Genomic DNA, 57,279 nt, shown 5'->3' with positions numbered 1-57,279 from the left:
ATGTTAGCTTCAGCTTTATCTACTCGATGCGTCCAGGTACGCCGGCCGCCGATCTGCCCGACGATGTAACAGAAGAGGAGAAAAAGCAGCGTCTCTTCATTCTGCAGGACCGCATCAATCAGCAGGTGATGGCGTGGAGCCGCCGCATGCTGGGCACCACACAGCGCGTGTTGGTAGAGGGCATTTCACGTAAGAATGTGATGGAGCTGACCGGCCGCACCGATAATAACCGCGTGGTGAACTTTGAAGCGCCGGTAGAAATGATCGGTAAGTTTGTTGATGTTGAAATTGTTGATGTCTATGCCAGCTCCCTGCGCGGCGTGCTGGTGCGCACCGAAGATCAAATGGCGCTACGTGTGGCCGAAAGCCCGGCTTCGGTGATTGCTCGTACCCGAAAAGAGAACGACATCGGCGTCGGCATGTTCCAGCCTTGAAACCTCGAACGTTGAGCGACAGCGCACAACGCGCTGTCGCCTGTTTCATCCCAAAGCCCTTGCTTTCCACAAGTGCTGCCCAAATATCGTTTCTGAAGCTTGCGCCTCGGCGTAGCGCCATAAATAATTCCCTAAAGATGTTGAGAGATTGCTCTTCAGCATCCGGCACACTTTTTCAACTGGCCCTGAGTGACCTTAAGGATTCATTTGAATATCGAAACGCGTGAAATCGCCCTTGAACCGGCAGATAACCAACGACTGATGAGCTTGTGCGGTCCGATGGATGACAATGTGAAACAGCTGGAGCGCCGTTTGGGCCTTGAAATCAAACGCCGCGATAACCAGTTCACCCTCACTGGCCGCTCGCTGTGCGTGGACGCCGCCGTCAATATTCTGCGCACGCTGTACGTTGATACCGCCCCGATGCGCGGTCAGATTAAAGATATCGAACCGGACCAGATTCACCTGGCGATCAAAGAGAGCCGCGTGCTGGAACAGAGCGCTGAGAGCGTGCCGGAATTCGGCAAAGCGGTGAACATCAAGACCAAACGCGGGGTGATCAAACCGCGTACGCCTAATCAGGCGCAGTACATCGCCAATATCTTCGCGCACGACATCACCTTTGGTATCGGCCCGGCCGGTACCGGTAAAACCTATCTGGCGGTCGCTGCGGCAGTGGATGCGCTGGAACGTCAGGAGATTCGCCGTATTCTGCTGACGCGCCCAGCGGTTGAAGCCGGGGAAAAACTCGGCTTCCTGCCCGGCGATCTCAGCCAGAAGGTCGATCCCTATCTGCGCCCACTGTACGACGCGCTGTTCGAAATGCTCGGCTTTGAACGTGTAGAGAAGCTGATTGAGCGCAACGTGATTGAAGTGGCTCCGCTGGCCTATATGCGCGGACGTACCCTCAACGACGCCTTTGTGATTCTCGATGAGAGCCAGAACACCACCATCGAGCAGATGAAGATGTTTCTGACGCGTATCGGCTTCAATTCCAAAGCGGTCATTACCGGCGACATCACGCAGATTGACTTGCCGCGCAGCACCAAATCCGGCCTGCGCCACGCCATTGAAGTGCTGGCAGAAGTCGATGAAATTAGCTTTAACTTTTTCCACAGCGAAGACGTGGTGCGTCATCCGGTTGTCGCACGCATCGTGAATGCTTATGAAGCCTGGGAAACCGCCGACCAGAAACGCCGTGATCAACAGGCAGAAGAGCGCAAACGCGAAGCTATTGCAGCGCAGCTTGCCAGCCAAACCAGCCCGCAGGAGCGTTCATGAGCGCGGTGATTCTTGATTTACAACTGGCCTGTACTGATGAAAACCATCTGCCGGCAGAGAGTGATTTTCAACGCTGGCTGGAAGCGGCGGTAACGCCGTTTCAACCAGAAAGCGAAGTCACGATTCGTCTGGTGGATGAAGCTGAGAGTAATGAGCTTAATCTGACTTATCGCGGCAAAGATAAGCCGACCAACGTGCTGTCATTCCCGTTTGAAGCACCGCCGGGCATTGAACTGCCGTTGCTCGGCGATCTGATTATTTGCCGCCAGGTTGTTGAGCAAGAGGCTGCTGAACAAGGCAAAACCGTCGAAGCGCACTGGGCGCATATGGTGGTGCACGGTACGCTGCATCTGCTGGGTTACGACCATATCGAAGATGAAGAAGCCGAAGAGATGGAGGCGCTGGAGACCGAGATAATGCTTGCTCTTGGTTATCCTGATCCGTACATTTCGGAGAAAGAAGACGCCTGAGCCGCTGGTTCAGGTTATTGCGCTGCTGGCGCGGATGCCGGCAGCCCCAATCCCTCATTAGAGAGAACTAAATAAAAACGCCATGAGCGACGACCATTCTCAAAACAGCGACGCACCCAGTAGTAAAAAGGGATTTTTCTCCCTGTTAATCAACCAACTGTTTCACGGTGAACCTAAAAACCGTGATGAACTGCTGGGGTTAATCCGCGATTCTGAGCAAAAAGAGCTGATCGATCAGGACACCCGCGACATGCTCGAAGGGGTGCTGGATATTGCCGAACAGCGCGTGCGCGACATCATGATCCCACGCTCGCAAATGATCACCCTGAAACGCAACCAAACTCTGGAAGAGTGCCTTGCGGTGATTATTGAATCCGCGCATTCACGCTTCCCGGTGATCAGCGAAGACAAAGATCACGTTGAAGGCATTTTGATGGCCAAAGACCTGCTGCCGTTTATGGCCAGCGCGTCTGAGCCGTTCAGCATCGAAAAAGTGCTGCGTCCCGCCGTGGTGGTACCGGAAAGCAAGCGCGTCGATCGCATGCTGAAGGAGTTCCGCTCGCAGCGTTATCACATGGCGATTGTGATTGATGAATTTGGTGGCGTCTCGGGTCTGGTGACGATTGAAGATATTCTTGAGCTGATTGTCGGCGAAATTGAAGATGAGTATGACGATGAAGAAGATCGTGATATCCGTCAGCTCAATCGTTACACCTATACCATGCGCGCCTTAACGCAAATTGAAGATTTTAATGAGGTCTTTGGCACCGATTTCAGCGATGACGAAGTCGATACCATTGGCGGATTGGTCATGCAGGGATTCGGCCACCTTCCCGCTCGCGGCGAAAGTATTGTCATTGATGGCTATCAGTTCAAAGTCGCCATGGCTGACAGCCGCCGTATCATCCAGGTGCATGTAAAAATTCCGGAAGACTCACCACAACCGCAACTGGAAGACGAATAATTTTATGGCTTTAGCCTCTCTTTACTCGCAGCAGCGGGTTCGCCTGCTGCTGGCGTTAATTACGGGTGCCATTGGCACCCTTTCCTTTTCCCCCTACGATTTCTGGCCCGCAGCGTTAATTTCACTGTTTGGTCTGCAACTGTTGCTGCTGGAACGTCGCACTGCGCAGGCAGCAGCGATCGGCTTTGTTTGGGGCTTTGGACTGTTTGGCAGCGGCATCAACTGGGTTTACGTCAGCATCGCCACCTTTGGCGGCATGCCCGGCCCGGTGAACATCTTCCTGGTGATTCTGCTCGCGGCCTATCTGTCGCTTTATCCAATACTGTTTGCCCTCGTGCTCAACCGTTTCTGGCCGCGCGCCACAATCTGGCGTTTGGCTTTAGCGGCACCGGCACTGTGGCAAATTAGCGAGTTCCTGCGCGGTTGGGTGCTCACCGGTTTTCCGTGGCTGCAGTTTGGTTACAGCCAGATCGATGGTCCGCTAAAAGGCCTCGCGCCGCTGGCGGGTGTGGAGACCATTACCTTCCTGTTGATGGTGATCGCGGGCCTGCTGGTGCACGCGCTTCATCATCGTACCGTGAAAAGTTTGATTGCCGCCGCGCTACTGCTGTTATTGCCGTGGCCGCTGCGCATGTTGCAGTGGTATCAGCCGCTGCCGGAACGCAGCGTTGATGTTGCGATGGTGCAAGGCAATATTCCGCAGTCGATGAAGTGGGATCCGCAGCAACTGCTGAACACGCTGCGCGTTTATACCTCATACAGCCAGCCGTTTATCGGCAAAGCGCCGATCATTATCTGGCCCGAATCAGCGATAACCGATTTAGAAAGCAACCAGCAGCCGTTCCTTCGAGCGCTGGACGCTGACCTGCGCGCACGCGGCAGCTCACTGATTACCGGTATCGTGGATTCACGGGTGGAAGGCGATAATCGTTATCACGACTACAACTCGGTGATCGTGCTGGGTGGCGAGCAGCCTTACAGCTATCAGAGCCAGAACCGCTATCAGAAGAATCATCTGGTGCCATTCGGTGAGTTTGTGCCGCTGGAAGCGTTGCTGCGTCCGCTGGCGCCTTTTTTCGATTTGCCAATGTCCTCTTTCAGCCGTGGCGCCTATGTCCAGCCGCAGCTAAAAGTGTCGGGTTATAACCTGACCAGCGCTATCTGCTATGAGATTGTGCTGGGCGAACAAGTGCGCGCTAACTTCCGTCCCGATACCAACTTCCTGCTAACCGTCTCCAACGATGCCTGGTTCGGTCACTCCATCGGGCCGTGGCAGCATTTCCAGATGGCACGCATGCGCGCACTGGAGCTGGGACGTCCGTTACTGCGCTCCACCAATAACGGTGTCACAGCGGTGGTGAATGCCAACGGTGAGGTGGAGAAAGCGTTGCCACAGTTCACCCGTGATGTGCTGGAAGCCAAAGTGACGCCAACAACCGGCGAAACGCCGTATGCCAAAGCGGGCATCTGGCCGGTGTGGATGCTGACATTGATTGGCATTGTGGTGGCCATTCTGCGCCGTCGCCACTAGTTCAGGCTGCTATGCAAACAGGCGAAGTGAATACTTCGCCTTTTTTATGCGCTGTTTTCTCTTCCTTCCGTTGTGCTTTCCCCGATTCTCTGCTGGCTTTTTACACTTATTCATCGTGCTGGCACGATCATTGCTATTTATTTCAGTGATTTTCGCAAACATCGGCTTTTGTAAGCGTAGTGCAACCTTGACGCACTAATTTATGGCAATGATGCGCACTCTATTAGCGCATCGGTGAATTTTTGCCTTTTATTGGTGCGGAGCGGCTCGCAAAAAAGAAACTTTTTTGTTTCATTGCGTTAACAATTCGCTATGTTAATCACTATCCTGCGTGCAGTTGCGCTATGGGATAACTAAAAAAGCAGCACGAAATACACACAACATCACAATCTGCGCAGTTTATGTTCTGCGCGACATCCATACGAAGGAGTTGGAACATGCAGATACGCAAAGTGGCATTATCTCTTTTGCTGTTGGGAGCAGCAGCGGGAGCGGCCCAGGCGGAAGATCTCACTGGTACCCTGAAAAAAATCAATGATAGCGGCGTGATCGTCGTTGGGCATCGTGAATCATCAGTTCCCTTTTCTTACTATGACAACCAGCAAAAAGTGGTTGGCTATTCACAGGATTATTCAAACGCCATCATCGAGGCTATCAAGGCCAAACTGAATAAGCCTGATTTGCAGATTAAAATGTTGCCGATTACCTCGCAGAACCGTATTCCCCTGTTGCAGAACGGGACTTACGATTTTGAGTGCGGTTCTACCACCAACAACCTGGAACGCCAAAAGCAAGCGGCATTCTCTGACACCGTATTCATCATCGGTACGCGTCTGCTGGTGAAAAAAGGCGGCGACATCAAAGATTTCCCTGATCTGAAGGGCAAAACCGTTGTCGTGACCTCCGGAACCACCTCTGAAGTTCTGCTGCACAAGCTGAACGACGAGCAGAAAATGGATATGCGCATCATTAGCGCGAAAGACCATGGCGATTCTTTCCGTACGCTGGAAACCGGTCGTGCTGTGGCCTTCATGATGGATGACGCGCTGCTGGCGGGTGAACGTGCCAAAGCCAAGAAGCCAGACAACTGGGATATCGTGGGTACGCCGCAATCGAAAGAAGCTTACGGCTGCATGCTGCGCAATCAGGATCCACAGTTCAAACAGCTGATGGATGAAACCATTGCTAAAGCGCAGACCTCTGGCGAAGCCTCAAAATGGTTTGAAACCTGGTTCAAACAGCCGATTCCACCGAAGAATCTGAACCTGAACTTCGAACTTTCAAGCGATATGCAGGCCCTGTTCAAAGCACCGAACGACAAAGCACTCTGAATTAACAACGACAACAAGGGCAGCCCCGCTGCCCTCTCGATTGCTGAACATGCGGTGCGGACAGACAGACTGTAACAGGCCGTTCCCCTGAAGCAGGATGCAAGACACCGCTCAACAATCTTATGGGTAGCCTCGCTACCCTTTTTTTACCGGAGCTCGTTATGGGTATCGATTGGAACTGGGGCATTTTTCTTGAACAGGCCCCGTTCGGCAATACGACTTACCTCGGCTGGCTGTGGTCCGGTTTTCAGGTCACCATTGCGGTGTCCTGCTGCGCCTGGATTATCGCCTTCCTGGTAGGTTCCTTATTTGGCATTCTGCGTACCGTGCCCAACCGCCTGCTGGCGGCGATTGGCACCTGCTACGTGGAACTGTTCCGTAATATCCCGCTGATTGTGCAGTTCTTCTTCTGGTATCTGGTGGCGCCAGAACTGGTGGGCGAAAAGCTGGGCATGTGGTTTAAGTCGGAGCTGGATCCGAACATTCAGTTCTTCCTCTCTTCCACCATCTGTCTCGGCTTGTTCACCGCCGCACGCGTGTGTGAACAGGTGCGCGCCGCGATTCAGTCGCTGCCACGTGGTCAGAAAAATGCAGGCTTAGCGATGGGCCTGACGCTGCCGCAAACCTACCGCTATGTACTGTTGCCGAATGCGTATCGCGTGATTGTGCCGCCGATGACCTCGGAAATGCTTAACCTGGTGAAGAACTCGGCGATCGCCTCGACCATCGGTTTGGTGGATATGGCCGCGCAGGCCGGCAAGCTGCTGGATTACTCCGCGCATGCCTATGAATCCTTTACCGCCATCACTCTGGCGTACGTCGGCATTAATCTGGTGATCATGCTGATTATGAGTGTGGTAGAACGCAAAATTCGCCTGCCTGGCAATATGGGAGGCAAATAATGTACGAGTTTGACTGGAGTTCGATTGTTCCCAGCCTGCCTTACCTATGGAATGGCTTGATCATTACCTTCAAGATCACCGCGATTGCCGTGGTGTTTGGCATTATCTGGGGCACGATTTTGGCGGTGATGCGTTTATCGCCGATCGCGCCGGTGCGCTGGTTTGCCAAGCTTTACGTCAACCTGTTCCGCTCCGTACCCCTGGTGATGGTGCTGCTGTGGTTTTATTTGGTGGTGCCCGCATTCCTGCAGCAGGTACTGGGCTTATCGCCTAAATCGGATATCCGCCTGATTTCCGCCATGGTGGCATTTGCGCTCTTTGAAGCGGCGTACTATTCGGAAATCATCCGTGCCGGTATTCAGAGCATCTCTCGCGGCCAATCCAATGCCGCACTGGCGCTTGGCATGACGCATTGGCAATCGATGAAACTGATCGTGCTGCCGCAAGCGTTCCGCGCCATGGTGCCGCTGCTGCTAACCCAGGGCATCGTGCTGTTCCAGGATACCTCGCTGGTCTATGTACTGAGCCTGGCTGATTTCTTCCGCACCGCGTCCACCATTGGTGAGCGTGACGGAACCCAGGTTGAAATGATTTTGTTTGCTGGTCTGGTCTACTTTGTGATCAGCCTGAGCGCTTCGCTGTTGGTTACCTATCTGAAAAGAAAGAGGACGGTTTAAATGATTAGCCTGAAAAATGTTTCAAAGTGGTATGGGCACTTTCAGGTGCTGACCGACTGCTCCACCGAAGTGAAAAAAGGTGAAGTGGTGGTGGTCTGCGGTCCGTCTGGCTCAGGTAAATCAACGCTGATTAAAACCGTGAACGGCCTGGAGCCGATTCAAAAGGGCAGCATTCAGGTGACCGGCACCGAAGTGAACAACAAAAAAACCAACCTTGCTCAGTTACGTAGCAAAGTCGGCATGGTGTTCCAGCACTTTGAGCTGTTCCCGCATCTCAGCATCATTGAGAACCTGACGCTGGCGCAGGTTAAAGTGCTGAAGCGTGACAAAGCGGCCTCGCGTGAGAAAGCCCAAGGCCTGCTAAAACGCGTCGGGCTCTCTGCGCACGCGGATAAGTTCCCTGGTCAGCTTTCTGGTGGTCAGCAGCAGCGCGTGGCAATCGCGCGTGCGTTATGTATGGATCCGGTGGCGATGCTGTTTGATGAGCCGACGTCAGCGCTTGATCCTGAAATGATCAACGAAGTGTTGGACGTGATGGTTGAATTAGCCAATGAAGGCATGACCATGATGGTGGTGACGCATGAGATGGGCTTTGCACGCAAAGTCGCCAACCGCGTGATCTTTATGGATGAAGGGAAAATTATCGAAGACACCAATAAGGATGACTTCTTTAACAACCCGCAATCCGATCGTGCCAAAGACTTCCTGGCGAAGATTCTGCACTGATTCAATATCCTCAAGCCAGGTGCGCATTAATGCGCACCCTACAAAATCACCTCACTTTTGTAGGGTCGTCATTAATGACGACCTGGCTACCTTTCATCAGGGTTCAAACGGCTGACGCTGGAACTGATCGTGCCCACACTCCGGGCAGCGCGTTAAGCTCTCTGGCGTATAAATCGCCCGCGTGAAGCCGCACTTTTCACAGACTAAATTCCCCAGGCCGACCACTTCGCCGCTCTGGTAAACGCCGTGATGGCGCAAATCCTGAAACACCTCACGCCACTCTAACTGACTTTTATCGGTGATATCCGCCAGCTCCTTCCACAGACTTTCGCGAATCACGCGCAAAAACACCGAGTCGCCAACTACATCAGAAGACTCCTGAGAGCTCAGCGCAAACTCGTGTAAATCGCGGCGCACGGCGCGCATTACTTCATTCACCTCGGCGGGCGACAGCGTTTTTTTCGCCAGCAAACTTTGCCGCGCCTCGGCCACCAGCGCATCAACATCGCGCTCGCCATGATCCAATCGCTGGGATAATGCTTCAATCGTTGCACGGTATTCCTGCGCCACGTTATTCATTTTGTTCTCCTTTTCGCTGCGGATACTGCTGTTAAGTTTAGCGGTTTTGTCACAATTGCATGGGCAGCAACCGAAGAAATCACAAAAGGGTGAAAGCGGCGGCGCATTCGGCAGAAATCCGGCCTGCGAGGGCGTGAAAAGTTGTTGAGGCGCAGCCTTATGGGTATGCTATGCGGATCTAAAAGTATGCTTAGCGATTTTCACAAAGGACCACAGGCAGCCATGCAAGAGCAATACCGCCCGGAAGAGATAGAATCCCGCGTCCAACAACACTGGGACGAAAACGAAACCTTTAAAGTGACCGAGCAGGAAGGCAAAGAGAAATATTACTGCCTTTCGATGCTGCCCTATCCTTCTGGCCGCCTGCACATGGGTCACGTGCGTAACTACACCATTGGCGATGTGATTGCGCGCTACCAGCGTATGCTCGGCAAAAACGTTCTGCAGCCGATTGGTTGGGATGCATTTGGTCTGCCAGCGGAAGGCGCTGCGGTAAAAAACAACACTGCGCCTGCGCCGTGGACCTACGACAATATCGCCTACATGAAGAACCAGCTGAAATTGCTGGGCTTTGGCTACGACTGGAGCCGCGAACTGGCGACCTGCCAGCCAGAATACTATCGCTGGGAACAGTGGTTCTTCACAAAGCTGTATGAAAAAGACATGGTCTACAAAAAGACCTCTGCGGTGAACTGGTGCCCGAATGATCAGACCGTACTGGCCAACGAACAGGTTATCGACGGCTGCTGCTGGCGCTGCGATACCAAAGTTGAGCGCAAAGAGATCCCACAGTGGTTCGTTAAAATCACCGCCTATGCGGAAGAGCTGCTCAACGACCTCGACAAGCTGGAAGATTGGCCGGAACAGGTCAAAACCATGCAGCGCAACTGGATTGGCCGTTCTGAAGGCGTGGAAATCACCTTTGACGTTGCCAACAGCGCCGAGAAGCTGACCGTTTACACCACCCGTCCAGACACCTTTATGGGCGCTACTTATGTAGCAGTAGCTGCAGGTCATCCACTGGCGCAGCAAGCGGCTGCCACTCATCCTGCACTGGCTGAATTCATCGACGAATGCCGTACCACCAAAGTCGCCGAGGCTGATATGGCAACGATGGAGAAAAAAGGCATGGCCACCGGCCTGTTTGCTATCCATCCGCTGACCGGTGAAAAGATTCCGGTGTGGGTTGCTAACTTCGTATTAATGGAGTACGGCACCGGCGCGGTAATGGCCGTTCCAGGCCACGATCAGCGTGACTGGGAGTTCGCCACCAAATACAACCTGAACATCAAGCCAGTGATCCTGAATCTTGACGGTTCAGAACCGGATGTAAGTGCTGCCGCGATGACCGATAAAGGCGCGCTGTTCAACTCAGGTGAATACAACGGTCTGGATCATCAGGCGGGCTTCAACGCCATCGCCGATGCGCTGGCAGCCAAAGGCGTGGGCGAGCGTAAAGTAAATTACCGTCTGCGCGACTGGGGCGTTTCCCGTCAGCGTTACTGGGGTGCACCAATCCCAATGGTGACGCTGGAAGATGGCACCGTGATGCCAACGCCAGAAGATCAGTTGCCGGTCATCCTGCCAGAAGACGTAGTGATGGACGGCATCACCAGCCCAATCAAAGCCGATCCTGAGTGGGCCAAAACCACCGTTAACGGCCAGCCGGCGCTGCGTGAAACCGACACCTTCGACACCTTTATGGAGTCATCCTGGTACTACGCGCGCTATACCTGCGCCAACTACCATGAAGGCATGCTGGATCCGGCGGCGGCGAACTACTGGCTGCCGGTCGATCAGTATGTGGGTGGTATCGAACACGCCATCATGCACCTGATGTATTTCCGCTTCTATCACAAGCTGCTGCGTGATGCTGGCCTGGTCAACTCGGATGAGCCAGCCAAACGCCTGCTGTGTCAGGGCATGGTGCTGGCTGATGCGTTCTACTATCTCGGCGTGAACGGCGAGCGTAACTGGGTTTCTCCGGTTGACGTCACCGTTGAGCGCGATGAGAAAGGCCGCATTATTAAAGCCATCGACAATGAAGGTCGTGAAGTGGTTTACGCCGGCATGAGCAAAATGTCGAAGTCGAAAAACAACGGCATCGATCCACAGCTGATGGTTGAGCGTTACGGTGCAGATACCGTACGTCTGTTCATGATGTTTGCTTCGCCAGCAGAGATGACGCTGGAGTGGCAGGAATCGGGCGTTGAAGGTGCCAACCGCTTCCTGAAGCGCGTGTGGAAACTGGCTTACGAACACATTGCCAAAGGCGCGACCGTGGCGCTGGACGTCAACAGCCTGAATGACGATCAGAAAGCGCTGCGTCGCGATCTGCACAAAACTATCGCCAAAGTGGCCGATGACGTGGGTCGTCGTCAGACGTTCAACACCGCCATCGCTGCCATCATGGAACTGATGAACAAGCTGATCCGTGCCCCGCAGGAGAGCGAGCAAGATCGCGCGCTGCTGCAGGAAGCGCTGGTCGCTGTGACGCGTCTGCTCTATCCGTTCACCCCGCACGCCAGCTATGTATTATGGCAAGCGCTGGGCGGCGAAGGCAGCATCGACGAAGCCAGCTGGCCGGTAGCCGATGAAGCGGCCATGGTGGAAGATTCGCTGCTGGTCGTGGTGCAGGTGAATGGCAAAGTGCGCGGCAAGATTACCGTTGCGACGGATGCCACGCAGGAGCAGGTGCAGGCGCGTGCTGCGCAGGAGCATTTGGTGGCGAAATATCTGGATGGCGTCACCATTCGTAAAGTGATTTATGTCCCCGGCAAACTGCTTAACCTGGTCGTAGGTTAAGTTCAGGAGGAACTGTGCGACAACTGATTATCAGGCTGTTTGTCCTGCTTGCGGTATTGATTACCGCAGGCTGTGGTTTCCACCCGCGCGGCACCACCTCGGTGCCGAGTGAGATGAAAACCCTTATCGTCCAGAGCGGCGATCCCTATGGCCCACTGGCGCGAGCCGTGCGCCAGCAGCTGCGGATCAACAATGTCACCATCATTGAAGACAGCAAAGCAGCCAGCGCAAAATACCCAACGCTGCGTTTGGGTGCTGAAGGCCAGGGACGTGATACCGCTTCGGTGTTCATCAGCGGTACTACCGCAGAATACTCGCTGGTGATGACGGTCACTGCACAGGTTCTGCTGCCGGGTAAAGGTATCTACCCGATCAGCACCACCGTGTATCGCTCCTTCTTCGACAACCCGAATGCCGCACTGGCGAAGGATGCCGAACAGGATATGATCGTGCAGGAGATGCGTCAGCGCGCGTCCGAGCAGTTAGTCCGTAAACTGCTGACCGTGCATGCCGCGCAGGAAAGCAACAAAGATACTTTGCCGCAGCCTGAGACGATTGCACCGGGACAGAACTCACCGGAAGTGTCTTCTTCGTCAGCCACCAGTCTGCAATGATCAGGATTTATCCTGAACAACTGAGCGCGCAGCTCCGAGAGGGGCTGCGCGCCTGTTATTTTCTCACCGGTAATGAACCCCTGCTGATTCAGGAAAGCGCGGATGCGATCCGAGCTACCGCCAGCGCACAGGGATTTGAAGAGCACTTCAGCGTCACCATCGATGCGCAAACCGATTGGGATGCGATCTTTGTCAGCTGCCAATCGCTCAGCCTGTTTACCCAACGCCAAACCCTGACACTGCAACTGCCTGAAAACGGTCCAAACGCCGCTATCGCCGAGCAGTTGATGAAACTCTCTACGCTGCTGCACAGCGATATTTTGCTGGTGCTGCGCATGGCGAAACTGACCAAAGCACAGGAAAATAGCGCCTGGTTTAAAGCGCTGAGCGCGCAGGCGGTGTTAGTGCCGTGCCAGACGCCTGAACAAGCGCAACTGCCGCGCTGGGTGGCGAGTCGCGCCAAAGCGATGAAGTTGAGCGTTGATGATGCAGCGATCCAGCTGCTTTGCTACTGCTATGAAGGGAATCTGCTGGCGCTGTCGCAGGCGCTGGAACGCTTATCGCTGTTGTGGCCGGATGGCAAATTGACGCTGCCGCGCGTCGAGGCCGCCGTCAACGATGCCGCGCACTTTACTCCGTTCCATTGGGTGGATGCGCTGCTGGCGGGAAAAAGCAAACGCGCCCTGCACATCCTGCATCAGCTGGAGAAAGAGGACAGCGAAGCGGTGATTCTGCTGCGCACGCTGCAACGCGATTTACTCACGCTGCTGCATCTGCAACGTAATCAGGCCAAACAAGCGCTGCGCACGCTAATGGATCAGCAACGCATCTGGCAAAACCGCCGCGCGTTGTTTACCGAAGCCTTGCAGCGCCTTGATGCGCAGCGTTTACAACGTGCGGTGCATTTGCTGGCAGAGCTGGAACTCAGCATGAAGCAGGATTACGGCCAAAACCTGTGGCCGCAGCTGGAAACGCTGTCGCTGCTGCTGTGTCACCGCGATTTCCCACTGAGCTTTACCGATGTCTAAACTCTACGCCCTGTTTGGCGGCACCTTCGATCCGATTCACTACGGCCATCTCCGCCCGGTAGAAGCGCTGGCCCAGCAAGTGGGTTTGAAAAAGGTCACATTGCTACCCAACAACGTGCCGCCGCATCGCCCGCAGCCGGAAGCCATTGCGCAACAGCGCGTTGAGATGCTGCGCTGTGCCATCGCCGATCGCCCGCTGTTTGATATCGATACGCGTGAACTGGAGCGTGCAACGCCGTCCTGGACGGTGGCTACGCTGGAAGCACTGCGTGCGGAACGCGGCACAGAACAGCCCCTCGGGTTTATCATCGGCCAGGATTCTCTGCTAACGTTAGCCAAATGGCATCGCTGGCAAGATTTGCTGTCGCTGTGCCATTTGCTGGTGTGTAAGCGTCCGGGTTACGCCGCCCAGATGGAAACGCCTGAGATGCAGCAATGGCTTGATGAGCATCTCGCCGATGATGTGCAGCAGCTTCATCACTCACCTGCAGGACACATCTGGCTGGCAGATACGCCGCTGCTCGACATTTCCGCCACCGAAATCCGTCAGCGCCGCCATGCGGGGATCTCCTGCGCGGATTTACTGCCAGATGCAGTGATCGACTACATCGATAGCGTTGGCTTATATCGCAGCTAAAGGCAGCATGCTATACTGCGCCGCTTCATTTTCGGCTACCTTTCTCGCATCGTTAGCCCGTCCGTAATCACCTGTTTTTAAGGGGAACCTTTTGCAAGGTAAAGCACTCCAAGAGTTCGTTATTGATAAGATTGATGATCTCAAAGGCCAGGACATCATTGCTATTGATGTTCAGGGCAAATCCAGCATCACCGATTGCATGATTATTTGCACCGGCACTTCAACACGTCACGTCGCTTCTATCGCCGATCATGTGGTGCAGGAATCGCGCACTGCGGGCCTGAGGCCACTGGGTGTTGACAGCAAAACCGCCTCCGATTGGGTGGTCGTTGACCTGGGTGACGTGATTGTGCACGTGATGGAAGCAGAGAGCCGCCAGCTGTACGAGCTGGAAAAACTCTGGAGCTAAGACGTGAAACTGCAGCTTGTAGCCGTCGGCACTAAAATGCCCGACTGGGTTCAGACCGGTTTCATGGAGTATCTGCGCCGCTTCCCGAAAGATATGCCGTTTGAACTGATCGAAGTGACTGCCGGCAAACGCGGCAAGAACGCCGACATCAAACGCATTCTGGAAAAAGAAGGTGAAGCGATGCTGGCCGCCGTGGGCAAAGGCAATCGTATTGTCACGCTGGATATCCCCGGGCAGCCGTGGGAAACCCCACAGTTGGCGCAGCAACTTGAACGCTGGAAACTGGATGGCCGCGATGTCAGCCTGTTGATCGGCGGTCCGGAAGGACTGGCACCCGCGTGCAAGGCCGCTGCCGAACAAAGCTGGTCACTGTCAGCGCTCACGTTGCCACATCCGCTGGTGCGTGTGCTGGTAGCAGAAAGCCTGTATCGTGCGTGGAGCATCACCACGAATCATCCTTATCATCGTGAATAAACGCCTGACAACCCCAGACAATAAATGTAGCGGATGAAATTACAGAGCAACGCCTTTCGCGATTACACTGCCGAACAGAAACTTTTTGTCCGCCGAGCATTGGTGGCTTTTGTTGGCATCCTGCTGCTCTCCAGCATTCTGGTGGTCAATATGTACCACCTGCAAATTCTGCGCTTTGACGACTACAGCACCCGTTCGAATGAAAACCGCATCAAACTGGTGCCGGTGGCGCCGAGTCGCGGCATTATTTTTGATCGTAACGGCGTGCCGCTAGCGTTGAATCGCACCATCTATCAGGCCGAACTGATGCCGGAAAAGGTCGAAAACCTGAAGCAGACCTTGCAGGATCTGCGTCCGGTGCTGGATCTGACCGACGACGATATCGATGCGTTTGAAAAAGAGCGCAAACGCTCACGCCGCTTTACCTCGATTCCGGTCAAAATCGGTTTAAACGAGGTGCAGGTAGCGCGTTTTGCCGTCAATCAGTACCGTTTTCCTGGCGTGGAAGTAAAAGGCTATCAGCGCCGCTACTATCCTTACGGCCAGACGCTGACGCATGTGGTGGGCTACGTCTCTAAAATTAACGATCGCGATGTCACACGCCTCGATCAGGAAGGCAAATGGCCGAACTATGCGGCTACCCATGATATCGGCAAGCTCGGCATCGAGAACTATTACGAAGATGTGCTGCACGGTAAAACCGGTTATGAAGAGGTTGAAGTTAACAACCGTGGCCGCGTCATCCGCCAGCTGCACGAGCAGTCTCCGCAGGCCGGACGCGATATTTATCTGACGGTTGACCTCAAGCTGCAGCAATACATCGAAACCTTGCTCACCGGCAGCCGCGCGGCGGTGGTGGTAAGCGATCCGCGCACCGGCGAAATCCTTGCGCTGGTGTCAACGCCGAGCTATGACCCGAACCTGTTTGTCGACGGCATCTCCAGCAAAGATTACAAAGCACTGTTGAGCGACGAAAACCGTCCGCTGTATAACCGTGCGCTGCAAGCTTCCTATCCACCGGCTTCCACGGTGAAACCTTACGTTGCCGTGTCGGCACTGAGCGCAGGCGTAATCAACCGCAACACCAGCCTGTTCGATCCCGGCTGGTGGCAACTGCCCGGCTCGGAAAAGCGCTATCGCGACTGGAAAAAATGGGGCCACGGCCGCCTGAACGTCACCAAATCGCTGGAAGAATCAGCGGATACCTTCTTCTATCAGGTCGCCTACGATATGGGCATCGATCGCCTGTCGGAGTGGATGACTAAGTTTGGTTACGGCCATCGCACCGGCATTGACCTGCCGCAGGAGAGCGCGGGCAACATGCCTACACGCGAGTGGAAGCTTAAGCGCTTTAAGAAACCGTGGTATCAAGGTGACACCATTCCGGTGGGTATTGGTCAGGGCTACTGGACAGCGACACCGATTCAGATGAACAAAGCGATGATGATTCTGATTAACGACGGTGTGATCAAGGTGCCGCACTTACTGCGCGCCACGCGTGAAGGCCAAACCATGGTGCCCTATCGCCAGCCGCCGGATGCACCGATTGGCGACATTCACTCAGGCTACTGGGAAATTGCTAAAGACGGCATGTATGGCGTAGCGAACCGCGCCAACGGTACGGCACACAAGAGTTTTGCCGATGCGCCTTACAAAATCGCCGCCAAATCCGGTACCGCACAGGTTTACGGCCTGAAAGAAAATGAAGTCTATAACGCGCACAAGATTGCAGAGCGCTTGCGCGACCATAAATTAATGACCGCTTACGCGCCGTACGATAAGCCGCGCGTGGCCGTCACCATGATTCTGGAAAACGGCGGCGCAGGTCCGGCTGTTGGCACCGTGATGCGCCAGATTCTCGACCACATTATGTTAGGCGACAATAATACCGTGCTGCCAGAAGCCGCACCGATGCCGCCCGGCTACGAAGGTGAATAACAATGTCCATGAACGATAGTCCGCAGAAAAGATCGATCTGGACGCGCATCCATATCGACCCGCTGTTTATGCTGATCATTCTCAGCTTGCTGACCTACAGCGCCATTGTCATCTGGAGCGCCAGCGGACAGGATCCCGGCATGACCGAGCGTAAGTTCGGGCAGATTGCCATGGGCATCGTCATCATGCTGGTGCTGGCGCAGGTGCCGCCGCGCGTTTACGAAAGCTGGGCACCCTATCTCTATATTGTCTGCGTGATATTGCTGATCGCGGTGGATGCCTTTGGCCACATCAGTAAAGGCGCACAGCGCTGGCTCGATTTGGGTTTTGTGCGCTTTCAGCCCTCGGAGATCGCCAAGATTGCCGTGCCGCTGATGGTGGCGCGCTTTATTAACCGCGATGTCTGTCCGCCGACGCTGAAAAACACCGGCATCGCGCTGGTGCTGATTTTCATGCCGACGCTGCTGGTGGCGGCACAGCCTGACCTGGGTACGTCGATTCTGATCGCCGCTTCCGGTCTATTTGTGCTGTTTTTATCCGGTATGAGCTGGAAGCTAATTGGTATCGCCGTGCTGCTGGTGGCGGCCTTTATCCCGATTTTGTGGTTCTTCCTGATGCACGATTATCAGCGTGACCGCGTGATGATGCTGCTGGACCCGGAAAGCGACCCGCTCGGCGCCGGTTATCACATTATTCAGTCGAAGATTGCTATCGGTTCCGGTGGCCTGCGCGGCAAAGGCTGGCTGCATGGCACCCAATCGCAGCTGGAATTCCTGCCTGAGCGTCATACCGACTTTATTTTTGCCGTGTTAGCGGAAGAACTCGGCCTGGTTGGCGTGTTGTTATTGCTGGTACTCTATTTGCTGCTGATCATGCGCGGACTGATTATCGCTGCGCGTGCGCAGACCACCTTTGGTCGCGTGATGGCGGGCGGTTTGATGCTGATTTTATTCGTTTATGTTTTCGTTAACATTGGCATGGTAAGTGGTATCTTACCGGTGGTTGGCGTACCGCTGCCGCTGGTGAGCTACGGCGGATCGGCATTGATTGTGTTAATGGCTGGATTTGGCATTGTGATGTCGATCCATACTCATCGAAAAATGTTATCTAAAAGCGTTTAAGAGGCTGCACATGCGTAAGGACTGGCTTGGGGTTGCACTGGCATCATTGGTACTGGCTGCCTGTTCCACACCGGAACCGCAGAATAATACTGCGCCACCGCAACCGGCCTATAACGGCCCGGTAGTGGAAATTCCTGGCGTGGAACCACGCTATGAACCTATCAATCCTTCCACCAGCCAGGATTACAGCGTCAACGGTAAAAACTACCGCGTGATCAAAGATCCGTCGAACTACAGTGAAGTGGGTTTAGCCACCTGGTACGGTGACGAAGCGCAGGGTAATCGCACTGCTATCGGTGAATCTTACGATCCGGAAGGCATGACAGCCGCGCACCCTACGCTGCCGCTGCCGAGCTATGTGCGCGTCACTAACCTCGCCAACGGTCGCCAGATTGTGGTGCGCGTTAACGATCGCGGTCCTTATACGCCAGGCCGCATTATCGACCTGTCGCGTGCGGCGGGCGATCGCCTGAATATCTCTAACAATACCCGCGTGCGCGTTGATTACATCAAAGTGGCTCCGGATGGCTCAGTTTCTGGTCCCGGCACCATCGGAACCACCGTCGCCAAACAGAGCTATGCCCTGCCCGCGCGTCCGGACCTCGGCGGCGGTATGGTGATGATGGGCGGTAGCGCCAATGCGGCACCCGCGCCTGCACCGCAAGATGTGCGCGCCGTAGATAACAGCACCTTGCAAAGCAGTGACAGCATGGGTGCGCCAGTGCAAAGCAGCGGTTTTCTCGGTGCGCCGCAGCCGTTAGCCACGGGTGTGCTGGAAGGCAGCGAGCCGGTTGCCGCGCCAGCAGCACCAACCTCTCCCGCACCAGCCGTAGCCGCGCCTGCCAGCAGCCAGAATGCCCATGCTGGCAGCGGTTATGTGGTGCAGGTTGGTGCGATTAACGATCCAGCGCGGGCGCGCCAGCTGGCGGAAAGCCTGGGTAAACGTTTTGGCGTACCGGGCGCCGTTGAAGCCAATGGCAATGTCTATCGCATTCAGTTAGGCGGCTATAAAAGCCGTGCCGAAGCCGCCGCGTTGCAGCAGCGTCTAAACACTGAAGCGCAAATGAGCTCATTTATTACCACTGCCCGTCCATCAATGTAACGGACAGTGACATTTCCTGCTGAAACTGATTTGCAAAGCAAGATGTCGCCCGATCGGGGCGTTTGCTATAGTTAGGCACTTTTTTCACTCTAAACCCACGGATGTTGTAGTCCTGAACATGAATACGCTGAAACCTTCTCGTTTTCTGAAACGCCTGACAGTGGGATCACTGGTCGCTCTTTCTCTCAGCCATGCCGCTTTTGCGGACGATATTAACCTTAAGACTATGATTCCGGGCGTACCGGACATTGATGCTGAAGCTTATGTGCTGATCGACTATAACTCCGGCAAAGTGCTGGCCGAAAAGAACGCGGATGCACGCCGCGATCCGGCAAGTTTGACCAAAATGATGACCAGCTACGTGATTGGTCAGGCGGTCAAAGCGGGCAAAATCCATAACGATGACATCGTGACCGTGGGCAAAGATGCCTGGGCAACCGGTAATCCGGTATTCAAAGGTTCATCCCTGATGTTCCTGAAGCCAGGCGATCGTGTACCGGTTTCTCAGCTGACGCGCGGCATCGTGCTGCAATCAGGTAACGACGCTTGTGTGGCGATGGCGGATTATGTTGCCGGCAGCCAGGACGCGTTCGTTAACCTGATGAACAACTACGTTGGCGCACTGGGCCTGAAAAACACCCACTTCCAGACCGTGCACGGTTTGGATGCGGAAGGCCAATACAGCTCGCCGCGCGATATGGCGTTGATCGGTCAGGCACTGATCCGTGACGTGCCTGATGAGTACGCGGTTTACCGTGAAAAAGATTTCACCTTTAACAACATCAAGCAGACTAACCGTAACGGTTTGCTGTGGGATACCAGCCTGAACGTGGATGGCATCAAAACTGGTCACACAGACGCAGCGGGCTACAACCTGGTTGCCTCTGCCACTGAAGGCCAGATGCGTTTGATCTCCGCAGTGATGGGCGGTCGGACTTATAAAGGCCGTGAAACCGAGAGCAAGAAATTGCTGACGTGGGGCTTCCGCTTCTTCGAAACCGTGGCACCGCTGAAAGCAGGCAAAGAATTTGCGTCTGAGCCCGTGTGGTTCGGTGACAGCGATCGTGTTCAGCTGGGCGTGGAAAAAGATGCCTATCTGACCATCCCACGTGGCCGCATGAAAGACCTGAAAGCCAGCTATGTGCTGAACAACACTGAACTGCACGCACCGCTGCAGAAAAATCAGGTCGTGGGCAGCATCAACTTCCAGTTGGATGGCAAAACCGTTGAACAGCGTCCGCTGGTGGTGCTGAACGAAGTGAAAGAAGGCGGTTTCTTCGGCCGCATCATCGATTACATCAAACTGATGTTCCACCACTGGTTTGGCTAAGGCGCGCTTGAAAAAACGCCAATTTGCCCCCAAATAAGCTACTATCTTTGCTCCCGCCTCGGCGGGAGCCTGTTTTTTTAAGCACCGGAGTCAATGTATGAAAACCAAATTGAATGAACTGCTCGAATTCCCTACGCCTTTCACCTACAAAGTGATGGGTTTGGCGCAACCGGAGCTGGTTGATCAAGTGGTTGAAGTGGTGCAGCGCCACGCGCCAGGCGATTACAAACCGGATGTTAAGCCAAGCAGCAAAGGCAACTATCACTCGGTTTCCATTACCATCATCGCCACCCACATTGAGCAGGTTGAAACCCTGTACGAAGAGCTGGGCAACATCGAAATCGTGCGTATGGTGCTGTAATTCTGGCGCTGGCAAAGTCCGCTTTGCCAGCGTTATACTCTGCCTTCCACTCTTTACCGGATCTCTGCTTTGTCAGCTAATACGCTTCTTGTTCGTCAACTCGGCCAGCGCGATTGGCAACCCATCTCCGATGCGATGCATCACTTTACCGATCAACGCGACAGCAACACCGCCGATGAAATCTGGCTGGTGGAACATCATCCCGTGTTTACCCAAGGTCAGGCAGGTAAAGCCGAACATCTGCTGATGCCGGGCGATATTCCGGTGGTACAAAGCGATCGCGGCGGCCAGGTCACCTACCATGGCCCCGGCCAACAGGTGATGTATGTGCTGATCGACGTGAAACGCCGCAAGATGGGCGTGCGTGAGTTGGTGACGGCACTGGAAGAAACGGTGATCGCCACGCTCGCCGACTACAACATCCGCGCCCGTGCGCGACCGGATGCGCCAGGCGTGTACGTGGGCGATGACAAGATTTGTTCGCTGGGGCTGCGCATCCGCAAAGGCTGCTCGTTTCACGGCCTGGCGCTGAATGTGGCGATGGATCTCGCGCCCTTCCTGCGCATCAATCCGTGCGGTTATGCCGGAATGCAGATGACGCAGCTCAGCCAGCTGCAGCCGGACGTTACGCCCGCCGATGTGCAGCCGCGTCTGGTGCAGCATTTCGCCCGTTTGACCGGATTTACCCAACTGGAATGGCAAAGTGATGCCGCAGTCTGACCTTGACTGTACGTGCGCATTTACAAAATTGTAACTTTTGCACTGGCTAATCGGCTGCTTATGGGCAGACGAGATGATATAATTTTTGCCATATTTTCAAAAAAAGTTGAAAGCCTGGTTCTCAGTTTGAGTGAGGAAGCTTTCAAATCGCAATCCCGACCGGAACCTGCAGATTTATGAGTAAACCAATTCAGATGGAACGTGGCGTCAAGTATCGCGATGCCGACAAAATGGCGCTGATCCCGGTGAAAACCGTGATGGTTGAGCGTGAAGAAATTCTGCGTAAGCCGGAATGGATGAAGATCAAACTGCCTGCGGATTCCAGCCGCATTCAGGGCATCAAAGCCGCGATGCGTAAAAACGGTCTGCACTCAGTGTGTGAAGAAGCCTCCTGCCCTAACCTTGCCGAGTGTTTTAACCACGGCACCGCGACCTTTATGATCCTCGGCGCAATTTGTACCCGCCGCTGCCCATTCTGCGACGTGGCCCATGGCCGTCCGAATATGCCTGACGCTAACGAACCGCTGAAACTGGCCCAAACCATCGCCGACATGGCGCTGCGTTACGTGGTGATTACTTCGGTGGACCGCGATGACCTGCGCGACGGCGGTGCTCAGCACTTTGCTGACTGCATCAGCGCGATTCGCGAAAAAAGCCCAACCATCAAAATTGAAACGCTGGTGCCGGACTTCCGTGGTCGTATGGATCGCGCGCTGGACATCCTCACCGCGACGCCACCTGATGTGTTTAACCACAATCTGGAGAACGTGCCGCGCGTTTACCGTCAGGTCCGCCCAGGCGCCAACTACGATTGGTCACTGAAGCTGCTGGAGCGTTTCAAAGAAGCACATCCGGATATCCCGACCAAATCGGGTTTGATGGTGGGCCTTGGCGAAACCAATGCCGAGATCATTGAAGTGATGCGCGATCTGCGTCGCCACGGCGTCACCATGCTGACGCTGGGACAGTATCTGCAACCGAGCCGTCACCACTTGCCGGTGCAGCGCTACGTTAGCCCAGCCGAGTTTGATGAGATGAAAGAGGAAGCGATGGCGATGGGCTTCACCCATGCCGCCTGCGGCCCGTTTGTGCGCTCGTCTTATCACGCCGATATGCAGGCCAAAGGTCTGGAAGTTAAGTAATATTCCTCGCGATTGCGTTCTTAATAGGGCGCAATCGCAAAAATCCCCCCACACCCACTTAATCTTTGTCGCAAACCTGACGCTTTAACCGCTGAGGCCATAAGAGCCTGTTCATTTTTTCTCAGTGTATTTTTTGAAGGTCAGATTATGCAAACTTCCTTTCATAGAAAGGCGCTCGATGTACTACGAGCACCGGATGTGTCAGGTCCATCCTCAGAGGCGCGGCACTATGGCGCATCAGAAGAGAGCCTGGAGGCGCTAAAAACGCGCACCACGCCGAAAGACATCACCAATCCCTATACGTCAGCGCACGCGTCCTGTGCCAATGCCTTTATCGCTACCGCCATCAGTATTGAGCATCGCTACAACGAGATGCATCTGCAACTGCCGCTTCCTGAAAAGGCGTGGGTTAACGCGGAAGTGGCCCTTGCTCAGCCAGCAGTGACGATCCTGCCAGCAATCTCCCAGTCCCCAACCCTGCACATGACGCATTCATTGATTGCATATGATGCAGAAAACCAATGGAACTTTGAGCTGCTGGGGGCGGAGATTGCGATGCCAGTTTCATCAAACTGGGCAGCAGAATCCAACCCGCAATTTATTGACGTGGCGATACATGAACTGTTGGCATTGCCTGAACAGCCTGCCAGCGAACCGGCATCGTGGGTAACGATCACAACGCTTGCCGCAGTGGAGAGCGAAGTAACCATCAACCGCAATACACAGGATAAAAACGGCAATATCCTATTCAGTGGTGATGCGCCTGTAGGTTCTATCTTGCTTTTCTACGTTGATGATGTGCTGGTTGGAAGCCAGGAGATTGCGGATGACGGTCAATGGCAGTTTGCACTGCCTGCGGATTTGCCCGCCGCTCAGCATACGTTCAGTGCCATGCCGACCAGTGCGCAGGGCGTGGTTGGCAACAAAATCGACTGTCTATTTGTCATCGAAGCCAAACCCAGCATCATTCTGTTGCCAATCGAGGACGGTCAGCTGGATATGATTGATGCGGCGCTAATCGACTGGGTCCCTCCACAGGATGAAACGCCAGTGTCACTGTTGCCGTTGGTTTTAACTGACCTGATGCTTGATGACTGGCAAACCCAGGATGGGATCACTACCTATCCATCAATGGTTCACACCAGCTTGTTTGATCTACATGAACAAGGTGTTGCCAGCATTGTTTGGCACTAAGACGCAAAAAAACAAAAACCAGACTGACAACAGTCTGGTTTTTTATCAACGTAATAAATATTTACACTTATTGACGTTCGGCGCAGAGATTACTCTTTGTGGCTGACACGCTCAGCAGGCGCTTCTTCAACGCTGCTTTTGGATGCGCCGGATTCATCATCTTTCATGGCTTTCTTAAAGCCTTTGATTGCGGAACCCAGATCGCCACCCAGTGAACGTAACTTGTTGGTGCCAAAAAGCAGTACGATGAGCGCACCGATGATCAGCAGTTTGGCAATACTGATACCTTCCATAATTTACCTTTCAACCAATGTGAAAAACGGACCTGACTATTAACGCGCAGTTTATAAACGGCCTCAACTGCAATCTGTAACAGAGTGAGACCGCCTAAATAAAGCGGCTGAGAAACGCCTGCGTGCGCGGATGCTGCGGATTACCAATCACTTGCTCCGGACTGCCCTGCTCCACCACCACGCCACCATCCATAAACACCACGCGATCGGCCGCCTCACGCGCGAAACCAATTTCATGGGTCACCACAATCATGGTCAGACCTTGATCGGCTAATGTGCGCATGGTGGCCAGCACTTCGCCGACTAACTCCGGATCGAGTGCCGAAGTGGGTTCATCAAACAGCATCAGCGCCGGTTTAATCGCCAGCGCACGCGCAATCGCCACACGCTGCTGTTGCCCCCCTGACAGATGACGCGGCCAGGCATCCGCTTTGTCACTCAATCCCACGGTCGCCAGCAGTTCACGGGCATGCTTGAGCGCGTCCTGCCGCGCAAATTTGTGCACACCAATCGGCGCTTCAATGATGTTTTGCAGCACCGTCATATGCGGATAGAGGTTGAACTGCTGAAACACCATACCGATTTTCTGACGCTGATGAGCAATTTTACGCGCCGACAGGCGATGCAAAATACCGCGCTTCAGCTCGTACCCGATCTGGTCGTCACCCACCATAATTGAACCGGCATTCATGTCTTCCAGATGATTAATGCAGCGCAAAAAGGTAGATTTACCCGAACCCGATGGCCCGAGAATCACCACCACTTCACCGGGAAACACATCGAGATCGATGCCTTTCAGCACCTCATTATCGCCATAACTCTTCTGCACATTACGCGCACGCACCAGCGGCTGAACGTCACTCATACATCCTCCTTCAGACGGTGCGCGACGGCTGGCGCGGCTTCGTTAGCGGCAACACGACGTTTGTTCACCACCGTGCGGGTAGTGCCGCGTGCGTAGTAACGCTCGATGGCGGACTGACCCACGTTGAGAATCGAGGTGATAAACAGATACCAAATCACTGCAACCATAAGCATCGGGATAATTTCAAAGGTGCGGTTATACACGGCCTGCACCGAGTACAACAGATCGCCCATGGCGATCACACTCACCAGCGAGGTCGCTTTGATCATGCTAATCAACTGGTTGCCGGTTGGCGGAATGATCGAACGCATCGCCTGTGGAATGATGACACGGCGCAGCGCACGGCTGCGGCTCATGCCAAACGCCTGCGTGGTTTCAACCTGACCGTTATCCACTGACAGTAAGCCAGCGCGAATGATCTCGGCCATATAGGCCGCTTCATTAAGCGCCAGTCCAGCAATCGCTGCGGTCAATGGCGTAATCAGATCGTTGGTATTCCAGCTGGCAAAGGTGATATCCGTCCACGGAATAGTGATCGAGATCGTGGGAAACAGCGTCGACAGGTTGTACCAAAAGATCAGCTGCACCAGCAGCGGCGTACCACGGAAAAACCAGATGTAGAGCGACGATAAGCCGCTCAGCAATTTGTTATCCGAAAGACGCCACACGCCCAGCAACAGCCCCAGCAGCGTGCCAAGAATCATCGACACCACCGTTAAGCCGAGCGTAACCTGCAGGCCTTTCATCACCGAACCTTCGGTGAACCACTGCAGCACGACGTTCCACTCAAAATTGGGGTTGGTCGCCACCAGCCAGAGGAAGTCTGCGGCAATAACCAGCACCAAAATCCATGAGATCCAGCGCCCATAAGTGGGCGCACTGCGGGCAAAAGCCACATCGCGCTGCTGCACGTCGGCCTTATCCCTGGCTCGCGAATTGTTGGTGACCGGACTCATTTTGCTGCCCCTTGCGCCAGGTTACGTCCCGGTTGCTGCAACACGTTGCCGTCTAACTTCCACTTCTTCATGATGGCCGCGTAGGTGCCGTTACTGAACAGCTCTTTGTAAGCATCCAGCACCACATTGCCGAGTTCCGACCCCTTCGGTACCACGGTGCCCTGGAAAATGTCGCCAAAGCCGTTTTTCTTGCCTTTGCCCGACAGCTCCAGCTGACCGTTAGCCTGTTCGATAAAGTAAGTCAGTGGCGCCTGCGATGAGAAGAAGGCATCGGAGCGTTTTGAGCGCACGGCTAAAATCGACGACGGCTGATCGGTAAAGGATTGCACCACCACCGCCGGTTTACCCGCCGCGACACAGGCATCGGACTGCTTACGAATCACCTGCTCCGCTGAACCCGCCGCCATCACCGCAATGCGTTTGCCGCAGGTATCTTCCAGACCGTTAATCTTGGATGGATTGCCTTTCTGTACGCCAAACACCACGAACTCCTGCACGAAGTCGATAAAATCGACCTTCTGCTGACGATCCGGATAATCCCCAATCGGCCCAATCGCCATCTGGTAACGGCCAGAATTAATGCCGGTGAGCACGCCCGATAAACCGCTGACGGTGGCATGTTCAATCTTCACGCCCAGCAGCTGTGCCAGCGCTTCGGTGAGATCGGCGGAGGCACCATCCATTGAGTGCGGACCATTAACGATCTCGTACGGAGGAAAGGAGCCGTTGTTCACCGAGATCATTTTGCCGCTGCTTTTAATCTCTGCTGGCAGACGATCGTGCAGTGCCTGATCCACTTTTTGCGTTGGAATAGCGTCAGCTGCCTGAGCGAAACAGGCCGTCAGGCCCAATGAAAGCGCGATGGCGGTAGCAAGAATTTTCATCAGTCGGATTCCCCAGCGATCAAAGCGGTTTAAGTTCGGGACGAGCGAAACAACGATTCTCCAGCACCGGCAGTACGCTGCGTGCATAGGCGATGCGCTGTGGATCGAGATCGGCAAACACCAGCGCGGCTGATTCCGGCGCTTTGGCGATCGCCACGCCCAACGGATCGATCACCAGACTGTTGCCGATGTTGCGTGGACCGCATTCGCCCACCGCCACCATGTAGCAAGTGTTTTCCAGCGCACGCGCGGTGGTCAGCAATTCCCAGTGCATCTCTTTTAGCGGCCCTTTCACCCATGCAGCCGGCAGCACCAGCACATCGGCGCCGTCGAGCACTAAGCGACGTGCCAGCTCCGGGAAGCGCACGTCGTAGCAGGTCATCAACCCCACTTTCATGCCAGCCACGTCAACTAGCGGCGGAATCTCGCGCCCTGGATTCACGCGCTGCGACTCCTGCATGGCGAAGGCATCGTACAGGTGCAGCTTCACATATTCGGCGATGATTTCACCGTTGCGAATGGCGATCAGCACGTTAAGCGCCTTCTGCCCTTCTGTCGGCACGTGCACGCTCATCATGGTGGTCAGGTTGTTGCCTTTGCTAACCGCCAGCAACTGCGTGACGAAAGGACCATCCAGCGGCTGCGCCGCTTTCAGCACCAGATCAGGATCGGCGATATCACGCGCCAGCACGCCTTCCGGCAGCACCAGCAGATCCGCGCCGCCCGCCAGCGCCTGATTCATCAGTCCAATGCAGATGTCGGTGTTTTCCTGCCATTCGCGGCTGACGGCAAATTGTCCCATTGCTACTTTCATGGTTATTCTCCTTGCGCCGCAGCCGGGAAAATCACTTCCGGTGTCAGCAATGTTTGGGTTAAACCTTGCTGGAACAGCTCATTCGCAAAGTCGGCAATCATCTTTTTGTTAACCGAAAATCCGTTCTGATTCCAGTTGGCGGGTAATTCCTGCGCGGTGCGCCGCAAATCATCCAGCAGCCACGGCGTGGTGTCGGCGTATTTCTCGCGCTTCTTCATCCACATCTGGTATGAACGATCAATGATGTCGCTCAGCGCCTGCGGCAGCCACGGATGCGCCTCGGCTAAGGCGGGCTTCAGCGCCAGCAAGTGAATGCCCGGCACATAACCGACGCGATTAAAATAGTCGCGCTCGGCAGCGGCAAAATCCACCTGCAACTGGCGCAGACCTGAATCGGCGAGGAAGAAACCTTCCGGCATAAAGGGCGTAAAGACCGCATCCAGCTCGCCCGCCTTCAGCAGTTCAATTAGGGGGCGCTCGCCTGGCGCCGGTTCAATGCGGCCCGGGCGGCCAAAACCGGCCAGACGATCAACAATCGGATGATCTTCGGTCAAACGTCCGGCAAACCAGTACGCATCATCAATCTCCACGCCCGCTTCACGCAGCACGGTGCGCGTCCAGGTGTTGCCTGAATCCTGCCAGCCGGTTACGCCAATCTTTTTTCCTTTCAGCTGCGCTGGCGTGGTAATCGGGCTGTCGCTGCACGTGATGATGCAGCGCTGGCGGAAACCGCGCATCAGGAAGTGTGGCAGGCCCAGCAGCGAAGTGTCACCTTTAGCCCGCGCCTGAGCAAAGCGGCTAAACGACACTTCACCGGCATCGTATTTATCGCTGGTTGCGAGGTTATCCACCAACGTGCCAACCCGATCGATCTCCAGCGTGAAACCTTCCGGTTTGATATCGCCAAGTGCCAGCGGTGTGAAGTAATCCCAGTCACGTACCGCCAGTCTGATGGTTACCATAGTTATGCCTTCCCCCGTCTGTTCTGCCAGCCCTGCGGCTGTGATTATTTATGCAGCAAATAGTGCTTGAATTTGAGTCTAAAACGCGAATACTAACCTGAACAATCTATTATTTGTTACTGAACAAAGGATTTTCTTATGACGCAAAGTGTGGATTTGGAGTGGCTTAGCCAGCAGATCACGGATGCCTCCGTCAAAGGCATCACGCATGCGGCATCAACACTGATTCGCGATGGGCAGATTGCAATTGGCATGCAAATGCCGGCGGTACGCGAGTTGGCAGAACGACTGGGCGTGAGTCCGGCAACCGTTTCCGCTGCCTGGGCGCAACTGAAGAAGCAGAAAGTGCTGGCGGGGAAAGGTCGCAGCGGCGTGTGGGTGAGCGGCAACAGCGTAATGCCGCGTCCGATTCGTTTCGAGAAGATCGGTAATTACGGTGAGAATGTTCAGGCATCACTGGCGATGGCCTCACCGGATCCAGACTTGTTGCCGGATCTGCGTCAGGCGATGCTGGCTGGCATTGCCTCACCGCAACTGAATAGCTATCAGCGCGAGGCGATTTCACCACAACTGCAGGATGCCGTGACGCCGCGCTGGCCCTATCCCGCCGAAGCCTGGCTGGCGACCGACGGCGGTTTTGATGCCATGAACCTGATTGTGCAAACCTTGCTGTCTCCGGGCGATCGTGTAGTGATTGAAGATCCTACAGCCACGCGATTACTGGATATTTTAGACAACATTGGCGCTGAAATTTTGCCGTTGCCGTGCGATGAGCAAGGGCCGATTCCCTCGGCGCTGAGCACGCTGATGCAGAAATCTCCGGCGATGTTTATCTATCAGCCGCGCACCCATTCAGCCACCGGACACAGCGTGAGTCAGCGACGCAGTGCAGAGCTCGCACGCGTGCTGGCGAACAGCTGCACCATCATCGTGGAAGATGATGGCATTGGTGATCTGTCGCGCTGGCCGGTGTTTAGCCTCGGCTTCCACTATCCCGAACGCGTGCTGCATGTGCACTCGTTTTCCAAAGCTTATGGACCAGATTTGCGTCTGGCGGTGTTATCAGGCACTGCGGAAATGGTGAAGCGTCTGCAAGCGTGGCGCAACTTTGGCGTCAGCTGGACCAGCCGTATTTTGCAGGATGCCGTGGCGTGGATGCTCAACGACGAGCAGACTCAGCAGCGTATTCAGCAGGCCAAAGCCACCTATGCGCAACGTCGCCAGCAACTACTGGCAGCGCTGGCGAAACGCGGTTTAGTGCTGGAGGAGCGCGATGGATTAAGCGTGTGGATTCCAGTGGAATCGGAGCAGTACGCGATGATCACGCTGGCCGCGCGAGGCATTGCCGTGCTGCCCGGCGAACGCTGTAGTATTAACAGCCGGCAATTCATTCGCGTCAGTGCGGCGCTGCTGCCTTTTGCACAACTCGACAGCATCGCCGACGCCATTGTGATTGCCAGCGGACGCGAGCTAAACCTCAACCCAGAGCTTTAATATGATAGCGCGGGGATTCCACATAACCCTCGCGCGCATAGAACTGGTTGGCTTTGAGACGCGATGAGTGGCAATGCACTTCCATGCGATCGCAACCACGTGAACGCGCCAGCTGTTCGGCGTGATTCAAAAGTTGCTGTCCACTGCCCTTGCTGCGCTCGCCTTCGGCAATACAAAAGTAACTAATGCGGGCAAAATCGCCGGCCAATGCCAGCTGCGGGATAAAGTGCAATGACAGAAAACCCAGCACCTGATTGCCGTGTTCAGCGACCAACAACGTTTCATCGGGATGATCAATAAGCTGGGCCAATCGCGTATCGATAAATCCTTCCGTCGCGCTATAGCCTAATTCGGTCAACAACGCGCTTAATGCAAAACTGTCTTTTGCCTGTGCCTGACGTATGTTCATCCTGCCTCCTCATTTTCCCTGAGCAGTTATATAGCGTTGCCGGATAAAAATCTGCAAGTAAGCATTGGTGTGGCTGTGTTACGGAAGTTATCTGTGAGATGTGCCTCAGAATCTATCTGCAGACAAAGCAGCGAGCTGATTTAAGAATAAAAAAAAACCCGCCAGAAGGCGGGTTTTCAGAATTCGAACTGTTAAATTACAGTGCGATAACGTTAGCAGCTGATGGGCCTTTAGCACCGTCAGTGATTTCGAACTCAACGCGCTGACCTTCAGCCAGAGTTTTGAAACCGTTGCTGTTGATTGCAGAGAAATGTACGAATACATCTTTGCTGCCATCTTCTGGAGTAATGAAACCGAAGCCTTTCGACTCATTAAACCACTTTACGTTACCTTTGATCTTAGACATCTATATTACCTTTACATGAAAAAAGGACACTAAACTGTGTCGACGTCTAGTACAGCAATTGCGGTGACATTTGTCCAGTGCGATTTGATGAAAAAGTGATAAATATTGATTTTTTGCATGCCGATCACACTTTCTGCACGCTACCAATGCTTAAAACTCAAATCTCAGCCAGGCAAAATAGACATTACCGTTATTGTAAGTGCCGGGAATATAAGTCATTTGGAAAGTGGCTGGACCATATCCGATTGATGCTAAAGGCAATATCAGCGGAACCGGAATATATTTCCAGTTATCCCGTGCCGTTACGCCCGCCGTATATCCCGCCCCCAAATGGAAGTTTTGATCGTTAAGCGGTCGCCAGGTCGCTTCCCAACCGTAACCACCAATCGGCTCCCATTTGTTAAACGAGTCTTTAAACGCCATCAGATACAGGCCGTGCCAGTTACCTTTTTCATCCCAGCGCGAGACGCCAGCACCCGCGCCCCACGGGCGTTCGTTGTACTTATCGATGTGTTCATCGTCGTAAGTCCAACGGTTATGCCAGGTAATCGCTGGCAGATAAAAATCATAATTCTGCGGTTGCGACCAGGTTTGCGAGACGTTGTCGCTAAAGGTGTTCCAGCCAGATTTGATGGCTTGTGACGTGGTTACCGCTGATGCTGAAAATGAGACCGATGAGGTCAAAATGCAGCCAAACAAAGCTGCAGAAAAGTGCCGATTCACAACGTAATTTCCTGTTATGTCATGCTGAAAAATTCATTATCCGAAGGCAAATTTTTCAGCTTCCTGTACGACGAGTTTCTAACGTAATTGCCAGGATAATAGTAAAAAAGTCACTTAATCTCTCCAGGCGAATTCTTGGATGTTGGCGAATTTTACCTCAAGCGAGGCGCGAAATTGAAACGCCAGATAAACGGATAGGTATTATCGGGGATGGTCATAAAGTGCAGACCTGTTGTAATGATAACGACATGCAACAAGATAGCTTTCAGAGACTTAGCGCAAACAATTCACATACGGAATAAGTTAATAAAATTTATCAATTGAACTCATCAGACGAATAAGATAAATCTCGATACTCCAGGACGGAGATGGGGAAAAAACTGACATGACTATTCGTTGTAGCCGCTGCGGTTGCGCTAAATTTTTTTATACCTTATCGGACTGCGAAAAGGTCGATTTGCCAAATCATCATGGCGCCTGCTGCGCACGATGTCAGAAACCGCTAAATCTGCATGATCTCATTCTGCCTGTGGCGTCCTGTGAAGACAGTGAAAAATCCTATGCTGAATAAAAAATTCAGGCACCCGCAGGTGCCTGTCATTGTCAGAAAATCAGTTTAAAGACGCCTGTAATTGTCAGTAATCCAACGATGAAGATGATGGCGATGACCCACAGAATTATTTTCATTGTTCGCTCCTTCAAGTATGAAAAATAACGTGTCTGTTAACCATTATAGATGATCATTCTGCTTTCGCTGGGCGCTGCGAGCGTGGTCACAGCCCTATGTTCTCGTTTCGTTTGGCGCAGATTATTTTCTGCGAGACGGGTCGCAGCATTCGCTTTCCCTACCCCTTGTTACCGTACTCAGCGCCCGTATATCGGCTAAACTTACTTCGCCTGAAGAGGCCTCAATTGTTATCAATGCCTACGTAACAAGGAGATTCTTATGAGCACGATTAATACCAGCATGGGGCGTTACAGCCTTAAGGCAAAGGATTACGGCAACCACATCAGCGGCAGCATTGCGATAAATGATGAAGGTGGCACGCAACTCACCATGCAGGAGTTTGAAGAGCATTATCTTGACGATGTCGTCAACAACGTCATTTATCCGGTCACCGGCGGGAACCGAGAAATTACCCGCGCGTTACGTGATCAAATGGTCAAAGCGGGTTTTGAACAGCCGCACTGAGTTTTTGGGCCACACCTTGTGGCCCTTTACTTCTTTATCGCTGACTTGCGGTTATCACGGGTTTCGTCGCAGGATGCAATATCGTTCATGATAAGGAGATTAACCGCGTGAGTACGCTGCATCTTATTGCCCCTTCCCGTCTTCATCAGTTTGTTCAAGCCATTTGGTCACATGCGGGCAGCAATGCCGAAGAGGCACGCCTGGTCGCTGATCATTTGGTGGCTGCGAACCTGGCGGGCCACGATTCACACGGCGTTGGCATGATTCCGAGCTACATGAATTCGCTGGCGCAGGGCTTTTTGCAACTCAACCAACATGCCAGCATTGCAAAAGACGCCGGTGCGGTGTTGACGCTACAGGGTAATAACGGTTTTGGTCAGGTCGCGGCGTTTGAGGCGATGCAGCTCGGCATTGAGCGCGCCGCCAAACTCGGCATTGCGGCAGTTGGTCTACACCATTCGCACCACATTGGTCGTATCGGTCATTGGGCGGAACAGTGTGCAGCCGCCGGTTTTGTCTCGTTCCACTTCGTCAACGTGATGGGCGATCCGATGGTGGCGCCGTTTAACGGTAGCGATCGTCGCTTCGGCACCAATCCTTTCTGCGCCATTTTCCCGCGCCGCAATGCCAAACCGCTGCTGCTCGATTTCGCCACCAGCGGCATCGCCTTTGGTAAAACGCGGGTAGCGTGGAACAAAGAGCAGCAGGTCGCGCCAGGTTATCTGATTGATCATCAGGGCCAGCCGACCACCGAACCGGGCGTGATGCATCAGGCGCCGTATGGTTCGCTGATGCCGTTCGGTCTGCACAAAGGTTATGCGCTGGCGACCATGTGCGAAATCCTCGGCGGCGCGCTGTCGGGCGGTCGCACCACGCATGATGAGACGCTGGTCACCAGCCACGATGCCATTTTCAACTGCATGACCACTATCATCGTTAATCCGGATGCGTTTGATGCGCCCGCGATGCAGGAAGAAGCAGAATCATTCCTTGATTGGGTGAAACAGTCGCCGCAAAGTGGCGATGCGCCGATTCAGGTGCCCGGCGAGTGGGAAGAGCAGAACCGCGTGGCACGCGAAAGGGATGGCATTCCACTGGATAGCAATAGCTGGGAGCAAATCTGTGACGCGGCGTTACAGGCAGGTATGCCGCAAGAGGAGCTCGCGGCGTTCCGCGCCTTAACGCAGTAAACCGCAAGCGGCTGAGGCGCGATGCCTCAGCCTTGATGCTTAGATGACGTTGGCAAGCAGTAAACAGCCCACCAAACCGCACACTGAAATGATGGTTTCCAGTGCTGACCAGGAACGGAAAGTTTCGCCGATGGTCAGGTTGAAATACTCCTTAAACAGCCAGAAGCCTGGATCGTTGACGTGAGAGAAAATCACGCTGCCAGAGCCGACCGCAATCACCATCAGTTCCGGGCTGGCGCCGCTGGTGACGATCAACGGTGCGACAATCCCGCCTGCCGTAATCGCCGCCACGGTCGCGGAGCCCAGCGCAATACGCAGCACGGCCGCAATCGACCACGCCATGAAGATCGGCGACAAATTGGTTTCATGCATCATGCTGGCGATATATTTATCGACGCCGCTGTCCACCAGCACCTGTTTAAACGCTCCGCCACCGCCAATCACTAACAGCATCATCGCGATGATCTTGATCGAATCGGTGATGGTGCCCATCACTTCATCCATGCTGCGGCCACGGTTCAGACCGAACGTGAAGATGGCAATCAGCACCGCAATCAGGGTTGCCATGATTGGGTCGCCAAAGAACTCGGCATACGGCAACAACACATGACCTTTCGGCAGCAGCATTTCCGCCACTGCGCGCAATGCCATCAGCACCACCGGCACCAATGCCGTCCAGACGCTGACGCCAAAACCAGGCATCTCAGCTTCAGTAAAGGTTTTCGGGTTCCACAAACCTTCCGGGATCGGCTTATCAATGCCTTTCAGGAAGCGCGCATAAACCGGACCGGCAAGAATTACGGTTGGAATCCCCAGCAGCGTTCCAAACAGCAGCGTTTTACCCATATCGGCGTTGAACAGCGTGGCAATCGCGGTTGGACCCGGATGCGGTGGCAGGAAACCGTGCGTAACGGAAAGTGCTGCCGCCATCGGCACACCGACGTACAGCAATGGCACGCGCGCGGAAGCGGCGATGCTAAATACCAGCGGCAGCATCAGTACAAAACCTACTTCGTAAAACAGTGCAAAGCCGACGGTGAAACCGGTCAGCACCAGCGCCCACTGAATGTGTTTCTCGCCGAACTTAGCAATTAACGTGGTGGCGATACGCTGCGCTCCGCCGCAATCCGCCAGCAGTTTACCCAGCATCGCGCCGAAGCCCATGATTAGCGCGAGGCTGCCCAAGGTGCCGCCGACACCGGTTTTAATCGATACGATAACTTTGTTGACCGGCATGCCCTGCATCATGCCTACGGCCAGCGCCACCAGAATCAGCGCGATAAATCCGTTCAGTTTGAAACGAATCATCAGCAGCAGCAGTAACGCTACGCCAATCGCCACATAGAGTAATGGCATAATTTTTCTCCACTTTTGCGCGCGGTGAATCACCGGCAGCGGTTTATTTTGGTTATCCCAGAGGACATGAGAATCAACAGTCTGCGCCGCAGGAAAACATCCTGCTGAGCAATGTTACGGGTATCATGTTAAGGGTAACATTGCGTACAAAGCACCAGCCGCAGCGGCGGAATTTCTGTTTTGCGAAGGTGATCAACTTTTTGCCGGCGCGTTATCAGATTGTTTGCAGCGGGAGTGTCACGGCTTTTGGTTACACTAGGGTCTTTAGCCAAACAAGAAGGACATGCAGGTGAGTGAGAATCTGATCGAGCTGTACAGTAATCAACAAACCCTGTTTGGTCGCGGCAGTATTGACCAGCTGATACCGCTGCTGGCGGCCAATACCCAGCCGACGCTGCTGTTTTGCGGCCGATCATTCCTTAACGGTCCAGCCTGGGCGCGCCTGGGCGCCGCGCTCAACGATCAGATTATCGGTTACGAGATCGTCAGCCATGAAGCCTCGCCGGATGAAATTGATGGTTGGGTGCGGCGCTGGCGCGGCCATGTTGATCGCGTGGTGGCGATTGGCGGGGGCAGCGTGTTGGATGCGGCCAAAGCCTTCAGCGCGATGATGCAGCACCCGCTGAATACCGCACGCTATCTGGAAAAAGTCGGTGATACGCCAGTGCAAGCGGTGACTTTGCCGCTGATCGCCATTCCTACCACGGCCGGCACTGGCAGCGAAGCCACGCAGAACGCGGTGGTGACCGATCAGCAGCACATTCAGGTCAAAGCGTCGCTGCGCCATCCGGTCTTTGTGCCGCAGGTCGCGATTCTCGATCCCGACCTGCTAAAAGGCGCGCCAGACAGCGTGCTGGCAACCTGCGCCATCGATGCCTTCACCCATTTATTCGAAGCCTATCTGTCGCGCAAAGGTAATCTGTTTACCCAACAAACCGCGCTCAATGGTCTGCGACTGTTCTTCAAAGCCTGGCCGGATTTAAACCGTGATGACGAGCGTGGTGATGCAGCACGAGAAGCGATGATGATGGCGTCGTGGCTGGGAGGCGTGTGCCTGAGCAGTGCCGGATTGGGCGTGATCCACGGTATTGCTGGAGAGCTGGGGGCGATCAAACCGTTCCATCACGGCGAAGTGTGCGGACGCTTACTGTTCCCGTTCCTCGATGTGCTGGCGGAAACCGAGCATGCTGAGCAGCAACGTTTGATGGCGCAGCTCGGTCAACAGCTGTTGCCGGACGATCCCGCGCCGCCCGCGCTGGCGTTGAAAGCCTGGATCCAGCAGCAGGCGATCGTGCCGTTCTGGTTAGATGTCCCAACGCTGTCAGCCACCGACGTCGACTGGATTGTGTCGCGCGCCAACAGCAAAAACGGTTGGGTCAGCTACGATGCACCCACGCTGACCGAGATGATTGCCGCCGCCTGGCGCATCGTCTAAATCATAACGGGCAGCCAACGCTGCCCGATTTTTTACTGCTCAGCCACTTTAAACATCGCGATCTCTTGCGCCAGCTGCGCCGCTTCATCACGCAGCGCCTGAGTATTTTCGGCGGTTTGCGTTACCAGCATTAGGTTTTGCTGAATACCGCGCTCCATCTGCGATACTGCCAGCGTCACTTCGGCAATACCTTTGCTTTGCTCATCACCGGCCACGCGCATCTCGCTTACCACCTGCTTCACTTTATGCACGTCTGTAACCAGTTTCGAAAGCTGCTGCCCCGCGCCTTCCACCAGCTTACTGCCAGCCAATACGTTGCTGTCGGAATCGGCAATCAGCGCTTTAATCTCCTGCGCCGCCGTGGCGCTGCGCTGGGCTAAGGCGCGCACTTCCGATGCCACCACGGCAAAACCGCGGCCCTGCTCACCGGCGCGTGCCGCTTCCACCGCCGCATTCAGCGCAAGGATGTTGGTTTGAAACGCGATGCTATCGATCACCGTCAGGATCTCCGCCACGCGGCGCGATGAGGATTGGATAGCACCCATGGTGCTTACCACTTCGCCCATCACGTCGCTGCTGCTGCGGGCAATCTACGCGGTCTGCTCGGCGGCGGCATCAGCCAGTCGGGTATTTTCGGCGTTTTGCTGCACGGTCGCGTTGAGCTGCTCCATCGCCGCCGCGCTCTGCTCAAGCGCCGCAGCCTGCTCAGCAATTTTCTCTGACAGCGCGGTGTTGCTGTGCGCCAATCCTGATGCATTGGCCGCCACCGTTTCGCCGCTGCCCTGCACGCGAGTAATCACGCCGGCGATCTTATCGACAAAGCTGTTGAACGCACCGGCGATATCCGCGAGCTCATCGCGTCCACTTTTGGTCAGGCGGCGGGTTAAATCGCCATCGCCATTGGCAATTTCATCCAGCGCCGCATGCGTGGCTTTCAGGCGCTGACCAATGCGTTGGGTAAACGCCCAGGTTAACAGCAGCAGCACGATCATCGCTGGGATCAGGAAGGTAAAGATGTCACGCATCATGGTACGTGCCAGGCCACTAACCGCACTTTCAGGTGTCACCAGGCCAAGCACCCAACCGGTACCGGGCATGCGGAACAGCGTGACCTGCGCGCTGGTGTGCAAGTAGTCGTCATTGAAATCTGACAGCTGCAACACCTTGCCATCGCCTTTTAACTGAGCGATACGTGCGGCCAGCGGCGCCAGCCAGCTGGATTTTTCCGCCAGGCTGCTTAAGGTGGTGAGCGATTTCAGATCCTGGCCTGGGTAATAGAGCAGATTGCCCGTGCTATCGAGCGCAAAGGCATAACCGCCAGTCACCTGCCCTTTCTGCTGCATAAAGCCCGCAAGATTATCCAGTTGCACATCCAGCGTCGCCACGCCGGCAAAACGATCGCCCGCCGCGTACGGCACGCTGCAGGTCACCATTTTCACGCCGGATACCGGATCCTGATAAACCTCAGACCAGCCGCAACGATCGCGCGGCCCGTTGCGCACCGCGCTGTACCAGCGTTCCTGTTGATAGCCGTTGCCCGCAGGCAGGTTGTAGTCATCGGAATAGGCCAGCGCGCCATCACTCTGTCGCGCCCAGAAGAAGCTGCGACGCTGCACACCGGCGCTAAAAGCATCGGGTTCCGGCCATACGCCGCCACCGGCAATGGTTTTATTGCCGCTGCTATTGATGATTTGCGGGAAACTTTGCTGCCACAACGTAGCATCGTGCGGCAACACTTCGGCAAGGCGCGCCATGCTGACGGCTTCGCCTTCAATGCGCACCAGTTGCTGATTTAATTGGCTGACCAGATTGCTACCGGCCTGCTCAATCAGCGTATGGCTGGCCTCGATGACGCGCGGTTGGCCGCGCAACAACAGAACGGAGAACACCACTGCGGTTGTGACGCACAGTAATAGCAGGCCACCCAGCGTCATGCGGGTAGCCAAACGGGTTGGCAACATAATTTATCCTTTCTAACCGACTGCATTAACGATTGAGATAAGAAGTGCCGCTCAGCGGCGAATTGTGCGTTCCGTCACAATCGAATATCGGCAAAGCAAAGAATAAATTCAGCTAGAAATGACGATTAAATGACAAACGGCGGTTTGCCGGCCAGCATCTGCTCAATCACCTGTAAAACGCCCTCGTCGTTATTGCTCGGTGCTTCAAAGCGCGCCGCATCTTTGACCTTCTGCGGTGCGTTCGCCATGGCAAAGCTGAAGCCAGACTGCTGCAGCATTTCGAGATCGTTACCACCATCGCCAAACACCAGAATTTCACTGCGTTCGATGCCCCAGCGTTTGCCCAGCAGATCGAGGCCGTGGCCTTTATGGTTGCCGGGCACAATCAAATCCACCGATCCGTGACCGCTGGACGTGGCCGCCGCCGCTCCCTGATGCAGACGCTCAATGTCCGCCATCAGCGGTTCCACATAATCATCCGACAGATTCAGCGCGAACTTGAACAGCTTATCGCCCGCGACGTCATCGAGGCTGCGAATCGCCTTCAGCCGATGACAGTAGTGACGCATTTTCACCAGCCACTTTTCATCGAGGCCTTCGAAGTAGTAAGCGCTGTCGCGTCCGCACAGGATGTAGCGCAGTTCGGGATAATTACCGTTGTGCAGCGTATCCAGCACTGCATCAATATCCTGGCGGGAGAACTCGCCGCAGAATAACTCTTCGTCACGATCGATAATCCACGCGCCGTTCTCCGCCACGAAGGCAATTTCGCTGGCGATCTCCGGGAAGAAGGATTTGAGTTGGTAATACTGGTTGCCGCTGGCTACCACAAACTTGATGCCGCGCTGCTTCATCTCCTGATAGCAGGCGTTAAAACGTGCGCGATTGTACTGTTTATTGTCGTCGAGAAAGGTGCCGTCTTTATCCACCGCCACCATTTTTACCACGGTCATCATCACTCCTTAACGTATCGAAAGGAAAAACGGGTCGTAGAGAGAATAACCTGGTGAGCGGATAAAGCGGAGAGAAAGACGGATGGCCGAAGCCATCCGCTGGGGAAGATTAGTTGAACGCGCCGTTGAGCAGAATCGCGGTGATGATGCCAGTTGCTGCGGCCACCAGCACGTAATTGCCATCGATGTAAGCCCAATGTTCACCGCGCGGTGGCTCATACAGACCACGGTCGCGCCAGTCATCTACGCGATAGTGCGGACCCCGAAACTCCGGCGGTGCCGGATAGCCGCGACGGAAGTCATGGCCGCCCCAGGCAAAGCGGTCGCCGCCACGATGTCCTTCCGGCATCCGATGGTCAGCGTAATGGTCGTGACGATCCGGGCCAGGTCCGCGATCGTGATCGTGGCCACGGTCGTGATGATCACCGCGATCCGGTCCGCGGTCGCCGCCACGATCCGGGCCGCGTCCATGGTCCTGATGCTGGTCGCCGCCGTGCGACTGCCAGCGCTGGTCACCTGGGCCGTCTGCCCAAGAGACGCTAGAAAACAGTGTGCTGCATGCAATAAATGACGCAATAAGACTTAGTGTTGTTTTTTTCATGGTGTTGCCTCCAGGGATAACGGCGGTTGCTGTGCCGTTGAGCATTACTATTGATTAAATGGAGACAGAAAAGCATTTCCAAAACTCTTAAAAACCGGATACTTACAGGAAATTACGTCAAATTATCACTTTCTTAACGATTGTGTATTTTCTGACATTAACTGGATCGAACGCACGCATGCGCGTTTATTGGAGAGAAAGCGGGGAATATAAAGAAAAACCCGATCGCAAGGATCGGGAGGATAATTCAATTTCCATAAATTGCATAAAGGGGTAAACCCTGCAAAAGTGAGGGTAAAACTGAAGCACACAATGCCACATCACTAGCATTGCCAGCAAACAATACCATTTAAAATTGAAAACTTCTTTTGAAAAGGACTATTTTTCAGAAAAATACGCAAAAATTAAATGACAGAAAAAATATTATTTTAGGAACGTTGTTTCAGGATAAATAAGGTCTGTGCTCTGACCAGATTCGGCAAAGACAGAATAACAAGGCATTAAAGCAGCTAATCCATGCTATCAAGAATGGTGGATATACCTTTAAAAACAACACCATTAACTTCTTAAACCTTTTAAATATCAGCACGCCGCACGCGCAACCCGGTGAGTATTTAACAATCACTGCTCCTTATTAAGCCCCAACTGTTTATAACCAACATTAATACACGGCGGTGATTACTATCGTGCTCAAAATTCCCCTACTTTCGTCACGTTCAAATATCACGAGGCAGCCTGATAAACTATTTAGGATAAACGTTTACATGGGCAGAATATTCGTTTGCACGCTCACTATCTCATGACGAAGATAAATGGCGCATTGAGGACGCCGGATGACGCGCTAACGCCGCAGCAGGACGAATCGGTCGACGCACCATTTCACCGCTGCAATTAGGGCAGCGCTGCGCCAGCGCGCCTTCCGCGCAGGCAACGCAGAAGGTGCATTCAAACGAACAGATGCGCGCATCAAGTGACTCCGGCGGCAGATCTTTATCGCAGCATTCGCAGTTAGGACGTAGTTCCAGCATGATTTCCTCCGGTGAGTTTCAGCCACCATCATCACCGTAATAATGCCGCTGCACCAGCCAGTGAACAGACATCAGACGGACAAATCGGGACATCGTTGGTCTGCGCTTGTCAGGCGCTTAAGCGAACCATCTGCCCTAAAAACATTACATTCCCCGCTAGGCGTTCTATAGTTCAATCGCCTTATCTACTAACGAGACACTGTAATGCGTATTAAAGGACTTAATTTAGGCTTCTTTATCGTGATTTTGGCGCTTGTCACCTACGCCTTTTTTGATGTGCTGACACCGTATTTTTCTGCCATTTTCTGGGCCGCGATTCTGGCGGTGATCTTCCATCCGCTGAAGTCGCTGTTGCGTCGTAAAATGGGCGATCGTAACGGTTTGGCTGCGTTTGCCACGCTGCTGATTATCTGCCTGATTGTGTTCACGCCGCTGGCGCTGATCACCTCTTCGATGGTGGTTGAAGTCAACACGGTGTACACCAAGCTGCAGAACAACTCTGCGCAGTTCCCGGCGGTGTTTGCCGATCTGCTGCAGCATCTGCCTTCGTGGGCGCGTAACTATCTCGCCGATAACAACCTGAACAACGCGCAGGAGATTCAGCAGAAGCTCTCTGGTTTTGCGCTGAAAGGCGGCCAGTACATGGCGGGCAGCGTGTTCCTGATCGGCAAAGGGACCTTCACCTTTACCGTTGGCTTTGGCGTGATGCTCTATCTGCTGTTCTTCCTATTGAAAGATGGCGCCTGGCTGGTGAATTTGATTCTGGAAGCGCTGCCGCTTTCAACCTACGTGAAACATCACCTGATGATGAAGTTCGCAGCGGTCTCACGTGCCACAGTTAAAGGCACGGTGGTGGTTGCAGTGGTGCAAGGTGTACTGGGCGGCATCGCCTTCTGGATCACCGGCATCGACGGCAGTTTGCTGTGGGGCACCTTGATGGCGTTCCTGTCGCTGATTCCGGCGGTCGGTTCCGCGATTGTTTGGGTCCCGGCAACCATCTTCTTCTTCGCCACCAGCGCCATCTGGAAAGCCCTGTTCCTGATTGGCTTCTTCGTGGTGGTGGTTGGCCTGGTGGATAACATCCTGCGTCCGCTGCTGGTCGGTAAAGACACCAAAATGCCGGACTATCTGATCCTGATCTCCACGCTGGGCGGCATGGAAGTGTACGGCATCAACGGCTTTGTCATTGGTCCGCTGATCGCCGCGCTGTTTATTGCCTGCTGGAATCTGCTTTCCGGTCGCGATAACCGCGAGAACTCAGAAGAGATCGACGAAGAGTTTATCGAAGAGGGTAAAACCCGCGAAGAAGAGGGCAAAATCCGCGAGTAAGCGTTTCAAACGGCTACCGTTTATCGGTAGCCGCATTCCGGCATGAGAATATCGTCCCGCCATTTGCTATCATCGTTGCATTGATTACGGCTTGCGACAAAAGAGAACAACATGTCCATGGAATCCTCCTTAGCGCGTGAAAATCAGGTTCTGTCAGTCTTCGATTTCGACGGCACGCTGACTATTCACGACAGCTTTATCCCCTTTCTGCGCTTCAGCTTTGGCAAACGTGCATTCGCACGCAAAATTGCCCGACTGGCACTGCCAACGCTGCGCTGCATGCGTAAAAAGCTAACGCGTGATGAGTTAAAAGAAGTGTTGATTCACACCTTTTTAACCGGCGTTGAGGAGAAATGGATTCGCCAGCAGGCGCAACTGTTCTGCGCGGCCAACTGGAACAAGTTGATGCGTCCAGCCGGACTGTTAGCGGTAGCCGCTGAAGTGAACTCCAGCGCGGAAGTGACCATCTGTTCCGCCTCGCCTGCGATGGTATTAGAACCCTTCGCCGAGCGTTTGGGCATCAACCTGATCGGCACCCAATTAGAAGTGGTGGACGGCATTCTTACCGGAAAGATTACCGGTCATAACTGCCGCTGTGGGCAAAAGGTTAAGCGACTGGAAAGCGTCTACGGCCCGCTGCATAACTATCACCTGCGCGCCTGGGGCGATACGCGCGGTGATTTTGAGTTACTGGCCGCCGCGCAGGATCCACACTGGCGTCATTTCCATCCAACCTGGAAAAAACGCCGCGTGCCGCTGGAAAAACTGCGCATGCTGCGTCTGGATCCGTAGCCGCTCTCTTCGGGCTGATCAGTAAATCCGGTCAGCCTTTGCCGCATCCAACCACGGCTTAAACTCCTCCAGCAGCAGATCGTATAAACGGTCTTCCGCCAAACTGGCAAAGTTGTCGATGGCGAAGAAATGGGTGTTGTCGATGCGGCGATCGTTGAAGTTATCCAAATCCTGCAAAATGCCATAGTTACTGCCGCCAAGGCCGACAAATTTCCAGAAGATAGGATAGTTAGCCGAGCGGCGAATCGCCTCTTTGATGGCGCGGGTTTTGCTGATGCCGCCGTCGGTAATAAACACCACATACACTGGCAAATCGCTGTGGCGGAAGGTATCAATCAGCTCTTCCATCACCGGCGGTTCATTGTTGGTGCCGCCCAGCCCAGGTAAAATCTCCCACGCCGATTTCTTGCCGCCACGCTGAATGGTGGCGATGTAGCCATCAAGATTATCCAGCGTCACATCGGGATATTTCGCGTGCTGCTGACCGAAACCCCAGACATCCATCGAACCGTCATCATCAAACTGCGCCGCCAGCACTGCAATCCGATCCAATACTGCCTGCACGTTACCCTTACTGAACTGCCCTTTCATCGAACCTGAAGCATCCAGCACAAATGCCACCTTGGCTTTCACCGTTTGCAGCTGGTATTTGCTCAGGCTAACGGTGGCATTTTTCGCCAGGCTCACCAATCTTGGCGCTTTCTCTTGCAGCTTTTTCTCGAGGCTAACCACGGTTGGCGTGGCTGGCTGAGCAACGGGCTGGGCGATGTCGACGCCGTAATTGCGCGCCAGCGGTTCGAGCCCGCCGTTGAATCCCTGCCCCAGCGCACGCAGTTTCCAGCCGCCATTGTGGCGATAGATTTCGGCAAGGATCAGCGCCTTTTCACTGCGCCCGAGCGTTTCCGGGCTGAACTGCGCAATATTCTCGGCGGTTAACGTCAAACTGTTAAGCGCATTAATCGCTTCATCGCCATCAATCACTAAGGTGACGGCGAGTTTACTGACGCTGGCGGCAATCTTTGTCAGGTCCAGATTAATGGTGCAGCCTTGCGGCGTGCTCTGCATGACCACGCTGCGATTGGCGGTTGCGGGCTGATTGAAGAAGATGAAATCGGCATCACCGCTCACTTTGCCAGCGGCATCGAGCAGGAAAACGCTGGTGTCCACATCGCCGCGCAACGTGGGTGAAGCAGCATAGTGCAGGCGCAACGTCAATTCAGTGGTGTTCAGCGGCAGGTTCTGACCCGGTTGTAACATCATACTTTTAACCTCCTGTTAAAGAATAATATTGCTCAGCTAAGCACTGCATCCACTCTTCATACATTCCGTAGCGGCGCGATTTATCGCCCAGGTGCGCATGAATGCGCACCCTACAAATACGTAGGGTCGCCATTCATGGCGACCGATTAACGCTTCGCGCTACGCAATAAGCACTTTGTAGTTTTGATCCGTTATTTAGACAATAAAAAGCCCCGGACAAGCCGGGGCTTTGTTAGCAATGCTTTAAATCAGACGCTCACGCCGTGCTGTGAAGCCAGCGCCGACAGGCCGCCGGCGAAGCCCTGACCAACCGCTTTGAATTTCCACTCAGCACCGTTGCGATACAGCTCACCGAACACCATCGCGGTTTCGGTAGACGCATCTTCAGACAGGTCGAAACGGGCGATTTCAGCGCCGTTGTCATTGTTGAAGATACGCATGAAGCTGTTGCTCACCATGCCGAAGTTCTGCTTACGCGCTTCTGCATCATAAATGGTGACCGCAAAGACCAGCTTTTTCACGTCAGCCGGTACTTTAGACAGGGTAATTTTTACCTGCTCGTCATCGCCATCACCGGCACCGGTGCGGTTATCGCCCTGATGCTCAACGGAACCACAAGCGCTCTGCTTGTTGTTGAAGAAGATGAAGCTGGCATCGCTCAGCACTTTACCGTCGTCACCGACCATAAACACTGACGCATCAAGATCGAAGTCCTGACCATCTGTTACACGTGCATCCCAACCCAGACCCGCCATGGCAACATTCATGGTTGGTGCTTCTTTAGTCAGGGAAACGTTACCGCCTTTTACCAGAGAAACTGCCATTTTAAAGCTCCTGCTTTTAATTGGATGATGCGGACAGCGCGTGGCTGCCCGTGTTGATTAAGATGCGTTGATGCCGTACTGAGCACACACCGAGGCGAGGCCGCCGGCATAACCCTGGCCTACCGCGCGGAATTTCCACTCGGCACCGTTACGGTACAGCTCACCAAACAGCATCGCGGTTTCGGTGGAGGCATCTTCGGTCAAATCGTAACGCGCCACTTCACTGCGATCGTCATCGTTCACCAGGCGGATAAACGCGCCGGAAACCTGACCAAAGCTCTGACGACGGGTCTGCGCATCATGGATGGTGACCACAAACACGATCTTGTCGACGTCGGCTGGAATCAGATCCAGTTTGATTTTCAGCGATTCATCATCGCCATCACCGGCACCGGTACGGTTGTCACCGGTGTGCGAAACAGAACCGTCGGAAGAGACCAGGTTGTTATAGAAAATGAAGTCAGCATCGCCACGGACTTTGCCGCTCGCGGACAGCAAAAACGCTGACGCATCAAGGTCAAAGTCCTGACCATCGGTGGAACGTGCATCCCAGCCAAGGCCAACGAGGACGTTTTTCATGGTTGGTGCCGCTTTGCTCAGCGAAACGTTACCGCCTTTAGAAAGAGAAACGCTCATTGTAATTACCTCTTGGTTAATGATTTTTCAGACACATTACGGGCAGAAGATCAGCTCTCTTCTTTTTCCTCGGGTTTACCGGGGAACATCACGCTGAGTACGATACCGACGGCTAACACGCCGAGTACCACAAACAGGCTGGCGCTAGCAGAGATGCTGTAGCCGTGATGCCAGATATGATCGGTAGCATTCAGACCCAGTTTCACCGCGATGAAGAACAGCAGCACGATAACGGCTTTCTCGAGGTGAACCAGATACTGTTTCAATGCTTCAAGTACGAAGTACAGCGTACGCAAGCCGAGGATGGCGAACATCATGGCGCTATACACGATCAGTGGTTCACGGCTTACCGCGATAATCGCCGGCACGGAGTCAAAGGCGAACATCACGTCAGAGAGTTCAACCACCGCCACACACAGCATCAACGGTGTGGCATACAGCGCCGCTTTCTTGCCGCGACCAATCGCTACGTCTTTGTTTTCTGGCTTCTGCAGCTCTTCATCGACTTCTTTCTGATTCAGCAGGAAGGCGTTGCCGCGCATTTTTGGCCAGATTGGGAAGAAGCGCTTCACCATGCGATAGGCAAGGTGCTGCGAGTAATCTTCGATCTCGTCGCTGTCGTCGCCGCTTTTCAGCATCATCACCGCCGTCCACGCTACGATCAGCGCAAACACGATTTCGACGTAAGGGCCGAGGCTCAGCAAGCCGGTTCCGATCGCCACGAAGATGCCACGGAAGACGATGGCACCGATGATGCCCCAATAGAGCACGCGGTGACGGTAGCGGTCCGGAACAGCAAACCACGAGAAGATCGCCATCATGACGAACAGGTTATCGACGGAGAGCACTTTCTCCAGCGCGTAACCGGTGACGAACAGGCTGGCAACTTCAGCGCCGTGATGAATATAGAGGAAGCCGGCGAAACCCATCGCCACCGCCACCCAGAACACCGACCACAGCGCCGCGCTTTTCAGCGAAATCGGCTTGTCGCCGCGGTGCATGAACAGGTCGATAAAAATAGCTCCTACTGACAGCGCGATGAAAACCGCGACTGTTTCAGTTGGGAAGCCAATGTGCGTAGACACCATGATGAACCCTTAAAAGATAAAAAATTACAGACCAAATATTGCTGGATCAAAGCCCAAAGCGACGGCGATTTCGCGCACCGCTTTCTGCTCGTCAGCATCAAAATCACCATCACTCTTACCGACAGCAATACCTACGCGGATCGCCAACTGCGCGGCTTCCGGTTGATCTTTCAACGCCATGATGTACTTCATGGTTTCGCCCTTGCCAATTTCCAGATCGAAATCGAAGCTGCTCACCAGCTTGTTAAAGAACTCAATCACTTCATTGGTATCAAAGACTTTCAATTCTTCGGAGGCACGCAGAAAACCGATCATCTTCTGCTTCTCTTCCGCACTCACGCTGCCGTCTGCTACCGCAATGCGTGCGCAAACCGCCACCGTACCTTGCATAAATTTCTTATTTTTAAAGCGGCTAACCTGTTTGGTTAATTCATCGCGGCCGGAATTAAATGCGCCTTTAACCTTGTTGAAAAAGCTCATAGTGAATCCTCTGTCTGAAATTATTTGGAACCGGCTCGCCAGTTGAATCCCCAACCGAAAGCTTTATCCATATCGGAATGCCCGTTAAAGAACTGATTGATACGCTCGACGCGGATACTGCCGTTCTCATTGACCAGGCGAGCAATCGCACACATGTTGCGGCGATTCTCCCCTTCAGTCATACGCGTTTCAATCGGTGGCTGGTCTGGAATGTGCAGCGTCACTACGCCATCCGTTTTGTCCCAGCTCGCCGCACCTTGATAGATGAAGGCGAAAACCAACACTTCGCGAATCTGACTCCATTCGCGACCGTTGATGTGCAGCCATTCGCCATCGGTCACTTCGCCGGTGCGATCGTCGCCCTGCAAGTGTACGAAAGGTTTGGCGTGCATAGCGCCAAAATTGCCGCCCAGCGCCTGGATCACACCGCGCGAGCCGTCTTGCAGCTCAACGAAGGCGCCGAGATCGAGATCCACGCCTTTGTTGCCGCCGAACAATCCGCGCAACCCGCCGCCACTGCTGGTTTCACGGTGCCAGTTCAGATTGATGCGGATCTCACCGAAGTTATCGCGCTTGGTCAGGCTGATGGCGGGCTTCTCTTTGGTAAGAGACACTTTGCTCAGATTGATTTTTGCCGGCGCGGGTGTCGGTGCTGGAGCCGGTGCCGCCTGTGGTGCAGGAGCAGGCGTTGGTGCAGGCGCAGGTTCCGCTATATCCACACCAAAATGTTCCGCCAGCGGCTGCAAGCCGCCGTTGAAACCCTGCGCAATAAAGCGGAATTTCCACTCATTGTTGCGACGATAAAGTTCGCCGAGGATCAATGCCGCTTCCTGACGTCCCACCAGCTCCACGTTACCGCTCAGCAGCACGTTGCCGCCCTGCTCCACCTGAATCGCCAGACGTTGCAAGCCCGATACGTTGCGGCCGCCGTCACAGGTGACGGTGAAGGCCACTTTCTGCACGTCGGGGCGCAAGCGAGTGAGATCGACAGAAAAGGCGGAGTTGTGCCCTTCGCTTTTCAGGCTGATGGTACGGTCATCGTTATCCGGCTGACCATAGAACACCATATCGGCATCGCCATTCACTTTGCCGCTGGCGAACAGACGAAAGGCGGAAGCATCAACGGCGGCGCCAGCGAGCACGCGCACCGTCAGCAGATTAGCGGGAACGGGAGCATTGCTCCCCGGCGTCATATTCATTAGCGCACCACTGCGGCAACGATGTCGTTTTGCATCGCATCGATGGTACGACCGGCGCTCGCGCGGCCATGCGCCGTGAAGTCCCACAATCCGCCGTTGCGGTGCAGCGAAGCAATCACGATGCCGGTATGGCTACCTTGCTCAGTCAGCTCATAGCGCGCCAGCTCTTTGCCGTTTTGATCAACCACGCGGCAGAAGGCATTTTCCACTTCGTTGAAGGTTTGGCCCTGGAAGCTGTTCACGGTAAACGCCAGATACTCAACGTTGGCGGGCAGACGTGACAACTCGACGTTGATCACTTCATCGTCGCCATCGCCTTCGCCGGTACGGTTATCGCCGCTGTGTTTCACCGCACCACATTTGGAGGTTAATGCGCGGAACCAGATGGTATCAATGGCATTACCGGATTGATCCAATAATACGCAGCTGGCATCGAGATCGATGGAATCTCCGCCGCCGCCAAATAGCTTGCCTAACAAGCCTTTCTTTTTAATTGGATCCCAGCCTAAGCCGAAATGTAATTTATTCAGCGAAGCGGTTTGTTTGCTGAGTGAGACCGTCTGATTCTTGCTTAATGAAACCATGTCATAATTCCTTCAAACAGGTTTGAAAAGGGTTTTATTTTTGCATCAAATTCCATGAGGGCAAAATCATATCATGATGATATTCATGTTCAGCATTAATTTTCACAGCAATTTTATGAAACACAATAAAGCGTTGTGGAAGAACAACTTAAGCGAATCCACCCCAAAGAGACAACGCACTAAACATGACAATTCTTTACATTAAAATTCATAAGGTTACGTTAGGGTAAAAAATCATATTATGATTGACTCGTTTCGAGGTGAGAAATAAACTCGCCAGTCATAACCCAGCCACCAGCCTCTTGCGGAAATAATTAGAAATGCCTCACAAAATTTGGCTAATGGAAGGTTTGTCCTCCCAACGCGATATAATTAATGGCATTACATCTACAGCTAAAAAACATAACTACAACGTGTCGATTTATGCATCACATCGCCAATCGCGTAATGAAATACTTTCTCTGGCGGATCATGCATTAATTGAACCTGGTGATATTAATCAGCGCCTCGAATTTATTCTTTCTACAGTAAAAAAATACGCCATTCAGGCGATCCATACCGGTCGACATGCGCATTGGTTTGAAGCCCATCGCGCCGCTATCGAAGCCAGCGGTACGCGCTTAACCACCGGCGCACGCGATGTCGCGATGCTGGATCTGGCCGATGACAAAGTCGCGTTTGCCCACCATATGAAAAGCCTGAATTTGCCGGTGGTGCCTTCACTGCGCATTGATTCACCCGTACAGTTGCGCGAGTTGATCGCCCGCAAGCCCTTTGGCGATCTGCCGCTGTGCGTTAAGCCGGTTACCGGTATTTATGGCATGGGATTCTGGCAGTTTGATGAAAGCGTCTCGCCGATGGCGGCGTTTACCCATCCGGATGCGCGCCGGGTGAAAGCCGAATATTACTTACAGGCGTTGGAAGCCGCCGACAGCATGGAACCGCTGGTGCTGATGCCGTATCTGCCGGGCCCGGAATACTCGGTTGATATGCTGGCGGAAAACGGCAAGGTACTGGCCGCCGTGGCGCGCCGCAAAGAAGGTGCGCTGCAGTATCTGGAGAACAGCGGCGAAGCCTTTAAGCTGGCGCAAGCCTGCGCCGCCGCGATGGGCGCAGATGGATTGATTAACGTGCAGACGCGCAATGATGCCAGCGGCAAACCGCTATTACTGGAGATCAATATGCGCCCTTCCGGCGGCATTGGTTACACCCGTTTCAGCGGCGTAAATCTTCCCGGCTTGTTTGCCCTGCGCCAGCTAGGCTTGATCAGTCAGCAGCAGGTGATCGACGATGCCCGCCGCGACTTCACGCCAGCAACCGTACGCGCGCTGAGCGACGTGGTGGCGTATAACCCCGTCCTGTCCAACCAGGTTCAATGAGGAATTATCCATGACCACACTTTGGAGCAGGACGCTTTCATGCGGCACGCTGAGCGTCACGCCAACCGGCGGCATCAGCGCCATCGACGATCTGTTTGAGATCGCCGAGCGCCGCAATCCCAAGCGCGCTTTTCTGTTCGTCAGTAAAGTACTTGGCCGCCACATTCCGGTCGCGCCGGAGAAAATGCGCGCCGTTTATCGCCAGCTGGCTGAACAGTTTCCGCCGCTTTCTGACGGTCCGGTACTGTTTATCGGCATGGCCGAAACCGCCGTTGGCCTGGGCGCAGGCGTATTTGATGAAGTGCGCCAGCGCGTGAGCGAAGCGGTATATCTCACCTCGACGCGCCATCCGCAGCAGGCGGATTTGCTGTGCGAGTTTAAAGAGAATCACAGCCACGCTACCGATCACCTGATCTATCTGCCCGACGATGCGCAGCTGCGCCAGCGCGTGCTTAACGCGCGCACGCTGGTGATGATTGATGACGAAGCGACCACCGGCAACACCTTTATTAACCTGCTCGACGCGCTGCGCAACGACGGCGGCTTAAAGCAGATAGAACAGGTTATCGCCGTCACGCTCACCGACTGGAGCGGCGATGCTTTACCCGCGCGCTGTCCGGTGCCGGTACGCACCGTATCGCTGGTGCAAGGCGACTGGCACTGGCAGCAGGATCCTGACGCCGCGCTGCCGCCGATGCCCGCGGTGGCGCTTAACGATGCCGCCACCGTGCCAATCACCGGCAAACAAAGCTGGGGCCGACTCGGCATGGAAGCGCCAGCGGGCGATCTTGGCCGCACGATTCAGGTGCAGCCGGGAGAAAAAATCCTCGTGCTCGGCAGCAGCGAATTTGTCTGGGAACCCTTCCTGCTGGCCGAACGTCTGGCAGCACAAGGCGCCGAGGTGAAATACAGCTCCACCACGCGCTCGCCAATCGCCACCGGATTTGCCATCGAATCGGCTATCGCCTTCGGTGATAACTACGGTCTCGGCATCGCCAACTTCGTTTACAACGTGGCGCATCAGCAGTTTGACCGCATTTTGCTGTGCATCGAAACGCCGATCGACAGCGTGGATCCGCTGTTAACCACGGCACTGGCCAGGGTAGCGCCGCAGGTGGAGGTGATCAGCTATGAATAAACCGGTAATTTTTTCCGACCTCGACGACACGCTATTTCAGACGCGCCGCAAAATGGTGGACGAGCTGGATCTCGAGCCGTTCCGCACCGGCGCGCTCGATCTCAGCCTGCAGCCGCGCAGCTTTATGACCGAAGAGCAGTCGATGCTGGTCGACTGGATGATCGCGCAAGCCGATTTGATCCCGGTCACCGCACGCGGCACCGAAGAGATCGCCCGCGTGCAGATCCCATTCCGTTCGTGGGCGGTGACTACGCATGGCGCGGTAATCCTCAATCCGCAAGGTGAGGAAGATGCAGCATGGCGCGCGCACATGCTGGAAAAACTAACGCCGTACGGCCCGGCGCTGCTCTCGATGCAGCAGGCGATCACCGATCTGATGGCAGAGCGCGACATCAACGGCTGGGCGCGCATCAACTATGAATATGGCGTCACGCCGATCTATCTGGTGATGAAGCACCGCGACAGCACGCGCCTCGAGGAGCTTTACGCCATCGCCGATGAAATCGAGCAACGCTTCCCCACCGCCGGCTATTACATCCATCGCAACAGCAACAACGTCGCGTGGCTGCCGAACGTGGTGGAAAAAGGCTTAGCCGTCAGCTACCTGTTGGAAAAACTGCGCAGCGAGCGCGGCGTTTTCCCGGTGATTGGCCTCGGCGACAGCCTCAGCGATCATCGCTTTATGAAGCTGTGCAGCTGGTACGGCATTCCGCGTCAAAGCCAGTTTGCCGAACGCATCAACCAATCCCTATTCGGAGAACAATCAGATGGTGAATAACCTGCCTTTCTCTGGATCGTACCAAGCCGGCGACGTCGAATTCCTGCTCAAGCCGGTCGAGATCGACATGACGCCGGTGGAGCAAAAAGAGCAGCTGATCCAATCCGGCACGCGCCACTATTCCGAGATGTTGAGCCAGGAACCGGAACCGACGCGCTGGCACCTTGAGCTGTTTTCCCGCGCGCTTGACGCAGGTGCCGGACGCCTGGCGAAAGAAGTCACCATGCTGGCGCGGACGCTGGCACACCAGTTTGGCGACATGCCGATTGTGCTCGTAAGCCTGGTGCGCGCGGGTGTGCCGCTCGGCGTGATGCTGCAACAGGCGCTGCGCGCGATGGGCCGCGAATCGTACCATTACGGCATCAGCATCATCCGCGATCGCGGGATTGATCAGGCTGCGCTGGAGATCATCGAAGCGCGCCACGGCACCGCAGGCATTGTGTTCGTTGATGGCTGGACCGGCAAAGGCGCCATCACCGGCGAGCTGATTCGCAGCCTCGAACATCGTCCTGGCTATCCGGCGCAACCGCGCTTAGTGGTGCTGGCCGATCCTTGCGGTCGGGCGTGGCTTTCGGCCAGCGATGATGACTGGCTGATCCCGTTTGGTATTATGGGCGCGCCGGTTTCAGGATTGATCTCGCGCTCGTTGTGGTCTGAAGCGGGCTTGCACGGCTGCGTGCAGTGCGACCATCTGGCGCAATACGATTGCAGCCAGCAGCTGGTGAACACCGTGGCGGAATATGCGCGATCGCTGGATGTCAGCGCCCTGCCCGCTTGCCAGCAGGATCCACAACATCAACAACAGCTAGTAGCGCAAAGTGAAGCGGTGATCGCCATGCTGGCGGCGCGTTATCAGGTGAACAGCATCAACCGCATTAAGCCGGGTATCGCCGAAGCCACGCGCGCCGTGCTGCGCCGCGTGCCGGATCAAGTGCTGGTCCGTTCGGTGGACGATCCTGACGTGGCGTTGCTGGTCTATCTTGCCCAACAAAAAGGGCTGACCATCACAGAAGCGGGTGCCGATCTTGGGCAATACCGCGCCGTGACGATAATCAAAAAGGTGCTGTGATGAACGGCCGTCTCTCTCCGTGGCGTTTGGGCGCGACGCTGTATATGCCGGCGGTGCGCAGCGATATCGTCGATGCCATTCTGCACAACAAAATTAGTGGCCTGCGCTCGCTGGTGATCTGCCTGGAAGATGCGGTCAGTGATGCGGATTTGCCGCAGGCGCTGCACAATCTCCAGCAAATCCTGCAGGTGTTGAATGCCGAACAGCGCGCCAATGGCAACACGCAGTGGCCGCTGGTGTTTATCCGTCCACGTAACAGCGAGATGGGCGCGTGGCTGGTGGAAAACCTCAACCTCAGCGCGATAGACGGCTTTGTGTTGCCGAAATTCACCGCCGACTCCTTGCCGCTGTGGTGGCAGATTCTCGAACCGAGCCATCTGTGCATGATGCCGACGCTGGAAACCGAAGAGGTGTTCGACGTGGTGGCAATGCGCGAGCTGGCCCTCACGCTGCAAAACCATGCTTGCCGCGAGCGCGTGATCGCCCTGCGCATCGGCGGTAACGACTTGATGAATGTGCTGTCTTTGCGTCGCTCGCGCCACTTCACGCTGTATGACAGCCCGATGGGTTACACCATTAAAATGCTGGTGGCGGTGTTCGCGTCGCGGGATTTTGCGCTGACCGCACCGGTGTGCGAGCACATCGACGATCAACAGATTATGGATCAGGAACTGGCGCAGGATATCGCGCACGGCTTAGTGGGCAAAACCGCCATTCACCCGAGCCAGATTGGCAAGATTCAGGACATGCTGATGGTTTCCGCCAGCGATCAGGCGGATGCCTTCCGCATCCTCAACTCAAGCCAGGCGGTATTTAAATCGCAGGGCGCGATGTGCGAACCAGCGACGCATCGCCGCTGGGCCGCCGCTATTCTGGCCCGCGCGCAGGAATACGGCATCGCACCCGATGCTCGCGCTGACGGCGCATTGATGCTGGTAACCTGACAAACCCTGTAGGGTGGGCATTCATGCCCACCGCGTTACCACCAAACCACAAACCAAACGTAAGAATTTTCGGATCCTATTTATCTGATATTTAAATACCCTCTGATACTGTCGAAAAACGTTTGCCAGGAGGGCGATACAGACCATTGATCACTAACGCAGGCCTCAATCGACCATGCAACTTAGTACCCGACAGACACGCGTATTTATGCTCGCCTCACTGCTCAGCAGCGGCAAACCGGTCGCATCCAGCCGCATTCTCGCCTCACTCGACTGCTCCGAACCCACGCTGACGCGCGCGCTAAAAGAGCTACGTGAATCCTGGTCTGCGGAGATCAAATACAGCCGCCTCACCCACTGCTACCAATTGACCGAACCCGGCAAACTCGATAAGAAAAGCCTGCGCCATATTAATGAAGCACTCAAACTCAATGCCGAACTGCAACAGAGCGAAACCGTCAGCCGGGTATTTCTGGATAAAGAGAAAAAGAAAGCGGTGTCGTTGTCACTGAGGATGTCTGTTTTAAGGAAAATCGATCAGGTTGTAAGACTAAGTGAAACGACAAGAAGTGATGCGGTAGAGATGCTGGTGGAGAGTGGGTTAGATGAATTGATCGAGAAGTTAATGCTTAAAAAGAATGAGTTCAAACGGCAGTAATATTTCAGCAGTGGTTTAATGACTCGATGATTTTCAACTGACTTCAGCGATGCAAACCTACCCCCTTAAATGATTAATGGACCTCATCGACCTGGACAATGTCCCCTAACCTCCCAAAACTGTTAACGTAATCACGTTTCATCGATCGTAATATTCATCATTAGCATTCACATCATCGCACCGCATGATGACTAACACAGAACAACATCCCTTCGTTATTAAATTATAAATAAATCAATATTTAAAATAAAAATATCGCAGTAACCGAATCGCGTTAATGCTCTTTTTAATATCGAGTGTAAAACCAGGCAGAAAATTGGAATCCTGTTTCACAAACTCAAATTGTCAGTTTGATCAACTATCACTCAATGTAATATCATCAGTACCGTTTAAAGGTAGAGGCCGTTCTTCTAAGGCAGATAGTCCACCTTTGGTCGGCTAAGTAAGCAGCGTGGCAATAACAACTCCCCAATTGAAATCGGTAATTGGGTTAATGGATTAACAATGTTTAGGCGTTACCAGGAAGGTACCCATGACGTTTTCACAACACAACATCACAGCCAATACTCTCGATGCGCTGATGCAGGATACCTGGCTATTGGCGCTCGCGGTCCGCAATGGGCAATCGATCACGATTGATGATGCGCTCTACCAGCGTTGCTTCAATATGATTCAACAGGTTCAGGATCAACTCACTACAGCGCGAGCTCCAGCTTCTCTCTGCGAAGAAATCAAATTCGCGCACTGCGTATTTCTCGACGAACTGATCATGACCATTCCGGAAACTGATATCTCTGCCTGGTGGAAACGCACACCTTTGCAGGGGCACTTTCTCGGGCATCTCAATGGTGGTGAGCATTTCTTTGACCGCATTAAAAAACTGCTTCGTGAACCTGCAGCAGCTGAAGCCGCCGTGAGCTGTTACTTCAGAATGCTGCATTTGGGTTATGCCGGGAAATACCGAACGGAAGACGATGAGGAGCGCCAGTCGCTGATGCAGCAGCTAAAAGCGCGGTTGCCGCAGCAGATTGAATCTGCCGACTCCGCGGTAATTATCCAGCGTTCAAAACATAAAACATCTTTCTGGCAGCGTTCTCCGTGGCTTATTCGCAGCAGTGTGCTGGTTGCCATTATTGTCGCCACTTTCATCATGGATGGTCATCTGCAATATCTGTTAGTCAAAGGGTAGGCTTCGGGCAAACAAATTTCAGGAAGGAATCTGTAAATGGGCAAAAAGGATTTTGTTATTACGGGTGGCAAGACGCCGGTATATAACCACTATCAACTGAGCATTCAGACGCTGAAAAATCAGCGTCCCGACATCCTGTTATCGGTGCTGCGCTTTAGCGGTGAAGAGGCATTGAATTCGCCGTGGAAGTACAGCATTGAACTCACCAGCGCTACACGCGATATTCCCGCTGATATTCTGATTAACAGCACTGCTCAGCTATTGTTTTATCCTGATGGCCAACCCTGGCAGTCAGTAGAACCGAGCATTTTGCGCGGTGTAGTGACCGCTTTCCAGCAGTGCGAATCCTCTGCTGACCAAACACGTTATGTGGTCACACTGGAATCGCGCCTTGCGCTGCTAAAAAACAGCCTGACCTATGCCGTTTACCAGCATAAAAGCGTACCGGGTGCGGTAGAGGATATCCTCAAACGCTGGGAATATTCCTCGCTGGATTATCACTTTCGCCTAAATACTCAGTATCCAATTCGCGATTTCTATATCTCATATGCCGAGAGCGATCTCGCCTTTATTGAGCGTCATCTGTCGCGCATTGGTGTCTTTTATTACTTCACCTGGGATGAAGAAAACCACCGAGATG

57 protein-coding genes and 2 pseudogenes (1 of these 59 cut by a window edge) are annotated in these 57,279 nt (G+C 54.2%); 37 read left to right on the top strand and 22 right to left on the bottom strand.

Translation table 11 applies throughout. The features are described from left to right. The 9 genes from miaB to RTM06_RS02460 form a co-directional block, all read left to right on the top strand. A protein-coding gene (gene miaB, locus RTM06_RS02500; RefSeq protein WP_008103648.1) for a tRNA (N6-isopentenyl adenosine(37)-C2)-methylthiotransferase MiaB crosses the window boundary here: on the top strand, positions 1 to 434 show its 3' portion. 991 nt of this gene lie to the left of the window's left edge; the window shows 434 of its 1,425 coding nt (coding positions 992-1,425); its start codon lies off the left edge, out of view; the stop codon is at positions 432 to 434. Positions 435 to 641: 207 nt separating this feature from the next. Next, positions 642 to 1,715, top strand: coding sequence for a PhoH family protein (locus tag RTM06_RS02495; protein ID WP_008103649.1), 1,074 nt, complete (start codon positions 642 to 644; stop codon positions 1,713 to 1,715). Next, positions 1,712 to 2,185: an rRNA maturation RNase YbeY gene (ybeY, locus tag RTM06_RS02490; RefSeq protein WP_256695912.1), complete on the top strand. Its 474-nt coding sequence runs from the start codon at positions 1,712 to 1,714 to the stop codon at positions 2,183 to 2,185. Before RTM06_RS02495 ends, ybeY begins: the two co-directional genes overlap by 4 nt. Before the next feature lie 82 nt (positions 2,186 to 2,267). Next, the gene (corC, locus tag RTM06_RS02485; protein ID WP_256695911.1) at positions 2,268 to 3,149 is read left to right on the top strand and encodes a CNNM family magnesium/cobalt transport protein CorC; all 882 of its coding nucleotides are present in this window, start codon (positions 2,268 to 2,270) and stop codon (positions 3,147 to 3,149) included. 4 nt (positions 3,150 to 3,153) lie between these two features. After that, positions 3,154 to 4,680 carry an apolipoprotein N-acyltransferase gene (lnt, locus tag RTM06_RS02480; RefSeq protein ID WP_312179717.1) on the top strand — a complete coding sequence of 509 codons (1,527 nt, stop codon included), beginning with the start codon at positions 3,154 to 3,156 and terminating at the stop codon, positions 4,678 to 4,680. A gap of 437 nt (positions 4,681 to 5,117) precedes the next feature. After that, a complete protein-coding gene (locus tag RTM06_RS02475; RefSeq protein ID WP_312179716.1) occupies positions 5,118 to 6,011 on the top strand; it encodes a glutamate/aspartate ABC transporter substrate-binding protein in 894 nt (297 codons plus the stop codon). Positions 6,012 to 6,172: 161 nt separating this feature from the next. Beyond that, entirely contained in the window at positions 6,173 to 6,913 is a 741-nt protein-coding gene (locus tag RTM06_RS02470) for an amino acid ABC transporter permease (protein WP_008103659.1), read from the top strand. Continuing rightward, positions 6,913 to 7,590, top strand: coding sequence for a glutamate/aspartate ABC transporter permease GltK (gene gltK / locus RTM06_RS02465; protein WP_007890689.1), 678 nt, complete (start codon positions 6,913 to 6,915; stop codon positions 7,588 to 7,590). Before RTM06_RS02470 ends, gltK begins: the two co-directional genes overlap by 1 nt. Next, on the top strand, positions 7,591 to 8,316 hold the full coding sequence (locus tag RTM06_RS02460) for an amino acid ABC transporter ATP-binding protein (RefSeq protein WP_008103661.1): 726 nt from the start codon (positions 7,591 to 7,593) through the stop codon (positions 8,314 to 8,316). 96 nt (positions 8,317 to 8,412) lie between these two features. Here RTM06_RS02460 and RTM06_RS02455 read toward each other — a convergent pair whose 3' ends face one another. Continuing rightward, positions 8,413 to 8,895, bottom strand: a complete 483-nt coding sequence (locus RTM06_RS02455; RefSeq protein WP_312179713.1) for a zinc ribbon-containing protein — start codon at positions 8,893 to 8,895, stop codon at positions 8,413 to 8,415. Positions 8,896 to 9,117: 222 nt separating this feature from the next. Between RTM06_RS02455 and leuS the strand changes: the two genes are divergently transcribed. From leuS to RTM06_RS02385, 14 genes are all read left to right on the top strand, one after another. Next, positions 9,118 to 11,700, top strand: coding sequence for a leucine--tRNA ligase (leuS, locus tag RTM06_RS02450; protein ID WP_312179711.1), 2,583 nt, complete (start codon positions 9,118 to 9,120; stop codon positions 11,698 to 11,700). Positions 11,701 to 11,714: 14 nt separating this feature from the next. Beyond that, complete coding sequence (gene lptE / locus RTM06_RS02445) at positions 11,715 to 12,314, top strand: LPS assembly lipoprotein LptE (RefSeq protein ID WP_008103668.1); 600 nt, start codon at positions 11,715 to 11,717, stop codon at positions 12,312 to 12,314. After that, a complete protein-coding gene (gene holA, locus RTM06_RS02440; RefSeq protein ID WP_312179708.1) occupies positions 12,311 to 13,342 on the top strand; it encodes a DNA polymerase III subunit delta in 1,032 nt (343 codons plus the stop codon). The genes lptE and holA overlap by 4 nt, the downstream gene beginning before the upstream one ends. Beyond that, positions 13,335 to 13,979 carry a nicotinate-nucleotide adenylyltransferase gene (nadD, locus tag RTM06_RS02435; protein ID WP_312179706.1) on the top strand — a complete coding sequence of 215 codons (645 nt, stop codon included), beginning with the start codon at positions 13,335 to 13,337 and terminating at the stop codon, positions 13,977 to 13,979. The genes holA and nadD overlap by 8 nt, the downstream gene beginning before the upstream one ends. A gap of 91 nt (positions 13,980 to 14,070) precedes the next feature. Beyond that, positions 14,071 to 14,388, top strand: coding sequence for a ribosome silencing factor (gene rsfS / locus RTM06_RS02430; RefSeq protein WP_061717393.1), 318 nt, complete (start codon positions 14,071 to 14,073; stop codon positions 14,386 to 14,388). 3 nt (positions 14,389 to 14,391) lie between these two features. Further along, complete coding sequence (gene rlmH / locus RTM06_RS02425; RefSeq protein ID WP_008103678.1) at positions 14,392 to 14,862, top strand: 23S rRNA (pseudouridine(1915)-N(3))-methyltransferase RlmH; 471 nt, start codon at positions 14,392 to 14,394, stop codon at positions 14,860 to 14,862. Between the two features lie 33 nt (positions 14,863 to 14,895). Beyond that, positions 14,896 to 16,800 (top strand): peptidoglycan DD-transpeptidase MrdA, encoded by a 1,905-nt coding sequence (gene mrdA, locus RTM06_RS02420; protein WP_256695903.1) that lies wholly within the window; start codon positions 14,896 to 14,898, stop codon positions 16,798 to 16,800. Positions 16,801 to 16,808: 8 nt separating this feature from the next. Further along, a complete protein-coding gene (gene mrdB / locus RTM06_RS02415) occupies positions 16,809 to 17,921 on the top strand; it encodes a peptidoglycan glycosyltransferase MrdB (RefSeq protein ID WP_036648258.1) in 1,113 nt (370 codons plus the stop codon). 10 nt (positions 17,922 to 17,931) lie between these two features. Continuing rightward, entirely contained in the window at positions 17,932 to 19,023 is a 1,092-nt protein-coding gene (rlpA, locus tag RTM06_RS02410; RefSeq protein ID WP_312179702.1) for an endolytic peptidoglycan transglycosylase RlpA, read from the top strand. 118 nt (positions 19,024 to 19,141) lie between these two features. Further along, positions 19,142 to 20,353 (top strand): D-alanyl-D-alanine carboxypeptidase DacA, encoded by a 1,212-nt coding sequence (gene dacA, locus RTM06_RS02405; protein ID WP_256695901.1) that lies wholly within the window; start codon positions 19,142 to 19,144, stop codon positions 20,351 to 20,353. A 97-nt stretch (positions 20,354 to 20,450) separates the two neighbouring features. Next, the gene (ybeD, locus tag RTM06_RS02400) at positions 20,451 to 20,714 is read left to right on the top strand and encodes a DUF493 family protein YbeD (protein WP_008103691.1); all 264 of its coding nucleotides are present in this window, start codon (positions 20,451 to 20,453) and stop codon (positions 20,712 to 20,714) included. 69 nt (positions 20,715 to 20,783) lie between these two features. Next, entirely contained in the window at positions 20,784 to 21,434 is a 651-nt protein-coding gene (lipB, locus tag RTM06_RS02395) for a lipoyl(octanoyl) transferase LipB (protein ID WP_312179699.1), read from the top strand. 176 nt (positions 21,435 to 21,610) lie between these two features. Further along, positions 21,611 to 22,576, top strand: a complete 966-nt coding sequence (lipA, locus tag RTM06_RS02390; protein ID WP_265299571.1) for a lipoyl synthase — start codon at positions 21,611 to 21,613, stop codon at positions 22,574 to 22,576. Between the two features lie 147 nt (positions 22,577 to 22,723). After that, positions 22,724 to 23,770, top strand: coding sequence for a hypothetical protein (locus tag RTM06_RS02385; RefSeq protein ID WP_312179695.1), 1,047 nt, complete (start codon positions 22,724 to 22,726; stop codon positions 23,768 to 23,770). A gap of 89 nt (positions 23,771 to 23,859) precedes the next feature. On the opposite strand, the gene tatE is transcribed toward RTM06_RS02385, so the two are convergent. From tatE to RTM06_RS02355, 6 genes are all read right to left on the bottom strand, one after another. Next, a complete protein-coding gene (tatE, locus tag RTM06_RS02380) occupies positions 23,860 to 24,063 on the bottom strand; it encodes a twin-arginine translocase subunit TatE (RefSeq protein WP_256695897.1) in 204 nt (67 codons plus the stop codon). A gap of 94 nt (positions 24,064 to 24,157) precedes the next feature. Continuing rightward, entirely contained in the window at positions 24,158 to 24,928 is a 771-nt protein-coding gene (locus RTM06_RS02375) for an amino acid ABC transporter ATP-binding protein (RefSeq protein WP_256695896.1), read from the bottom strand. Next, the gene (locus RTM06_RS02370) at positions 24,925 to 25,884 is read right to left on the bottom strand and encodes an amino acid ABC transporter permease (protein WP_256695895.1); all 960 of its coding nucleotides are present in this window, start codon (positions 25,882 to 25,884) and stop codon (positions 24,925 to 24,927) included. The genes RTM06_RS02375 and RTM06_RS02370 overlap by 4 nt, the downstream gene beginning before the upstream one ends. Continuing rightward, on the bottom strand, positions 25,881 to 26,768 hold the full coding sequence (locus RTM06_RS02365) for an ABC transporter substrate-binding protein (RefSeq protein ID WP_312179691.1): 888 nt from the start codon (positions 26,766 to 26,768) through the stop codon (positions 25,881 to 25,883). Before RTM06_RS02365 ends, RTM06_RS02370 begins: the two co-directional genes overlap by 4 nt. A 19-nt stretch (positions 26,769 to 26,787) precedes the next feature. Then, entirely contained in the window at positions 26,788 to 27,582 is a 795-nt protein-coding gene (locus RTM06_RS02360; protein ID WP_008103707.1) for a deaminated glutathione amidase, read from the bottom strand. A 2-nt stretch (positions 27,583 to 27,584) separates the two neighbouring features. Beyond that, on the bottom strand, positions 27,585 to 28,544 hold the full coding sequence (locus RTM06_RS02355) for an ABC transporter substrate-binding protein (protein ID WP_312179688.1): 960 nt from the start codon (positions 28,542 to 28,544) through the stop codon (positions 27,585 to 27,587). Positions 28,545 to 28,682: 138 nt separating this feature from the next. Between RTM06_RS02355 and RTM06_RS02350 the strand changes: the two genes are divergently transcribed. Further along, complete coding sequence (locus tag RTM06_RS02350; RefSeq protein WP_312179686.1) at positions 28,683 to 30,038, top strand: aminotransferase class I/II-fold pyridoxal phosphate-dependent enzyme; 1,356 nt, start codon at positions 28,683 to 28,685, stop codon at positions 30,036 to 30,038. Here the strand turns inward: RTM06_RS02350 and RTM06_RS02345 are convergent. From RTM06_RS02345 to pagP, 3 genes are all read right to left on the bottom strand, one after another. Further along, on the bottom strand, positions 30,022 to 30,447 hold the full coding sequence (locus RTM06_RS02345; protein ID WP_293796517.1) for a GNAT family N-acetyltransferase: 426 nt from the start codon (positions 30,445 to 30,447) through the stop codon (positions 30,022 to 30,024). The two genes, RTM06_RS02350 and RTM06_RS02345, sit on opposite strands and share 17 nt — an antisense overlap. 196 nt (positions 30,448 to 30,643) lie before the next feature. Then, positions 30,644 to 30,853 carry a transcription antiterminator/RNA stability regulator CspE gene (gene cspE / locus RTM06_RS02340; protein WP_007890714.1) on the bottom strand — a complete coding sequence of 70 codons (210 nt, stop codon included), beginning with the start codon at positions 30,851 to 30,853 and terminating at the stop codon, positions 30,644 to 30,646. Positions 30,854 to 31,003: 150 nt separating this feature from the next. Then, positions 31,004 to 31,576, bottom strand: a complete 573-nt coding sequence (pagP, locus tag RTM06_RS02335; RefSeq protein ID WP_372340019.1) for a lipid IV(A) palmitoyltransferase PagP — start codon at positions 31,574 to 31,576, stop codon at positions 31,004 to 31,006. Positions 31,577 to 32,522: 946 nt separating this feature from the next. Between pagP and RTM06_RS02330 the strand changes: the two genes are divergently transcribed. Together RTM06_RS02330 and RTM06_RS02325 are read left to right on the top strand one after the other, a co-directional pair. Beyond that, entirely contained in the window at positions 32,523 to 32,768 is a 246-nt protein-coding gene (locus tag RTM06_RS02330) for a hypothetical protein (protein ID WP_008103719.1), read from the top strand. Between the two features lie 107 nt (positions 32,769 to 32,875). Continuing rightward, a complete protein-coding gene (locus tag RTM06_RS02325; RefSeq protein ID WP_312179682.1) occupies positions 32,876 to 33,958 on the top strand; it encodes a malate/lactate/ureidoglycolate dehydrogenase in 1,083 nt (360 codons plus the stop codon). Positions 33,959 to 33,997: 39 nt separating this feature from the next. On the opposite strand, the gene gntT is transcribed toward RTM06_RS02325, so the two are convergent. Further along, entirely contained in the window at positions 33,998 to 35,314 is a 1,317-nt protein-coding gene (gene gntT / locus RTM06_RS02320; protein ID WP_256695889.1) for a gluconate transporter, read from the bottom strand. 125 nt (positions 35,315 to 35,439) lie between these two features. Here gntT and RTM06_RS02315 point away from each other — a divergent pair. Then, a pseudogene (locus RTM06_RS02315) lies at positions 35,440 to 36,749 on the top strand (iron-containing alcohol dehydrogenase). A gap of 32 nt (positions 36,750 to 36,781) precedes the next feature. On the opposite strand, the pseudogene RTM06_RS02310 reads toward RTM06_RS02315, so the two are convergent. From RTM06_RS02310 to RTM06_RS02295, 4 genes and pseudogenes are all read right to left on the bottom strand, one after another. Beyond that, positions 36,782 to 38,710 (bottom strand): annotated as a pseudogene (locus RTM06_RS02310) (methyl-accepting chemotaxis protein). 125 nt (positions 38,711 to 38,835) lie between these two features. Continuing rightward, positions 38,836 to 39,663, bottom strand: coding sequence for a Cof-type HAD-IIB family hydrolase (locus tag RTM06_RS02305; RefSeq protein ID WP_256695886.1), 828 nt, complete (start codon positions 39,661 to 39,663; stop codon positions 38,836 to 38,838). Between the two features lie 109 nt (positions 39,664 to 39,772). Further along, positions 39,773 to 40,264, bottom strand: coding sequence for an RcnB family protein (locus RTM06_RS02300; RefSeq protein WP_265299592.1), 492 nt, complete (start codon positions 40,262 to 40,264; stop codon positions 39,773 to 39,775). A 797-nt stretch (positions 40,265 to 41,061) separates the two neighbouring features. Next, entirely contained in the window at positions 41,062 to 41,292 is a 231-nt protein-coding gene (locus RTM06_RS02295) for a DUF1272 domain-containing protein (RefSeq protein WP_312179677.1), read from the bottom strand. A 204-nt stretch (positions 41,293 to 41,496) separates the two neighbouring features. Here RTM06_RS02295 and RTM06_RS02290 point away from each other — a divergent pair, with 204 nt between their 5' ends. After that, entirely contained in the window at positions 41,497 to 42,621 is a 1,125-nt protein-coding gene (locus tag RTM06_RS02290; protein ID WP_256695883.1) for an AI-2E family transporter, read from the top strand. Between the two features lie 111 nt (positions 42,622 to 42,732). Beyond that, entirely contained in the window at positions 42,733 to 43,413 is a 681-nt protein-coding gene (locus RTM06_RS02285) for an HAD family hydrolase (RefSeq protein WP_312179674.1), read from the top strand. Between the two features lie 18 nt (positions 43,414 to 43,431). On the opposite strand, the gene RTM06_RS02280 is transcribed toward RTM06_RS02285, so the two are convergent. The 7 genes from RTM06_RS02280 to RTM06_RS02250 all read right to left on the bottom strand — a co-directional run bounded on the left by RTM06_RS02280 (position 43,432) and on the right by RTM06_RS02250 (position 49,484). Then, positions 43,432 to 44,673 (bottom strand): VWA domain-containing protein, encoded by a 1,242-nt coding sequence (locus tag RTM06_RS02280; RefSeq protein WP_293796651.1) that lies wholly within the window; start codon positions 44,671 to 44,673, stop codon positions 43,432 to 43,434. A gap of 248 nt (positions 44,674 to 44,921) precedes the next feature. Beyond that, on the bottom strand, positions 44,922 to 45,497 hold the full coding sequence (locus RTM06_RS02275) for a TerD family protein (RefSeq protein ID WP_008103742.1): 576 nt from the start codon (positions 45,495 to 45,497) through the stop codon (positions 44,922 to 44,924). A 57-nt stretch (positions 45,498 to 45,554) separates the two neighbouring features. After that, complete coding sequence (locus RTM06_RS02270; protein ID WP_008103744.1) at positions 45,555 to 46,133, bottom strand: TerD family protein; 579 nt, start codon at positions 46,131 to 46,133, stop codon at positions 45,555 to 45,557. Positions 46,134 to 46,183: 50 nt separating this feature from the next. Continuing rightward, complete coding sequence (locus tag RTM06_RS02265) at positions 46,184 to 47,221, bottom strand: TerC/Alx family metal homeostasis membrane protein (RefSeq protein ID WP_008103746.1); 1,038 nt, start codon at positions 47,219 to 47,221, stop codon at positions 46,184 to 46,186. A 24-nt stretch (positions 47,222 to 47,245) separates the two neighbouring features. Then, positions 47,246 to 47,701 (bottom strand): tellurite resistance TerB family protein, encoded by a 456-nt coding sequence (locus RTM06_RS02260; RefSeq protein ID WP_008103747.1) that lies wholly within the window; start codon positions 47,699 to 47,701, stop codon positions 47,246 to 47,248. A 20-nt stretch (positions 47,702 to 47,721) separates the two neighbouring features. After that, entirely contained in the window at positions 47,722 to 48,900 is a 1,179-nt protein-coding gene (locus RTM06_RS02255; protein WP_312179669.1) for a TerD family protein, read from the bottom strand. Beyond that, positions 48,900 to 49,484: a TerD family protein gene (locus RTM06_RS02250; RefSeq protein ID WP_008103751.1), complete on the bottom strand. Its 585-nt coding sequence runs from the start codon at positions 49,482 to 49,484 to the stop codon at positions 48,900 to 48,902. Before RTM06_RS02250 ends, RTM06_RS02255 begins: the two co-directional genes overlap by 1 nt. Before the next feature lie 320 nt (positions 49,485 to 49,804). On the opposite strand from RTM06_RS02250, the gene RTM06_RS02245 reads away from it, so the two are divergent. The 8 genes from RTM06_RS02245 to RTM06_RS02210 form a co-directional block, all read left to right on the top strand. Then, a complete protein-coding gene (locus tag RTM06_RS02245) occupies positions 49,805 to 50,863 on the top strand; it encodes an ATP-grasp domain-containing protein (RefSeq protein WP_312179667.1) in 1,059 nt (352 codons plus the stop codon). A 10-nt stretch (positions 50,864 to 50,873) separates the two neighbouring features. Beyond that, entirely contained in the window at positions 50,874 to 52,001 is a 1,128-nt protein-coding gene (locus tag RTM06_RS02240) for a phosphoribosyltransferase domain-containing protein (RefSeq protein ID WP_312179665.1), read from the top strand. Next, the gene (locus RTM06_RS02235) at positions 51,994 to 52,779 is read left to right on the top strand and encodes a hypothetical protein (RefSeq protein WP_312179664.1); all 786 of its coding nucleotides are present in this window, start codon (positions 51,994 to 51,996) and stop codon (positions 52,777 to 52,779) included. Before RTM06_RS02240 ends, RTM06_RS02235 begins: the two co-directional genes overlap by 8 nt. Next, positions 52,769 to 53,848, top strand: coding sequence for a cysteine protease StiP family protein (locus tag RTM06_RS02230; protein WP_312179662.1), 1,080 nt, complete (start codon positions 52,769 to 52,771; stop codon positions 53,846 to 53,848). Before RTM06_RS02235 ends, RTM06_RS02230 begins: the two co-directional genes overlap by 11 nt. Beyond that, positions 53,848 to 54,792, top strand: a complete 945-nt coding sequence (locus RTM06_RS02225; RefSeq protein WP_312179661.1) for an HpcH/HpaI aldolase/citrate lyase family protein — start codon at positions 53,848 to 53,850, stop codon at positions 54,790 to 54,792. Before RTM06_RS02230 ends, RTM06_RS02225 begins: the two co-directional genes overlap by 1 nt. A gap of 175 nt (positions 54,793 to 54,967) precedes the next feature. Next, on the top strand, positions 54,968 to 55,450 hold the full coding sequence (locus tag RTM06_RS02220; protein ID WP_312179659.1) for a tellurium resistance protein TerW: 483 nt from the start codon (positions 54,968 to 54,970) through the stop codon (positions 55,448 to 55,450). Between the two features lie 532 nt (positions 55,451 to 55,982). Continuing rightward, the gene (gene tssL / locus RTM06_RS02215; protein WP_312179657.1) at positions 55,983 to 56,639 is read left to right on the top strand and encodes a type VI secretion system protein TssL, short form; all 657 of its coding nucleotides are present in this window, start codon (positions 55,983 to 55,985) and stop codon (positions 56,637 to 56,639) included. 36 nt (positions 56,640 to 56,675) lie between these two features. Continuing rightward, on the top strand, positions 56,676 to 57,279 hold a 604-nt coding region (locus RTM06_RS02210; RefSeq protein ID WP_312179655.1), incomplete at its 3' end, for a contractile injection system protein, VgrG/Pvc8 family.

This window comes from Pantoea sp. CTOTU46764 (genome assembly GCF_031974595.1).
Lineage (GTDB): Bacteria > Pseudomonadota > Gammaproteobacteria > Enterobacterales > Enterobacteriaceae > Pantoea > Pantoea trifolii.
Note: the sequence above shows the minus strand (reverse complement) of the source record. Positions and strands in the feature narration are given on the sequence as shown.

Bases quoted from the DNA above. Each gene is read 5' to 3' on its own strand.
- ybeY (WP_256695912.1), top strand. From the start codon at position 1,712: ATGAGCGCGGTGATTCTTGATTTACAACTGGCCTGTACTGATGAAAAC.
- corC (WP_256695911.1), top strand. From the start codon at position 2,268: ATGAGCGACGACCATTCTCAAAACAGCGACGCACCCAGTAGTAAAAAG.
- lnt (WP_312179717.1), top strand. From the start codon at position 3,154: ATGGCTTTAGCCTCTCTTTACTCGCAGCAGCGGGTTCGCCTGCTGCTG.
- RTM06_RS02475 (WP_312179716.1), top strand. From the start codon at position 5,118: ATGCAGATACGCAAAGTGGCATTATCTCTTTTGCTGTTGGGAGCAGCA.
- RTM06_RS02470 (WP_008103659.1), top strand. From the start codon at position 6,173: ATGGGTATCGATTGGAACTGGGGCATTTTTCTTGAACAGGCCCCGTTC.
- gltK (WP_007890689.1), top strand. From the start codon at position 6,913: ATGTACGAGTTTGACTGGAGTTCGATTGTTCCCAGCCTGCCTTACCTA.
- RTM06_RS02460 (WP_008103661.1), top strand. From the start codon at position 7,591: ATGATTAGCCTGAAAAATGTTTCAAAGTGGTATGGGCACTTTCAGGTG.
- RTM06_RS02455 (WP_312179713.1), bottom strand. From the start codon at position 8,895: ATGAATAACGTGGCGCAGGAATACCGTGCAACGATTGAAGCATTATCC.
- leuS (WP_312179711.1), top strand. From the start codon at position 9,118: ATGCAAGAGCAATACCGCCCGGAAGAGATAGAATCCCGCGTCCAACAA.
- holA (WP_312179708.1), top strand. From the start codon at position 12,311: ATGATCAGGATTTATCCTGAACAACTGAGCGCGCAGCTCCGAGAGGGG.
- nadD (WP_312179706.1), top strand. From the start codon at position 13,335: ATGTCTAAACTCTACGCCCTGTTTGGCGGCACCTTCGATCCGATTCAC.
- mrdA (WP_256695903.1), top strand. From the start codon at position 14,896: ATGAAATTACAGAGCAACGCCTTTCGCGATTACACTGCCGAACAGAAA.
- mrdB (WP_036648258.1), top strand. From the start codon at position 16,809: ATGAACGATAGTCCGCAGAAAAGATCGATCTGGACGCGCATCCATATC.
- rlpA (WP_312179702.1), top strand. From the start codon at position 17,932: ATGCGTAAGGACTGGCTTGGGGTTGCACTGGCATCATTGGTACTGGCT.
- dacA (WP_256695901.1), top strand. From the start codon at position 19,142: ATGAATACGCTGAAACCTTCTCGTTTTCTGAAACGCCTGACAGTGGGA.
- ybeD (WP_008103691.1), top strand. From the start codon at position 20,451: ATGAAAACCAAATTGAATGAACTGCTCGAATTCCCTACGCCTTTCACC.
- lipA (WP_265299571.1), top strand. From the start codon at position 21,611: ATGAGTAAACCAATTCAGATGGAACGTGGCGTCAAGTATCGCGATGCC.
- RTM06_RS02385 (WP_312179695.1), top strand. From the start codon at position 22,724: ATGCAAACTTCCTTTCATAGAAAGGCGCTCGATGTACTACGAGCACCG.
- tatE (WP_256695897.1), bottom strand. From the start codon at position 24,063: ATGGAAGGTATCAGTATTGCCAAACTGCTGATCATCGGTGCGCTCATC.
- RTM06_RS02375 (WP_256695896.1), bottom strand. From the start codon at position 24,928: ATGAGTGACGTTCAGCCGCTGGTGCGTGCGCGTAATGTGCAGAAGAGT.
- RTM06_RS02370 (WP_256695895.1), bottom strand. From the start codon at position 25,884: ATGAGTCCGGTCACCAACAATTCGCGAGCCAGGGATAAGGCCGACGTG.
- RTM06_RS02365 (WP_312179691.1), bottom strand. From the start codon at position 26,768: ATGAAAATTCTTGCTACCGCCATCGCGCTTTCATTGGGCCTGACGGCC.
- RTM06_RS02360 (WP_008103707.1), bottom strand. From the start codon at position 27,582: ATGAAAGTAGCAATGGGACAATTTGCCGTCAGCCGCGAATGGCAGGAA.
- RTM06_RS02355 (WP_312179688.1), bottom strand. From the start codon at position 28,544: ATGGTAACCATCAGACTGGCGGTACGTGACTGGGATTACTTCACACCG.
- RTM06_RS02350 (WP_312179686.1), top strand. From the start codon at position 28,683: ATGACGCAAAGTGTGGATTTGGAGTGGCTTAGCCAGCAGATCACGGAT.
- RTM06_RS02345 (WP_293796517.1), bottom strand. From the start codon at position 30,447: ATGAACATACGTCAGGCACAGGCAAAAGACAGTTTTGCATTAAGCGCG.
- cspE (WP_007890714.1), bottom strand. From the start codon at position 30,853: ATGTCTAAGATCAAAGGTAACGTAAAGTGGTTTAATGAGTCGAAAGGC.
- RTM06_RS02330 (WP_008103719.1), top strand. From the start codon at position 32,523: ATGAGCACGATTAATACCAGCATGGGGCGTTACAGCCTTAAGGCAAAG.
- gntT (WP_256695889.1), bottom strand. From the start codon at position 35,314: ATGCCATTACTCTATGTGGCGATTGGCGTAGCGTTACTGCTGCTGCTG.
- RTM06_RS02305 (WP_256695886.1), bottom strand. From the start codon at position 39,663: ATGACCGTGGTAAAAATGGTGGCGGTGGATAAAGACGGCACCTTTCTC.
- RTM06_RS02300 (WP_265299592.1), bottom strand. From the start codon at position 40,264: ATGAAAAAAACAACACTAAGTCTTATTGCGTCATTTATTGCATGCAGC.
- RTM06_RS02295 (WP_312179677.1), bottom strand. From the start codon at position 41,292: ATGCTGGAACTACGTCCTAACTGCGAATGCTGCGATAAAGATCTGCCG.
- RTM06_RS02290 (WP_256695883.1), top strand. From the start codon at position 41,497: ATGCGTATTAAAGGACTTAATTTAGGCTTCTTTATCGTGATTTTGGCG.
- RTM06_RS02285 (WP_312179674.1), top strand. From the start codon at position 42,733: ATGTCCATGGAATCCTCCTTAGCGCGTGAAAATCAGGTTCTGTCAGTC.
- RTM06_RS02280 (WP_293796651.1), bottom strand. From the start codon at position 44,673: ATGATGTTACAACCGGGTCAGAACCTGCCGCTGAACACCACTGAATTG.
- RTM06_RS02275 (WP_008103742.1), bottom strand. From the start codon at position 45,497: ATGGCAGTTTCTCTGGTAAAAGGCGGTAACGTTTCCCTGACTAAAGAA.
- RTM06_RS02270 (WP_008103744.1), bottom strand. From the start codon at position 46,133: ATGAGCGTTTCTCTTTCTAAAGGCGGTAACGTTTCGCTGAGCAAAGCG.
- RTM06_RS02265 (WP_008103746.1), bottom strand. From the start codon at position 47,221: ATGGTGTCTACGCACATTGGCTTCCCAACTGAAACAGTCGCGGTTTTC.
- RTM06_RS02260 (WP_008103747.1), bottom strand. From the start codon at position 47,701: ATGAGCTTTTTCAACAAGGTTAAAGGCGCATTTAATTCCGGCCGCGAT.
- RTM06_RS02255 (WP_312179669.1), bottom strand. From the start codon at position 48,900: ATGAATATGACGCCGGGGAGCAATGCTCCCGTTCCCGCTAATCTGCTG.
- RTM06_RS02250 (WP_008103751.1), bottom strand. From the start codon at position 49,484: ATGGTTTCATTAAGCAAGAATCAGACGGTCTCACTCAGCAAACAAACC.
- RTM06_RS02245 (WP_312179667.1), top strand. From the start codon at position 49,805: ATGCCTCACAAAATTTGGCTAATGGAAGGTTTGTCCTCCCAACGCGAT.
- RTM06_RS02240 (WP_312179665.1), top strand. From the start codon at position 50,874: ATGACCACACTTTGGAGCAGGACGCTTTCATGCGGCACGCTGAGCGTC.
- RTM06_RS02235 (WP_312179664.1), top strand. From the start codon at position 51,994: ATGAATAAACCGGTAATTTTTTCCGACCTCGACGACACGCTATTTCAG.
- RTM06_RS02230 (WP_312179662.1), top strand. From the start codon at position 52,769: ATGGTGAATAACCTGCCTTTCTCTGGATCGTACCAAGCCGGCGACGTC.
- RTM06_RS02225 (WP_312179661.1), top strand. From the start codon at position 53,848: ATGAACGGCCGTCTCTCTCCGTGGCGTTTGGGCGCGACGCTGTATATG.
- RTM06_RS02220 (WP_312179659.1), top strand. From the start codon at position 54,968: ATGCAACTTAGTACCCGACAGACACGCGTATTTATGCTCGCCTCACTG.
- tssL (WP_312179657.1), top strand. From the start codon at position 55,983: ATGACGTTTTCACAACACAACATCACAGCCAATACTCTCGATGCGCTG.